Consider the following 44,306-nt stretch of genomic DNA (forward strand, 5'->3'; position numbering starts at 1 on the left):
CGAAACGGACAATGCAACGCCAATCGTGTTGATGGGCTACTACAACCCGATCTACATTTACGGCGTGGACCGCTTTCTGGAAGATGCGCTGGCAGCGGGTATCGATGGCCTTCTGGTCGTGGATCTGCCGCCGGAAATGGATGACGAACTGTGCATTCCGGCGCTCGATAGCGGCATCAGCTTCATTCGCTTGGCAACGCCAACGACCGACGGAAAGCGACTGCCGACCGTGTTGAGAAATACCTCCGGCTTTGTCTATTACGTGTCGATGAACGGTATTACCGGCTCCGCCTTGCCAGACCCCTCGTTGATTGGCAGTGCGGTGCAACGCATCAAAGCGCATACCGACCTGCCGGTTTGTGTGGGCTTCGGGGTCAAAACCGCCGATCACGCCCGTGCCATCGGCGCGTCGGCGGATGGCGTGGTGGTGGGTTCGGCCATTGTCAGCCAGATCGCTGCCAGTCTGACGGCAGACGGCCAAGCAACCGATGCCACGGTGCCGGGTGTGGAAACACTGGTGCGCAGTTTGGCAGCCGGTGTACGTGCCTGCCGCCTTGTTGCTGCCGAATAAACCGCTTAAAAGCGCGCTTTAAAAGAGTTAACGTTCAGGAGTTCTGCTTTGAACTGGATCACAAACTACGTTCGCCCAAAGATCAATTCGATGCTGGGCCGCAGGGAAGTTCCGGAAAACCTCTGGATCAAATGCCCTGAGACCGGTGAAATGGTCTTTCACAGCGATCTGGAAAACAACAAATGGGTTATTCCGGCGTCCGGCTATCACATGAAGATGCCTGCCAAGGCCCGCATTCGCGATTTGTTTGATGGCGGCGTATACGAAGCGCTGTCCCAGCCGAAGGTGGCTCAGGACCCGTTGAAGTTCCGTGATTCCAAGAAATATGCCGATCGTCTGCGCGACAGCCGCGCCAAGACCGAGCTGGAAGACACCATTGTTGCCGGCGTTGGCCACGTGCAGGGCGTCAAGCTGGTTGCGGTAATCCATGAATTTGCGTTCATGGGCGGCTCTCTCGGCATTGCTGCCGGTGAGGCGATCATCAAGGCGTTCGAGCGCGCCATTGCAGAGCGTTGCCCGCTGGTTATGTTTCCCGCTTCCGGCGGCGCACGCATGCAGGAAGGCATTTTGTCTCTAATGCAGCTTCCGCGCACAACCGTCGCTGTGGAAATGTTGAAAGAAGCTGGCCTTCCCTACATCGTGGTGCTGACCAATCCCACCACCGGCGGTGTGACCGCCTCCTACGCCATGTTGGGCGATCTTCATCTGGCCGAGCCCGGTGCGGAAATCTGCTTTGCCGGTAAACGCGTCATCGAGCAAACCATTCGTGAAAAACTACCTGAAGGTTTCCAGACATCGGAATATCTCATGGAGCACGGCATGGTGGATATGGTGGTCAAGCGCCATGATATCGCGCCAACGCTCGCCCGTGTGCTGAAAATTCTGATGAAGGAACCACCAGCACCCATGCTCGCCGTTGAGCATGACGCACCCGTCGCTGAGCCAGCCTGAGCAATGCCCATGATGCCAGCGGGATCGAGCGAAGCAAGCCTTGAAATCGATAAGCTTCTGGCGCTTCACCCCAGAGGGTTCGATCTATCGCTGGAGCGTATTACGCGCCTGCTGGAGCGGCTTGGCAATCCGCAGGACCGCCTGCCGCCCATCATCCATGTGGCCGGAACAAATGGAAAGGGGTCGGCAACGGCCTTTTCCCGCGCCATTCTGGAGGCAGCGGGCTTCAGCGTTCACGTTCATACCTCGCCGCATCTCGTCAACTGGCATGAGCGCTATCGACTGGGCGTCAAAGGGGGGCGCGGCGAACTTGTCGGTGATGCCGTTCTGGCGGATGCAGTGCGGCGTGTCGCCAATGCCAATGACGGGCAGACCATCACGGTTTTTGAAATACTGACCGCTGTCACGTTTTTGCTGTTTGCAGAGCATCCAGCCGATGCCGCTATTATCGAGGTCGGACTAGGTGGCCGGTTTGATGCTACCAACGTGATCACCAAACCAGCCGTTTCGCTGATCATGCCCATATCGCTTGATCACCAATCCTACCTCGGTGACAAGGTGGAACTGATTGCAGCGGAAAAGGCAGGCATCATGAAGCGTGGCTGTGCCGTGGTCATCGGTGCGCAGGAGGAGGCTGCCGCGCGCGATACGCTGGTGGATATCGCCGAGCGCCTGCGTTGCCCCATGGCTGTCTACGGACAGGATTTTATGGCCCATGAAGAATTTGGCCGCCTGATTTATCAAGACGAATTCGGCCTGATGGATTTGCCTCTCCCGCGCCTTCCCGGCCGCCATCAATATGCCAACGCCGCCGCTGCCATCCGCGCTATCAAGGCCGCCGGTTTTACCGTGGATGACAGTGCCATCCAGCACGGCGTGTCTCACGTCGAGTGGCCGGGCCGGTTGCAACGGCTGACGGAAGGCAATCTTGCCGAAATCGCCCCAAAAGGTGCGGAAATCTGGGTGGATGGTGGGCACAATCCCGGTGCAGGAAAGGTCATCGCCGAAGCCATGGCCAATCTCGAAGACCGCCAGCAGCGGCCTTTGTATCTGATCATCGGTATGATCAACACCAAGGACCCATCCGGCTATTTTCAGGCGTTCGGGGATCTTGCCGGGCACGTGTTCACCGTACCCATTCGCGGGTCCGATGCGGGCATTGATCCCGTTCTGCTCGCAGGCATAGCCTTGGAAGAGAATCTTGCCGCAGAGCCTGTGGCTGACGTGGCAGAAGCTTTGGGACGCATTAAAGATATGACAATCGGCGACCGTATCCCGCCGCGTATCCTCATCGGCGGCTCGCTCTATCTGGTCGGCGACGTCCTGTCTGATAACGGCACGCCACCGCGATAGTCAGTGGTTGCCAATTGCGTTAAGCTCCCGCGCTTGAAGAATTCGATCAACCAGACCCCATTCCAGCGCTTCTTCTGCTGTCATGAACCGGTCACGATCCAGTGCACGTTCCACCTCCTCATAGCTACGGCTGCAATGCTGTGCGTAAAGTCGCGTCATGCGCTGTTTGGTCCGTTGAATTTCTTCGGCATGAATAAAAATATCCGACGCTTGCCCCTGAAAGCCGCCGGACGGCTGATGGACGAGGACGCTGGCATTCGGAAGGATGAAGCGATGACCCGGCTCCCCGGCCATTAATAAAAATGAGCCCATGGAGCGTGCGGTTCCCATGCACAGCGTGTGGACCGGCGCCTGAATAAAACGCATCGTATCGTACATGGCCAAGCCACTACTGACGACGCCACCGGGCGAATTAATGTAAAGACTAATGGGCTTCTTGGGATTTTCGGACTCGAGGAACAGCAGCTGCGCGCAGATCAGCGCTGAGATGGTGTCATTGACCTCACCATTCAGAAAAATAATGCGTTCGCGCAGAAGCCGGGAGTAAATATCAAAGGACCGTTCTCCTCTGCTGGAGTGTTCAACAACCATAGGGACGAGTTGCATCGCTTCGCGCATGAGGCGAACTCCTGTCTTGAAAAATAGGGTTAATAAGGGACTACGCCGCCAACAGGGATGGCGTGTTGATGTTTGAGGCGCTTGGCATAGGACGTGTCGCCGCGTCTGTCAGTTTATGGATGACCCGCAAATGTGTTCCACCAGTTGAATTCGGAGACAAGTGGAACGTCACGTTGCTTTCAAGATACGGCGGCTCGCTGTCGCGCATTTTGTATCGGACTTCTTGTTCCGTACAGCTGAATACGGGCTCTGCTTCTTCCGGTAGCCAAACCTTGCGAAACTCCGGAATGCTGATTGCCCGCCAAACCTTTGCTGGTGGCTCATCCAGATCATAGTCGAAAACAAGGCTTTGTATAATGACAGTCATTGATCCATATCCCTCAACAGGGTCTTGAGGCTATCAATCCGCTCCGGCCAAAAGGCGCGGTACTTCGCTAGCCACTGCGCAATGACGGCCAATCCATCCGGGTTAATCTCGTAGTTTACAAACCGCCCGTCTCGGGCTTCCCGCACCAAATTGGCATTGCGCAGGACAGACAGGTGCTGAGACATAGCCGGCTGACTGATCTCCATCCCCTCTCGCAAGGTGCTGGCATTCATCCGACACACGCCAAGCTTTTCAAAAATGGCACGGCGGGTCGGGTCTGCAAGCGCTCTGAATATTTCATTCTCATTCATAGAAATGACATAAGCGGATACTTATGTGATTCGCAAGCGATTTTTCGATCACGTCTGCAATGCTATGCGATTTCCCTCGCTGTCTGTAATCTCGGCGACAAAGTGGTTCTCTCCGACCGCCGTTTTTGGAAACAAGACCTTGCTCCCCAGTGCCTGCGCTTTTGCAAGCACTGCATCCAGATCATGAACACCGAAATAGACGATGGCGCCGTTGAGGCTGGGCACATAGACCTCGCCCTGAGCAAGGGCTCCGCTCGCACCATCTTTTCCCTCCTCAAACGGGAAAAATGCCATGGTATTCCCGTGAATCTCAGTCGTGCCCTTGAAAGTAATATCCAGAACATCCCGGTAAAAATTCATGGCACGGTGAATATCAACCACAGCTATTTCGACATGGACAATAATGTTGGTTTGGCGGTTTGAGGATGTCATTGCAAGACTTCAATATGGAGAAGTGCCTGTCTGACGCGATCACGGGCAGGTTCTGTCAAGGGCAGGATGGGGCGAGGGGGTTCTATTGAGCATAGACCTAAGAGATCGGCAATGACGTACATAACGCGAAAGCTGCCGAACTCTTTGAACAACGACCACAGCGGGGCAAAGGACTGGTCGATTTCCCTGGCTTTCTCAAGGTTCTGCGTGGCTGCAGCCTGGGTGAGTTTCAAAGCTGGTACCGGCAGAAGTCCGGCTATCACACTGTACCAGGCATCACACCCCGCCAGCAGCGAATCAGCTGCGCCCCAGTCTCCGCTGTAGCCAATCGCAAATCCAGAAGGAGTGACCTCGCGCAGCCGCGCGATTTCATCGGTAAAACCTCCATCGGCTGGCAATGGCATTTTGATCGCCACGATATTTGCCACGTTGGCCAGACGCTGGATCAGCGTAACGTCGAACGTGAATTTGGTCGTGCCTGGATTATTATAAATACACAGTGGCAAATCCGTCGCTTGCGCGACGGCCTTGAAGTGTTGAAACACTTCTTCATCCGTTAGCGGCGTGTAGGACATGGGCGAAAGCAGGAGGCCACTGGCTCCAAGTGCCTGAGCGTCTCGGGCAAGAGCCTGAGCTTCGTCCGTGCGCAGCGCGCTGACGCCGACGATCAAGGGTATTGTCCCGTTCAGGCATTCCACGGCGGCGTGAATGGTCCGCTGTCGCTCCTCCCGTGTCAGATAGGCATATCCACCCGTGCTGCCCAGCAAACCGATGGACTGAACATCCGCCGTTTTGATGTGGTCGATGAGAGCTGACAGTGCTTGTGTCTGGACAATGCCATCAGCGTCTGTAGGTGTTAGGGAAAAGGCAGACAGTCCATGAAACAAATCCAAGCGCGCATTCCTCCGGCAGCCAGTCATCTTAAAGCGAAAGCTTATGGGATAAGACTGGTGAACCCGGTTGGAATCAACTGAAAAGATTCAGCGGATAAGAAAAAAGCCCGGTCTGGCCGGGCTTTGAGTATCTTTGAGTGACGCATTTTCTCGGCGTAACACCGCTACGTACTTTTACTGACAATGCTTCAAGCAGAAGCAGTCGAAATCCATGAGGACAGGGCCGTCTTCGGCAATGCACCCACCTTGATATCGGCTACCTCGCCCGCCTTGAACACAGCCAGTGTTGGAATAGAGCGAACGCCGTACTGGGCAGCGATCTCAGGGTTCTCGTCGATGTTGACCTTGGCAATCTTGACCTTGCCCGCCATCTCCACGGAGATTTCCTCAAGGCTTGGGCCGATCATTTTGCACGGGCCGCACCATTCCGCCCAGAAATCGACCACAACGGGTTCGGCGGAGTTCAGAACTTCGGACTGGAAGTTGGCATTATCGACTTTTACAGTGGCCATTGGGGGCTCCTTAACTGAATGGTTGGAAAACCTGTTGGCTCTCACATGATATCTTAGCCCGGGTTTTTCAATCTTTTATCGCTTTTGATATCTCACTTTGTCGAGAGCGCGGCAAGCGTCTCTGACAGGACCGTTTGCGGCACAGGCCAGATTTTGGGCCCCTGCGTATAGATCAGCAGGCACTCAAAACGGTGGTTCGGATAAAGCGGTTGCAGCAGCGCGTGATAGATCGCCATCTGCGCCTTGTATGCAAAATCAATGGCTTGCAGCGATTTTGGAACATCTCGGCTGGTCTTGAAGTCTGCCAGATACACGGTATCGCCGACAACGGACAGCCGATCGATACGCCCGGAAACAGCGAAATCCTGTCGGCCCAGTTTTACCGTCCCCATCACGGAGACTTCCGCACGGCTGCCCGGCGCAAACAGCGGTACAAGCTGCTCATGGTCGATGACGCTAAGCACAGAATCAATCACCTCGAAACGTTCTTCCTCCAGCCAGCGCGGCGCAGCGCGCTCAATGTATCGCTCGGCGGCGGCCATTCGCTCTGCGGGCGCAAACGTCGGCAGCACCTGAAAAAACCGATGAAGAATGGCGCCACGAAGCATGTAATTCGTGGGGCCTTCCTTGGACGTGAAGAGCGCGGAACCAACGGCCAGATCATCCGCGCCGTCATCGATAATGGCACCCGCGCCGGATGGGCTGAGAGGCCGCGGCAGGCGCCGGGGCTGGGGCAGGGGTTTTAAAAGGTCGTCCGGCAGCGTTGCGGGTCCGCCCGCGCGCTGTTGAGCAGATGGGGCTGCCTCAATGGGGCGATCCGGCCCCTGAACACGCCACTGAAAACCCTGCCACTCCTGTTCGCCCGCACTGAATGTATGGGGCCGACTATGGTCCGTATCGGATGACAAAGCCTGCGTCACCATTTCGTGCCATGTGCCGGGGTTGGCGCGCTTTCCGCAATAGCCGCAAACAATCAGACGATCCGCGGCGCGGGTCATGCCGACATAAAGCAAGCGCCGGTATTCGTCCTCCGCAGATTGCTTCATCTGTGCGGTGCTGGCTGCAATCAAGGCATTGCCCGCACTGCCCGGTGGTAGCCACACGGGCAGGGGCGTGTTGAGTGCGGCACTGGCCGCAGTTTCGATGAGCCTGAGACTTGGCATATGCTGGGAATGAAAGGCCTTCGAGCCGCCGTCCACCAGAAAGACGATGGGTGCTTCCAGCCCTTTGGCGGCATGCACGGTCATGATCCGGATTTCGTTGCGTTCCTTGTCCTGCTCGCGCTTGACGGTCGGTGCCTCCATTTCCAGTGCAGCGACAAAGGCTTGCAGACCCGGCAGGCCGTTCTGTTCATGATCCAGCGCGAAGGTCAGGAACTCATCCAGGATATCGCTGACTTCGGTTCCAAGCCGGGCAAGGAACAGGCGGCGCCCCCCTTCCGCACCCAGAATCCGGGCAAAGAAATCATGGACGGAAACACTTTGCGACAGCGTTCGATACTCCTTCAATCGCTCAGCGGCGTGTCGCAAATGGTCATGCTCGTTACCGCGCCGTTGCAGGCTCTGCCAAGCGCTTTCGGTCTCCAACCGTTCTGCACCAATGATGGAAATGTCGCTCTCTGACAGGTTGAACAGTGGGCTTTTGAGCAGGGCCAGCAGGGAAAGATCATCCTGAGGCAGCAGCACGAACCGGCCCAATGCCAGCAGATCCTGCACCGCGATATGGCTTGTCAGCAGCAAACGGTCCGCACCGGCAACCGGAATATTACCGCGCTTTTTCAAGGCGCGCGTCAGCGCGTTGACGAAGCCATCGCGTTTGCGCACCAGCACGATAATGTCGCCGGGGCGGATCAACCGGCGCTTTTTGTCCTCAATGATGGTTTCCTTGCCGATCCAGCTTTCCAGAACGGCGGCAATGCGCCGTGCCAGAATGCTGGCAGGCGCGCTTTCTGGCGTTGCGTCGAAGGGCGCTGTCCAGTCGTCATCCTCTGGCTGGATATCCGGCGCAATCACATCCCAGATATCGACTGCCCCTGCATGGCCGATGCGGTTGGAGGCATGGGCAATGACCTCATCGCCCGCGCTCAACCCCTGCGCATTGCCTGGGCTTGCAAAAACGCGGTCCACAGCCGTCAGCACATCCGCCGTGGAACGGAACGACAGGCGGAGATTAACCGGACTAAAGGTCTGGCCGCTGGTGGAAATACGCCGTGCGAGCGCGGTTCGCTCCTCGGCAAAGCGCTCCGGTCGTGCGCCTTGAAAGGAGTAGATCGACTGCTTCTCATCGCCGACAGCAAACACGCTGCGATTTTGCTCGCGCGCACTTTTGCCGGAGAAGAAATCTTCTGCAAGTGAGGTGATGACTGTCCATTGAACAGGGCTGGTATCCTGCGCCTCATCCACCAGAATATGATCGATACCCTGATCCAGTTTGTAGTGGACCCATGGACTGACGCCGCTTCGTGTCAACAGCCGTGCCGTGCGGTTGATCAGGTCTTCAAAATCTAGCTGGCTGCGCTTGCGCTTCAGGTCTTCATAGTCATCGTTCAACCGTTCGGCCAACGTCAGGGCCGCCAGTGTCGATTGAAACACGCGAAACAGGTTGAGCCGGTCATTGCACGCGGTCACGTGGTCCCGCGCCAGCGTAATCCACTGCTCCACCTCGGGGACGGCTTTGACCATCGGTTTGCCAAAGAACGCGCCATCGGCGCGGGGCTTTCCGCTTTGGGTGAAGAAAAGGTCCAGCAGGCCATCGCGACGCGTTTCGGCATCATCCATAGCGATGATTGTTTTCAGCCCATAGGCGAAATCCTGAACCTTTGCGCCGCCTTGGGCGGTCGCCAGGTCCAGATATTGTGTCAGTACCGAGCCTTGAAGCCCGGGAAGCGGCCAGAAGGCGGCAGTCAGGCTTTGTTCGGTCTCGTGTGGCGGCAGGTTCAGTGCTGTGCGCAATGTCTGCTCAATGCCACCATGGGCATCGGCTGCTGCCAGAAAGGCGCTGACGGCCGTTCGGCTGGCGATGATCTGCGTCAGCAGTCGCTCCAGTCCGGTATCATCGGCTCGCTCCAGCACGGTAGCAAAAGCCTCGGCCAGCGATGTGTCGCCTTCGCTGGTTGTGGCTGTCAGCAATGCACGACGGGCGTCGGTCAAAAGCGTAGCCGACGCACGATCATCCAGAACGGAGAAATGACCGGCCACATTGGCTTCCAGCGGAAACTGGTGCAGCAAAGCCTCACAAAAAGCGTGAATGGTCTGGATTTTCAGTCCACCGGGTGTTTCCAGCGCACGGGCAAACAGGCGGCGGGCCTCGTTCAGGGTTTCGCGGCTCGGTGCTTTGCCTTCGATCTCGGTGATGCGGGCTTTCAATGCGTCGTCCGGGAGCGTGGCCCAAGCTGAAAGCCGCTCAAACACCCGGTTGGACATTTCCGATGCGGCGGCCTTGGTATAGGTCAGGCAAAGGATGGAGGAGGGGCGGCAACCGGCCAGCAGCAGCCGGATAACGCGCTGCGTCAGCACATGGGTTTTGCCGGAGCCCGCATTGGCAGATACCCATGCGGAACGCATGGGATCAGACGCCAGCGCCTGTTTGCGCGAGGTCCAGTCCAGCCAGGCTTCGGGAGAGTCGCCTGCCGGAAAATCTGGTGGTGAACCGCCGTTATTGAGTGTATGCGGCGATGCGCCGCTGTTTTTAAGGGTGTGCGGCGATGCATCGCCGGGGATCAGATCATCCGTCATCGCCATCGTCCTCGGTCTCGGCCGTCGCCCACTCGGCTACACGGGCCAGATGGTCGTATTCATTGCCGTAGTCACGCTCTTTCTGCACGATAAGACGAGAGACAAAGCCCCGCTTCCCGGTCGTCAGCAGTGCCAGAAGCTTGGTCAACTCATTGAGCGAATCCGCACCCAGTTGGGCGGCCGATTTCACGTCGGTGTTTGCCCTGACCGTTCGGCGATCGTTGTTGACCTCTTCAACCCGAAACCGTTCCCCGGGACGCAGGCGCACATAGACGAGACCCTGCGGTTGATGGATACCAACGGCACTGCCGAAAGCGCCGCCCTGAAGTGCCGCTGCCTCCAGCGACAATTGCGGGTCCAGCAAAGTAAACGCCTCGCGCACGCTGGGGCTTAACCCCGTCTTGTAATCGATGAGGTCTGCTCCGCCGGTCTTCAAAATATCGATACGGTCTGCAATACCCGTCAGCTTGATGCCGGAGACGCCAATTTCCAGCGAAGCGCGGCGCTCTGCAAACGTGTGTTTGATCAGTGGACGCCGCTCTTTCTCCCAGTTCAGGAAGGATTTGGCAACGCCCGCAAAGCGTGGTCGCCAGACGACATCGATATGCGCTGGCAGATTTTCAGCGTTGAACAGCTCGGTCATGATGCGCTGCATGGCAGCCTCGGCCTTGCCATCGGCAAAATCCGGCATCTCTTTGGTGAATTGCTCGATGATCGCGTGGTACAGCGAGCCACGTTCGGCAGCACCGGGGTCACGGTTAAACGGGTCAACCGGCTGCACCCGCAAAATACGTTTGGCATACACCGCATACGGGTCACGCCGCAACTTGCCCACCTCACTGAAGGAATAGGATTTGGGTTGCAGGTCCAGCGGTGGTTTCGGCTCCGGGCGCTCGGCGATATCCTGATTGTCGCCATGGTCCAGAATTTGCGCCCATTCCAGATATGGTGTTCCGTTGTCTCGTAAAAGGTTAGCCAGCTTTGTATCGCCGACAGCCAACAGGCGCTGTAGCCAGCGCGACGCCACGGTGGGTGCAGACCCCTTGCGCAGCGACCGGGTAAAAACAAGCTTTCGTGTCCCGCAAGCCATCTGAAAATCATGGGCAAGCTGGCCTATGCGCCGTTCCGGTGGCTCCAGTCCCATGGTTGTTTTCATCGTGCGCGACAGGAACGGATCGTTGCGGGCCGATCCCGGCCAGGTGCCTTCGTTCAGCCCGCCGATCACCACCAGATCCATGCTCTGCAAGCGAGATTCGAGCGCGCCGAAGATGAACACGCGGGGATGGCGCATGGAGCGTGGCTTGATGGCTTCGCTGGCGGTCAGCGATTCCATGATGTCGCTCCACTGTGGGCCATCTGCTTCCATCTGGCCTTCGGATTCAATAATGGAGCGCAGCAGATTGGCCAGCGCTTCACCGGCCTCTCCGGACCAAAGGGCGGACAGATCGCCGGTTTCATTCTGAGCCATGGCCTCCAGCGCTTCGCCAGTGCGCGTTGCCCACTCCGCCAATGTCAGCGTCATGGTCAGGCGTCGTCCGGTGCCGGCATGGCGCACAAAAGCCCCGGTTAGGGGTTCCACGGCTTTGGTCATGCGGCGGGCAAGGTCCATGGCCTCGCTGGGGGCTGTATCAGGCAGCGATGTGCGCCAGACCGGCGGCCTGTGTTCGGTTTTGATGCGCGCAAGTGCGCCCGTCAGCAGCGGCTCCAGATCGCAAATATCGCAAGTTCCAACGCTGCTGCGCAGCGCAATCAGTTCCAGTGCATCGGCTGCCTGCCGGGCGACATCACGCGGCAAGCCAAAGCGGGCCAGCGGATGTTTCAGAACGGCGACGATGGCGACGGGATCACCGGGGCGCAAGGCGGCTTCCAGCAGCAGGCGCGTCAACGTTCCTTGTGGGGTAGCAGATAGCGGCGTACCGGCCGAATCATCGGCCTCGATGCCGAAGCGCATCAGTTCGCTCGCCACGCGGCGGGCAAGGTCACGGTCCGGGGTAATCAATGCAGCCTGACTGTTCTCGTCTTCATCCAGACCAAGGCGGAGCGCAATGGCGATGGCCGTTGCTTCCTCGCGCTCATTTGGGGCTTCGATCAGGGCCACATCATGAAAGGCAGAGAGAATTTCGTCCGATGGCGTTTGCGTGCGGAAGGCCGACCAGTTGCTGGTGGCTTTGACCGGCAGCAGAGCCTGACTCAGAATATCCGTTCGGTGGGCGAGATCAGGCGCTACCGTGCCAATGGCGGGGATGCTGAGACGGTCCAGCCCCATGCGCCGCAGCAGGCGGAAAAAGCCGTATTGCGGGTGGCTGCGGCTGGCCTGGTCCGGCTTTCCAGTTCCTGCAGCCATATCGGCGGCGATCAGTGTCCAGTCGTCATCGCTCATGGTCTGGTCCAGCCCCGGCAGCACGATGGTGCCATTGGGCAGAGATTGCACGGCAATCATCAGGTGCGCGGTGGCTGGAATGGAGCCTGTGGACCCTGCAATGATGATCGGCCCGGTGCTTTTACCCGCCAGCAGCCGTTCGGCTTCGGCCTCCAGAATGGCATTGCGGTGCCGGGCAGGAGAGGATTGCTTGAGTTCCGTTAGTCGTTCCGGCCAAAACGTGCTGGCGATTTTCAGGAATTCCAGTGTCAATTGCCACCATATGGCATGGTCGCTGGCATCCAGCGCGTCGAGGGCGTCCCAGCCCAGCTCTTCCGTTTCCATCGCATCGATGAGTTCGGAGAGGTTGCGGGCAAGCCAGATGGCGTCCGCAGGACTAGCCGGGGCCACCAGTGGGCTATCGGTGTGAATATCCAGAATGACCTTCGGCAACTGGTTGCGCCACGCCAGAATCAGCCGCCCAAGCTCGATCAACCGCGCGGTGTTGGACAGGGGCGGCACGAGGTCGAGAATGGCCGGTGTTTCCGCATCGAAAAACCCGCTGTCGTCATCGGTCTCGCCCAGCGCCCGGATAATGGGGAGAATTGCCGAACGACCCCCAAGGCAATCCACAAGTTCGGAGCGCAGCACGCGGGCCGCGCGTCGGGTGGGCACGAAGATGGTTGCGCCCGCCAGCGACAGCGGATCACCGGGATCATGCCGCAAGCCCGGCACCAGATCGCCACTGCAGAGATGGGAAACGAACGTCCGCAAAAAGGGCAGGCCGGACGGAATGGTAAAAACGTTTTGGCGTTGCTCGCTCATAGCGAAGGTTTAAAGCATTTCGCGTGAAAGCGGAATCGTTTTCAGCTGCGAATGGTCATTGTGCAAGGTTTCGCAAGGCAGTCTCGGCCTCGGCTACCGCTTCGGGTGTGCCAACGGTGATCCAGTGTCCTTGCAGCGTCATGCCGAATAGCCGCCCTTGGGCAATGGCCTTGTCAAAATACGTGTTGAGACTGAAAGCCCCATCCGGCGCGTCACTCAGCAATGCGGGTAGCATGATGAACGCCCCGGCATAGACGACTGGATTAGGCTCTCCCTCCCGGTATCGCGTCAACCGGCCATCCTCGGCATAAGAAAAGTCGCGTTTGCCGTTGTGCCCCGTGGTGTTTTCCAAGGTCACGCACAGCAGCAGCTTGTCCATGGTGTCAGGATCAAAGCGATCGGCAAGCTGGCGGAGATTGCTGGTGGACCCCTCGTTCACCCAGAACAAATCGGAGTTCATCACAAACAGCGGGTCGTCGTTCAGCAGTTCAAGACCTTTTTTCAGGCCACCGCCCGAATCGAGCAACATGTCGCGCTCATCGGAAATCAGAATGTCCGGTGTTTTTCGGCCCGCCAGATGAGCCTCCATCTGGTCTGCCAGATGGTGAACGTTCACAACCACGCGGGTGACGCCAGCCTCAACCAGCAAATCCAGCGCTTTATCCACCATGGGTTTGCCTGCGATTTTCACGAGCGGCTTGGGCGTGGTTTCGGTTATAGGCCGCATACGCGACCCAAGTCCGGCAGCCAGAATCATGGCGTTGCGAATGGTCATTGCGGCAAAAGTCCTGTTTGAATGCACCAGTTGCGCAAAGGGGTAAGAGCATCGTGGGACAAGGCTGCACGAAGGTATGCCAGCGTTCGGGGCATATGGCGGATATAGTCCGGCTTGCCATCCCGTTGCATAAGGCGCACCCACAGCCCAACCAGCTTGCAATTGCGCTGCGCAGCCATGATATGCCATTCGCGCTGAAAGGCCTGTTGGTCGAATGGGCCAAGCGCTGCTCTGGCATCGGTGTAAGCCGATAGTAGTGATTGCGCCAGCGCCGGTTGAATGGTGACGCGAGCATCCTGGGTAAGGGACGCAACATCGTAGGCTGTCGGGCCGATCATGGCATCTTGAAAATCAATAATTCCAACGCGGTCCAGTCCGGCCCTGTCATCGCGCCAGATGATGTTGGGCGAATGAAAATCGCGCAGCAGCAGGTTTTTCTCAGAGGACTGTGTCATTGCTATCAGCTGATCCCACAGGCCCAGATACGTCTGTCGCTCAACTTCGGTAGCCGGCTTGCCGCGCTTCCAGGGCAAATACCAGTCTATCAGCAATTGTGTTTCAATCCGCATCGCCGTTGCGTCGAAATCCGGAATAGTATGCTGAATGCCGCTGGGCGTGCTGATGGTGTGCTCAACAGGCCTGCTGTGAAGCTGCGCAAGGCATGTAATGCTCTCATGATACCGCGATGCAATGGGCGCACCCTGCGCATCCAGAATGCCATCTGCGCCCAGATTTTCCAGAAGAACGAAACCTTGGCTGATATCTGACGCAAAAACCTCTGGTGCCGCAAGGCCAGCTTGGCGCAGATAGGCGGCAAGGCCCAGATACGGCACGACATTTTCTGATATGTGGGCAAGCTGCTGGTAATATTTTCCATCCATCAGAATAGGCCCGGGAGCCACCGTCGCAAAATCCATCAGGATCAGCGGAGTAGCGTCGCTATCGACACCGATGCGCTCATAGGCGCGGCTGGACGCGTCACCGCTCAAGTGCCGTCGCGTAGCATTGGCATGACCGTTTGCGGCCAAAAAGTCGCGAATATCAAGGCTGCGGGCAATGCGCGCCCGTGCGGCAGCTGGGGCGTCAATCAGCAAGTGCCGACCGTCCCCCTCATGGGTAATATAAAGATCAACGCGTTGATCGGGCAAACGGTCATCGGCCTTATCCGGCCACTCCACCAGACAAATGCCGTCTTCAAGTGCCTCGTCAAAGCCGAGCTCATCCAGTTCAGATGGATCACCCAATCGATAGAGATCGAAATGCGCCACGGGGATTCTGAGATCGTAGGCCTGCACCAGCGTGAAGGTCGGGCTGGGCACCTCAAGGTCAGCATCATCGGCCAGGGCGCGCAGAAATGCACGCGCCAGCGTGGATTTCCCGGCACCCAGATCGCCATGAAGTGCCACGCAATCGCCGGGCTTCAAAGCAAGAGCCAGATCCTCACCAAGCTGGATCGTGGCAGCCTCATCAGGCAGGAAACGTGACAGCGGGCTCATGCTTATTCGGCTGCGGCAGAGTTGCGCAACTGGCCGGACGGAATGCGACACGTCACTTCGGTTCCCTCGCCCTCCCGGCTGCGAATGGAAACATTGCCCTTATGCAGGCTGACGAAACTATCAACGATGGAAAGGCCGAGACCCGCACCGCCATGCTGGCCGTGGCTTTCGAAGCGGTTGAACACCGTTTCGATCACATCCTGCGCAATGCCGGGGCCATTGTCGTGGACGGTAAAGACAAGATCACTGCCCTCGCGCCAGCATTTCAGTGCAATTGCGCTGCCTTCGGGCGCGAAGTTGGCCGCATTGGTCAGAAGCTTGATTAGAATTTGCTTCAGGCGTTGATGATCGGCGACGATAGAGCCCAAGCGGTCCGGTGCCGTGATTTCGAGAATTACTGAATTTTCATGTAGGCGGTCGGCCATTTGCGTGGCGATATCGTCAATCAGCCCGCCAAGGTCCACATCGCTGAAATCCAGCTCCATAATCCCTGCATCAACGGTCGCAAGATCCAGAATATCGTTGACGATGGTCAAGAGCAGCGATGACGAGGTGGAAATATGATCCACATATTCTGCCTGCCGCTCACTCAAGGCGCTGATCGACGGGGTTTTCAACAAATCAGCAAAACCGATGATGTTGGTGAGCGGCGAGCGCAGTTCGTAGGACACATGCTGGACAAAATCGTTCTTGAGCGCATCGGCCTTGCGCAAGGCCTCGTTCTTGTCGGTCAGGGCGCGCTCGACGCGCACGCTGTCGGTGACGTTGACGAAGGTCAGCATGGTCTGGGCATTGGGCAGCGGAATGACCGCGAAATCCAGAATGAGGCCCGTGCGCAGTTCCAGCACACCCTGCGAACTCGGGCGCTCATCATCAAAGCTGGTGATCATATGGCCGAAGCGCTTCCAGCCATCCGGCTGATCGTAGGATACCTGACAGGCGGCTTCCAGTGCACGAATATGGGTGTTGGGTTTGGCCTGCTCTTCAGTAATGCCCCACAGCGCGCGGAATGCAGGGTTGGACAAACGAATGCGGCCATCCGGCCCAAACACTACCACGCCTTCAGACAGGTGATCGAACGTTTCGCTCTGCACCTGAACCAGCGTGTTATAGCGCGTTTCGAGATCCACTTTCTCGGTGAGGTTCTCGAATACCCATGTCGCACCGCCCTGCGGCCGTGCGGTCGCAAACACGCGCAGGGTCTGGCCGTTCGGCAGGTGCCAGAGGTCGGTCTGCGTGTCCAGTGCACGGTAGACGACCAGCGCGCCGTCCTTCCACTGCTTCCAGTTCAACTGCTCGGGCAGCTTGCCGCCAGCGCGCAGACGGTCCAGAACCTCCGCATTATTGGGCTTGCGCTCCAGAAAACCGATATCCAGGCTCCAGAGTTGCTGGAAGGCCTGATTGTAGAATTGCAGCCGCTGCTCACCATCGAAAATGGCAACAGGCGTGGCCAGATGATCCAGAGTTTCCGCGTGGCTCTTCAGCGTGCGAGCCAGCTCTTCGCGCACCGCTTCCTTCGCCGACACATTGACAGCAATGCCTGCGGTCGCATCGGCGACCTTTACGCCGACAACATCGAAGAAGGTGCGGCTGCCCGCCAGCACGGTGGAAATGGTGTCCCGGAACGGGCTGTTGGCGTCCAGTGTCTTCAGGCGATCACGCGCCGAGGTTTCCAGCAGTTCACGACCCTCGGCCAGTGCTGCCTCCGGCGTCTGTGCATCAACGGCGCGGGCATAGGCCGTGTTGACCCATGACAGCGACCCATCGGCCTGCCTTTGCCAAACGGGAAAATCCACAGCGTTCAAAAGGGTGTGCAAACCACTGATTGCAGCGTGAAACTTATCCCGCTCGATCTTCAACGCAGCGAGTTCGGCACGCAGATTGTTGAGAGCAACAAAGCGCACAAAGGCGCGGCCACCGGATACGCGGCCTTCCGTCTCCAGCACTTCACCACGCACGGTTTCCACCGTCAGATCAAAGCTTTCAGCATTGGTGCGCAGACGGTCAATGGCTTTTTCCAGCTGGCCGGCAGACGCCGATTTCAGCCATCTGCCAAAAGCGAGGAAATCCCGATCTTCTATCGGTGCACCGGTCTCGCCCGGCAGGCGACCCAGAAATTCGGGCTTGTCATCCAGACTGTCCCACACGACGATGCGGCGGTTATGATCGGAAATCAGCGCCTGAAAGCGGGAAATTCGCTGGTTGGCATCCGACAGGGATGCACGAAGCTCCCTGTTTTCAAGATCTGCCTGATTGCGCTGGCGCATAAACCAGACGGCAGAGAGCGTAACGGCGGAAATGACGCCCAGCATTAGCGCGCCGGTCATCACCTCATTGGAGCTGAAAAGGGTTTCCGTCAGTCCTTCTGTTTGAGCAAGGGCAGGTGTCGCAGCTCCAACAAAGACACAGCTCGCTGCCAACCGACGCAAACGTTGAAAGGCAAGGCAAGAGCTTGTCATGCGATTGCAGAAAGAGTGCACAGCGGTTTTCCGTCCAGCAACGCGCCAAACCAGCACATCATTGTCTTTCAGCATTCGGTGGAGGCGATGAAAGACATCGGTCTTCATCGGGCACTCATCCACGTCGCGCTGCCGCCTGATCCGGCTGCGTCGGTATTCCAATATCATCCCCGGTCTGTCTCCGTCTTCTTTGCCGCTTGCCGACAAGACATCCCAATGTCACCAAAGCACGCAACGGTATGAACACGAGCGGCCGCTTTGGCATGTCAGTAGTTTCAACACAACAGGCGCTGTGTCGCACACGAATCAACTGCCTAAAACATACTTGCTTCACCATTTGGCGGGAAGGGCAGAGCCGAAAAAAGACGCCCTAACCTTTGTCAAGGTCAGGGCGCCTGCCGTACTGCTACATGTTGTGGATAACGGGTTTTCGATCAGTATCTGTAGTGATCTGACTTAAATGGACCCTTCGGGCTGACGCCGATATAGGCCGCCTGCTCCTCGCTCAGCGTGGAAAGTTTTGCATTCAGCTTGGCGAGATGCAAACGGGCAACTTTCTCATCCAGATGCTTGGGCAGGATATGAACGTCCTTGCCGTATTCCTCCGACTTGGTGAACAGCTCGATTTGCGCCAGAACCTGGTTGGAGAACGAGGCCGACATGACGAAAGATGGGTGGCCGGTGGCGTTGCCAAGGTTCAGCAGACGTCCTTCCGACAGCAGGATCATGCGGTTGCCCTTGGGAAACTCGATCATATCGACCTGTGGCTTGATGTTGGTCCATTTCAGATTGCGCAGCGAGGAAATCTCGATTTCATTGTCGAAATGGCCGATATTGCCAACAATCGCCATGTCCTTCATCTCGCGCATATGCTCGATGCGAATGACGTCCCGGTTTCCGGTGGTGGTGATGAAGATATCAGCCGTGGATACGACGTCCTCCAACTGGACGACTTCAAAACCGTCCATCGCGGCCTGCAACGCGCAAATCGGATCGATTTCCGTTACCTTCACGCGCGCGCCGGCACCCTGAAGAGAGGCCGCAGAGCCCTTGCCGACATCGCCATAACCGCAGACAACGGCAACCTTGCCTGCCATCATCACGTCCGTACCTCGGCGAATGCCGTCCACGAGCGATTCCTTGCAGCCATACTTGTTGTCGAACTTCGACTTGGTAACGGAATCGTTGACGTTGATTGCGGGAAAGGGCAGCAGGCCCTTGGCATGCAACTGGTACAGGCGGTTCACACCCGTGGTCGTTTCCTCACTCACGCCGCGGATTGCATCACGCTGCTTGGTGAACCAGCCCGGCGATGCGGCCAGACGCTTCTTGATCTGCGCAAACAGAACTTCTTCCTCGTCCGAGCCGGGATTGGACAGCACGTCCTCACCAGCCTCAGCACGCGCGCCTAAGAGAATATACATGGTGGCATCGCCGCCATCATCCAGAATCAGGTTCGACAAGCCACCATCGCGCCACTGAAAGATCTGGTCCGTATAGGTCCAGTATTCTTCCAGTGTTTCACCCTTGATGGCGTAGACGGGAATACCCGCGGCGGCAATGGCTGCGGCAGCATGGTCTTGTGTGGAGAAAATGTTGCAGGAAGCCCAGCGAACCTCTGCGCCGAGCGCCACCAGTGTTTCGATCAACACGGCCGTCTGAATGGTCATATGAAGTGAGCCGGAAATGCGCGCGCCCTTCAACGGTTGCGATGCACCAAACTCTTCGCGGCAGGCAATCAGGCCCGGCATTTCGGTTTCGGCAATGGTGATTTCCTTGCGGCCATAATCGGCCTGACCAATATCGGCGACCAGATAGTCGTTCGTCGTGCTCATAAAGCTCTCCACGCTGGATGTCCCTAAAAGGGCAGGTGGTTCGTCTATCAGGAAATGCCGTTTTGGGCAACGATATAAAGAAGTCTTTATATCTTTATGCTTCTTCGCCGAACCGGTCACGGACCAGCGCGTCCAGCGCATCGAGCGCTTCTGCTGCCTGCTCTCCCTCCGAAGTAACGGTAATGGAACAGCCAGTGCTGGCCGCCAGCATCATCAAACCCATGATGGAGGTGCCGCCAACCGTGCTGCCATCGCGGGAGACGGTGATAACAGCATCATAAGCCTCCACCGTCTGCACGAATTTGGCGGAAGCCCGGGCGTGAAGACCACGCTTGTTGATGATAAGCAGCTCTCGGGAAAGGGACATGCGTGTTGTAATCCCTACTTGCCGCTCAGCACACGGCTGGCCACGTTGATGTATTTGCGGCCGGCTTCGGATGCTTCCACGAGTGCTGTGTCCATATCCTTTTCGCCACGGACACCGGCTAGCTTGATCAGCATTGGCAGGTTGACGCCTGCGATCACTTCGACCTTGCCGCTGCTCATCACCGAGATCGCGAGGTTGGATGGCGTGCCACCGAACATATCGGTGAGAATGATCACACCCTTGCCGAGATCGGACCGGCTGACGGCCTCCAGAATATCCTGTCGCCGCTGATCCATATCATCTTCAGGGCCGATGGAAACAGTCTCAATGGCTTTTTGCGGTCCAACGACATGCTCCAACGCATGTCTAAACTCTTCCGCCAGCTTGCCGTGTGTGACAAGCACAAGTCCAATCATGGTGTCTCCGCTCCAATTACAAACATGGGATGGCGGGATATCGCACTGCGACAAATACGTCCACCTATGTTGCGCTCATCTTGGCGAGGAAACGCCGAAGTGCAAGATAAAAATCGACAACCCTCCCGGTAGAATAGACTAATATAGCTTGCTAATTCGATTTTAGCAGCCTTTGCAGCAAACCGAGCACATCCTGACACAGACCAACAGGCAGGCGAACCAATGGCAGGCTATTGCCGTCGCCGAGATCGAAGCGTTCATTTTCGGGCGGCATTCGTGGTTCGTACGGCGCGCGGATGGGCAAGATCGCGACGTGAAGCGTGGCCGAAGTAACCGCTGGCATGGAAACAATACCAGCACCCCGCACCTCGATCAGTCCAAAAATAGAGGATGGTGCGTGACCAATGACCGTTCCGTCTTTCACCTCGATCAAAACCTGATCGTCACTCACCAGGCTGCATGACTGGCCCTGACGTTCGGCAGCGTGGATCAAATCCAGCGCAAGAGACGATTTGCCCGCACCGGACGGTCCCACCAGCAACAGACCACGTTGACCCAGAACCAGAGCTGTTGCGTGAACATTTCGCATGGTCTCAGGACGTCTTTTCCAGCGGCAGGGACAGGATGAACCGCGCGCCTTGCGGCATACCCGTTGTCGTGTCGGACATGTTTTCGGCCTTCAGCGAACCGTTATGGGCCTCGGCAATCTGCCGAGAGATGGACAGGCCAAGACCGGAATTCTGGCCAAAGCCCTCGCTATCGGGCCGGTCGGTGTAGAAGCGCTCAAAAATACGATCGATGTCTTCCGCCTGAATGCCCGGGCCATTGTCTTCTACGTTCACGATGCAGCGCGTGCGCGATCGTGTCAGGCGCACCGTGATCAATCCGCCCTGATCTGGCACAAAAGACCGCGCATTCTCAATCAGATTGGTAACGATTTGCCCGATGCGCAGATCATGACCACTGACGATGAATTTCGCTTTCGGATTATCCTTGCGGTCCACGATGAAATTCAACTGAACAGGTTTCTTGCTGCTGCGAATCTGGCGGGAAATCTCTACGAGATCACCCAGCAGCTTTTCCATATCGACCGATTTTGCGTCTGTGCGGGCCAGTTCAGCATCCAGCCGCGAGGCGTCTGAAATGTCGCTGATCAGACGATCCAGCCGCCGCACATCGTGAAGGATAATGTCGAGCAGGCGCTTTTTGGAGTCTTCGTTGCGGGCCAATGGCAAGGTTTCCACTGCGCTGCGCAGTGAGGTCAGCGGGTTTTTCAACTCATGGCTGACATCGGCGGCGAAACTTTCAATTGCGTCGATACGATCATACAGCGCGGTCGTCATGCCACGCAGCGCAATCGACAGATTGCCAATTTCGTCCTGACGGGAGGAAAAGTCCGGTATCTCCTCACGCTCCTTGGAGCCGCGACGCACACGGATGGCCGCAGCCGACAGGCGGCGCAGCGGATTGGCAATGGTGCTGGACAACAGCAGTGACAAAACCACCGTGCCCAAGGCGGCGACACCGAACACCCGCATGATGGCAAGGCGGGCCGCGTGAACGATCTTGTCAATATCACCGGCCTGTGTGGACAGAAGCAACACGCCGAGTACGGCCCGTGAGCGCTGCACGGGGACCGCGACCGATACAATCAACTCGCCCTTATCTGTCACGCGCACCACGGCGCTGCGAACACCGGTCAAAGCATTCATGACTTCGGGGTAAATCGTCCCGCTTCCCCCGGGTGCCTCGCGATAAAGCGGCAGATTGGTCGGCAGGAGCATTCGGTTGAAGAACGCGGTCAAGCGGTCGACAATGCTCACTGACTCCGGAGTCAATGGAGGCAGGTCAAACCGCAGAACCTGGCTTTTGGTGTAGAGATGACGGGAATCCAGCAAAAGATCGGCGTCCGCATCAAACAGGCGCGCGCGTGTACGGGTCGGTGAAATCAGCCGCCGGAGCACCGGTGCTTCCCGTTCACCATTAATCGAGAACTCCAGATCCTCGTCATTGGGGCGGGGCGTGATGCTTTGGCCCGCTTGCAGTTCCAGAAGCTTCTCCGGGTCAATGACGATGGCATTGGCGGGATCGACGGAGGCGGAGGCAGAAATTGCACCGGCGATGATTTCGCCTTGTGTCAGCAAACTTTCGACCCGGGCATCCACCAGCCCCTCGCGAAACTGATTGAGGTAGAGGATGCCAGCCAGCATCACCACCAGCGCCACGAGGTTAAAAAACAGAATGCGTCGCGTCAGGCTGGAAAAAACGGCATTGCCGAAGATACGGCGGATGAGCGTAAACGGATGCACCCAGCCACGGTGACCGGCACGGCCCCCATTTTCAGCCGCCGTGTCATCCAGCTCCGATTGCCGCAGAACTTCAACCAATCTGTTTTAACCTTTTTACGATCAAGCTGATTCGCGGAAGCGATATCCGACGCCGTACAGCGTTTCGATCATGTCGAAGTCATTGTCCACCATCTTGAATTTTTTGCGCAGCCGTTTGATGTGGCTGTCGATGGTGCGGTCATCCACATAGACCTGCTCGTCATAGGCGGCATCCATCAGCGAATCACGACTTTTAACGACGCCCGGGCGTTGCGCCAGCGAATGCAGAATCAGGAATTCCGTGACGGTCAGTGTCACAGGCTCGCCCTTCCAGGTGCAGGTGTGGCGCTCCTGATCCATCACCAGTTGGCCGCGCTCCAGGGATCGCGCCTGCACATCGGCAGCTTTTGCGCCGCCATTGGCCGTCTGGCTGGCAGCAGCGGCTTCACGACTGGACGCGCGGCGCAAGATAGCTTTCACACGCTCCACCAGCAGGCGCTGCGAGAACGGTTTGGTGATAAAATCATCCGCGCCCATTTTCAGGCCGAACAACTCGTCGATTTCTTCGTCTTTAGAGGTCAGAAAAATAACCGGAATATCGGATTTCTGCCGCAGACGGCGCAACAGTTCCATGCCATCCATGCGCGGCATCTTGATATCGAAGATCGCAAGCTGTGGCGGGCGGGCCAGCAGACCATCCAATGCCGATGCACCGTCGGTGTAGGTTTCGACCTTGTATCCTTCAGCCTCCAACGCAATGGATACGGAGGTCAGAATATTCCGGTCATCATCGACAAGCGCAATCGTGTGCATCGTGCTAAAACTCCATTTCTGCAAAACCGATGGTGTCATCGGGAATCGTTTGTTTAGCCTCCTTGAGTATAAAGGTGGAACAAATTGTGGCAAATGGAAAAGGTCAGGGTGATCTTTTTAAATCGAGGCAAAAATTCATTCGATTTAAATCGCAGTTTCAAACGGTTTAATTTTGAGAAATCTGTTTTAAATCGATTAATATATTGATTTCATTGAATTATTATTGTTTCAGTTTTGTGATTTGTTATGCTCCCTCCAGTTTCAATGGCCATCTGGCGCATTTAAAGGAATTTTCAGGCATGGGGGCCTCACACATTCACACCCTGCCCACCGGGCAGGATAACGCGCCGTTCGTCAGTTCGACTGTTCTTTCCAACCTCAGCGAAGCAGCTTTGTATGAAGCAGCCATTCGCAATGGAGAGGCGCAACTGACGGCGCAAGGGGCTTTGCGCGCCCTGACGGGCCAGCACACGGGCCGGTCTGCAAAGGACAAGTGCATTGTCAGCGATGCTACAACGGAAAGCCAGATCTGGTGGGATAACAACAAAGCAATGACGCCGGAGCATTTCGCTGTGCTGCACGCGGACATGCTGGCGCATTGTGCCGGCAAGACCTTGTATGTGCAGGACCTGATCGGCGGGGCGGACCCGGAAAATGCGCTTCCAACCCGCGTGGTAACGGAACTTGCCTGGCACTCGCTGTTCATTCGCAATCTCTTGATTCGTCCAAAGCGGGACACGCTGGCGGATTTCCGGCCTAAGTTGACGATCATCGATCTGCCAAGCTTCAAGGCCGATCCTGCGCGTCATGGCTGCCGCAGCGAAACGGTTATCGCTTGCGACCTCGTCAACGGCATCGTGCTGATTGCCGGCACATCCTATGCCGGTGAAATTAAAAAGTCCGTCTTTACAGCCCTGAACTACCTGCTGCCCGCCCAGGATGTCATGCCCATGCACTGCTCGGCCAATGTGGGTGATGATGGAAAATCCGCCGTGTTTTTCGGTCTGTCCGGTACGGGCAAGACAACATTGTCTGCGGACCCCACACGCACCTTGATCGGCGATGACGAGCATGGGTGGGGGGAAGACGGCATCTTCAATTTCGAGGGGGGATGCTACGCAAAGACCATTCGTCTGTCAGCGGAAGCAGAACCGGAAATCTTTGCTACCACGCAGCGGTTTGGCACGGTGCTGGAAAACGTGGTTCTGGATGACAACCGCGTGCCCGACTTTGATGATGGTTCGCTGACGGAAAACACCCGGTGTGCCTACCCGCTGCATTTCATTCCGAATGCCAGCGAAACGGGCCGGGCCGGGCATCCGGCAACTGTGATCATGCTGACGGCGGATGCTTTCGGCGTGCTGCCCCCCATTGCACGGCTGACGCCGGAGCAGGCCATGTACCATTTCCTCTCCGGTTACACGGCCAAGGTCGCAGGCACGGAAAAAGGTGTTACGGAACCGGAAGCGACGTTCTCCACCTGCTTTGGTGCGCCATTCATGCCGCGTCACCCGGCAGAGTACGGCAACCTGTTACGTGATCTCATTGGTCGCCACGGGGCGGAGTGCTGGCTGGTCAACACGGGCTGGACGGGCGGTGCCTATGGTACTGGCAAGCGTATGCCGATCCGTGCAACCCGCGCCTTGCTGACGGCTGCGCTGAACGGGTCGTTGAACGATTCGGACTTCCGCACCGACCCGCATTTCGGCTTTGCGGTGCCGGTGTCCGTGCCGGGTGTCGATACGGGTATTCTGGACCCACGGTCGACCTGGGCAGATGCAAGCGCCTATGACCGGCAGGCGGAACGACTGACGGATATGTTCGCAGCCAACTTCGCCAAGTTCGAACGCCATGTGGATGTGGGCGTTCGCGATGCTGGTCCCGGTATCCGGCTCGCTGCCGAGTAGACATGCACAAGAAAATGTCCATGTCTGCCAAGACAGACTGATTCACGTGAAACCCGGCTGTGTTGCAGCCGGGTTTTTTGCTATGTGAAGCCGACAACGACTTTTGAACCGGCAGGCAGATGGCAAGCGACCCTTTATACATCAACGAGCGGATCGTGATTGCCGGATGGGAACTGACCGAGCAATTTGTGCTGGCGGGCGGGCCGGGGGGGCAGAATGTCAACAAGGTTTCAACGGCAGTCCAACTGCGTTTTGATATCGCGAACTCGCCTGCGTTAGATGACCGGGTTAAAGCCAACGCCTTGGCGCTGTCAGGGCGACGGGCCTCAAAAGAGGGCGTGCTGCTGTTGGAGGCCAGTCGCTTCCGAAGCCAGGAGCGCAATCGGGACGATGCGCGGGAACGGCTGAAGGAACTGATTCTGAAAGCCGCCGAACCACCGCCGCCGCCGCGCCGCAAGACAAGGCCAACCAAGGGCTCGGTTGAGCGCCGGCTGAAAGCCAAGGCCGGACGCTCGGATGTGAAGAAGATGCGTGGGCGACCAGAGGATAACTAAATTTATGCAGTGGCTTCCACAGGGTATCCGTTATTTTCCAGAGTATTTGAATCGCGTTGCGCAGGAGCAGCTCGTTACGGATATCCGATCCGTGGTTGCCCAAGCCCCGCTGTATACGCCTGTTATGCCGAAGACCGGCACGCCGATGAGCGTGCGCATGACCAATTGCGGACCGCTCGGATGGGTGACGGACAAGGAGCGCGGCTATCGCTACCAGCTAGACCATCCCGTTACCGGCGCGCCATGGCCTGCTATACCGCCCGTGCTGCTGGAACTCTGGAACGCCGTTTCCGGCTGCAATCTGCCGCCGCAGGCGTGCCTCATCAACTTTTACAGCGACACAGCCAAGATGGGATTGCATCAGGATAAGGACGAGCAGGCACTGAACGCGCCGGTTGTTTCTATTTCGCTGGGCAACACCTGCCTGTTTCGCGTCGGTGGTGTGAAGCGAGAGGATAAGACGCAGTCCTTCCGTCTAGCCAGCGGGGATGTGGTGGTGCTTGGGGGTGAGGGACGGCTTTGCTTTCATGGCGTGGACAAGATTTATCCAACCACCTCGACGCTGCTGAAACAGGGTGGGCGGGTGAACCTGACCCTGCGCCGCGTCACTTTATAATCTTCATAGCTTGCGCAACGCGACTGTCTTGGTCAGGTGATCCTCGCCCTTTTGCAGGATCAGATCAGCGCGGGGCCGGGTCGGCAGGATATTCTGATGCAGGTTTTTCAGGTTGATGTCGTTCCACAACCGCTCGGCAATCGCTTGAGCCTCGTCATCGCTGACCGACGCGTAGCGATTAAAGTACGAATCTGGATCACGAAACGCAGTCTGGCGCAGCCGCATGAACCGGTTGATGTACCAGGTATGGATCAGGTTTTCGTCGGCGTCGATATAGATCGAAAAATCAAAGAAATCCGAGACCATCGGCACGATTTTGCCATCGGCGGGAAGGCTGCGCGATTGCAGAACATTGATGCCTTCAAAGATCAGAATATCGGGCCGGTCCACGATTTTAAATTCATCGGGGATGACGTCGTAAATCAGGTGAGAGTAGCTGGGCGCTTTGACATTGCGCTGTCCCGCCTTGATGGCGGATAAAAATCGAAGAAGCGCACCTGTATCGTAGCTTTCCGGGAAACCCTTGCGGTCCATCAGGTTTTCACGGCGCAGAATTGTGTTGGGATAGAGAAAACCATCGGTGGTGACCAGATCGACCTTCGGGCTGGATGGCCAGCGCGAGAGCAATTCTGCGAGAATACGGGCTGTGGTGGATTTCCCAACCGCCACCGACCCCGCGATGCCGATGACAAACGGTGTCTTGGCTTCAAACGATTGGCTCAGAAACCGCTGGCGCTGCTCGAACAGCAATTGGGACGATTCCACATGGGACGATAGCAACCGCGACAAGGACAAATAAATCCGGCGAACCTCATCCAGATCAATCGGGTCATTGAGTGATCTTAGCCGGCGAACTTCATCTGCTGTCAAGGTGAGGGGCGTGTCGGCACGAAACTTCGACCATTCCTCGGCAGAAAAGAAGCGGTAGGGGGAATAGCGCCGCTTTTCCAGATCATCCGGAATATCGGCCGGCTCCCGCTCATCAAACGCGAAGGTCATTGTGGTTGCCGGTTTGCCTTTTCCGTGAGGCCGGATTGTCCTGTGCGCCTCTCAAGCTCGTTCAGCACATCTTGTAATGGAATATCAGCAATATTCAAGACAACCAGCAGGTGATAGATCAGGTCCGCACTTTCGTTCACCAGCGCTTCCCGATCCTCACTCACAGCGGCAATAACGGTTTCCACTGCTTCCTCGCCCAGTTTCTTGGCTGCCTTGGTTTGTCCGTGGGCAACGAGCTTGGCCGTCCAGGATTCGTCAGGGGATGCCTTGGCGCGCTCCGCGACCATCCGCTCCAAGGTTTTCAACGTGAAACTGCTCATAGACGCGTCCTCAATCCAGCCGCATGGCGATGCCATGATCAGCCATGTATTGCTTGGCCTCACCGATGCTGTAGGTGCCAAAATGAAAGATAGAAGCAGCCAGTACAGCCGTCGCATGACCATCCCGCACACCGGCCACCAGATCGTCCAGTGTGCCGACACCGCCGGATGCGATAACCGGCGCACGCACGGCATCGGCTATGGTGCGCGTCAGCGCCAGATCATAACCGCTTTTTGTGCCGTCCTTGTCCATGGATGTCAGCAAAATTTCTCCAGCGCCAAGGTCCACAACTTTCTGCGCAAATTCGATGGCATCAATGCCGGTCGATTGTCGTCCGCCATGGGTAAAGATTTCCCATCGCAGTTCTTCGCCCTCTACCGATACGCGCTTTGCGTCAATTGCTACGACAATGCACTGGTTGCCGAACTTGTCTGCAGCCTCAGCCACGAAATCCGGGTTTTTGACGGCAGTCGTATTGATCGAGACCTTATCGGCGCCTGCCAGCAGCAGCTTACGAATATCACTCACCTGCCGCACGCCACCGCCGACCGTCAGTGGCATAAAACACTGTTCAGCCGTGCGCGCCACCACGTCGAAAATGGTATCGCGGTTGTCGGAGGAGGCGGTGATGTCCAGAAAGCAGAGTTCGTCCGCACCGGCAGCATCGTAGGCGCGGGCGGATTCGACGGGATCACCGGCATCAATCAGATCAAGAAAGTTGATGCCCTTGACGACGCGGCCGTCTTTGACATCAAGGCAGGGAATAACGCGGGCCTTGAGGGTCATTGCAGTGCCTCGGTTTTGGATGGCTCAGTCTTGGCCGCGCGAATAAGCGCCAGCGCTTCATGCGGATCAATCCGTCCGTCATACAGAGCGCGACCGGAAATCGCGCCTTCCAGCTTGGCCGCATTAGGCTGCACCATGCGCGCGATATCATCCATGGATGCCAGACCACCCGACGCAATCACGGGTATGGAGACGGCATCGGCCAGTTCCAGTGTGGATTCCCAGTTGATGCCAGTCAGAATGCCATCGCGATCAATATCGGTATAGATAATGGCCGCGACGCCAGCCCCTTCGAATTTTCGTGCCAGCTCGATGACACCGAGTTCGGACGCCTCTGCCCAGCCTTCCACAGCAACCTTGCCTCCCTTGGCATCAATGCCAACGGCAACCTTGCCCGGAAACTGCTTGCAAGCCTCGATAACCAGAGCAGGGTCGCGCACGGCCACGGTGCCGAGGATAACGCGGGCCAAGCCGCGCGACAGCCAGTTTTCGATATGCGCCAGCGTGCGAATGCCGCCGCCAAGCTGCACGGGGTTTTTCGTTGCTTGCAGAATCGCATCGACCGCTGCACCGTTGACAGTCTCACCCGCAAACGCGCCGTTCAGATCAACCACATGCAGCCATTCGAACCCTTGGGCCTCAAAGGCTTTTGCCTGCGCTGCCGGGTCAGGATTGTAAACGGTAGCCTGCTCCATATCGCCCAGCTTGAGGCGAACGCATTGGCCGTCTTTCAGATCGATGGCGGGAAATAAAATCATGGTCGTACTTTCGAACCGGAGCATTTTCAGCAAAAGCGACGTCGCTTTTGCGTTAGAACAATGCGTTAGAAAATTACGGCTTCCACCGCAGAAAATTGCCAATCAAAGCCAGTCCGAGCGTCTGGCTCTTTTCCGGGTGAAACTGCGCACCCACCATAGTGTCCCGCCCGACAAAGGCCGTCATTGGGCCACCGTACTCCGTCGTGGCAATCACATCATCGGCGTTTTCCGCCTTCAGATGGTAGGAATGGACGAAATAGGCATGAAGTCCGTCCGGCCCGGTGGGAATATCGGCAAAAACCGGATGGGGGCGGTTGAGGGTCAGCGTGTTCCAGCCGATTTGCGGGATTTTCAGCGTGGGGTCGGCGGGCTGCATTTCCACCACATCGCCTTTGATCCAACCAAAGCCGTTGGTCACGGTCTTCTCCAGCCCGCGCGATGACATGAGCTGCATGCCAACACAGATACCGAAAAAGGGACGGCCCTTGGTTTCCACAGCCTCCAGCAGGGCGGCTTCCATGCCATCGACGGCACTCAGACCGCGCCGACAATCGGCATAAGCGCCCACGCCGGGTAGAACGATGCGGTCAGCGGTGGCCACCACATCGGGATCATCCGTCAGAAGGATGTGCGCGTCCAGTCCTGCTTCCCGCGCAGCCCGCTCAAACGCCTTGGTGGCAGACCGCAGGTTTCCAGACCCGTAATCGATAATTGCGACCTGCATCAACGTGCTCCACTATAATCTAGGAGGCCAAGCGCTGCGGCGTCTGCGCGCGCAGGGCCGTTTGCCGCAGGCGGCAGTGGGATATGGGTTACCGGACCCTCTTCCTCAACCTCGATACTGCCGTAATAGATGGCTTCGGCAGTGCTGACGTTTGCGGCAACAATCACGGTTTGCAGCGTCCAACCCCGGCGCTCCAGCACGCGGGCGCGGTGTCGCTGGCCTTCCAGTGACACCAGCAGGCTGAGCGCGAGATTGAAGGCAAAGCCAGACAGCCACAGGCCTTTGGTTTCCATGAGAGTGGTTGCAAGCATTTGCAGGATCAGCACGGCCACCCCGGCAAACCACAGCTTGTGAGCGAGCAGCCAAAGCCCCGGAAACACAAAGCCGAGATAGGCGAAGCTATCGGCAATAAAACGCGCATGTTCGTCAGCCGGACCAGCATGGGGTGACGTTAGAACCTGATAGCTTTTCACGCGCATGGGAAAGTCCAGTCTAGCTCAGAGAGCCCTTGGTGGAGGGCACGCGGCCCGCCTGACGTGGATCGATTTCCGTCGCTGTACGCAAAACACGGGCAACGGCCTTGAAACAGGTTTCCGCAATATGGTGGTTATTGGCACCATAGATATTGCTGATGTGCAGCGTGATACCTGCGTTCTGCGCCAGCGCTTGAAAAAATTCCCGCACCAGTTCGGTATCGAACGTGCCAATTTTGGGCGATGTAAATTTAACATCCCATACCAGAAACGGACGGCCCGAAAGGTCCACGGCAGCGCGTGTCAGCGTCTCATCCATAGCAAGGTCGAGCGAGGCATAGCGTGTAATGCCGCGCCGGTCGCCCAGCGCCTTCGAGATCGCCTGCCCGATGGCGATGCCGGTATCTTCAACCGTGTGGTGGTCATCCACATGCAGGTCGCCATCAGCCTTGATGGTCATGTCGATCAGCGAATGCCGGGAGAGCTGGTCAAGCATATGGTCGAAAAAGCCAACGCCGGTTTCAATCGTCGAGGCACCGGTGCCGTCAATGTCCACGGACACGGCAATGGACGTCTCATTGGTTTTGCGGGCTACGCTGCCTGTTCGTGTAACCTGGTCCTGTGTCATCCGGCTCCTCATCAGAATGTCTTGGCAGAATGTGCTGATGTCCCCTTAACAGGCACGGGGGTGAATATCCAGAAGCGGGCCTGTATTTGCAATCCCTTCCTATTTGTAATTATCACGCATTTGTAATTATCGGGAGGGCACTTACATAGATCGCCAACAGCACCCCGGATTATCGGGGTCACAACAGTTTGCAGGATACATATGAGCGAACAGAATCCATACGGAACCATGCATGCAACCACCATTATCACTGTGCGCAAGGATGGTCAGGTGGTGATGGCGGGTGATGGTCAGGTCAGCCTCGGTCAAACGGTGATGAAGGGCAATGCCCGCAAGGTGCGGCGTCTGGTGAAAGGCGATGTCATCGCCGGTTTTGCCGGTGCTACAGCCGATGCATTTACGCTGCTGGAGCGGCTGGAAGCCAAGCTGGAACAGTATCCAGACCAATTGACACGCGCCTGCGTGGAACTGGCCAAGGACTGGCGGACAGACCGCTATTTACGCCGTCTTGAAGCCATGATGCTGGTGGCCGACAAGTCCGTGACGCTGGCGCTCACTGGCAACGGCGATGTGCTGGAGCCGGAACACGGCACCATGGCCATCGGCTCTGGCGGCAACTATGCCTATGCTGCAGCCCGCGCATTGATGGACACCGACAAGACGGCGGCTGAAATCGCCCGTCGCGCCATGGAAATCGCAGGTGATATCTGCGTCTACACCAATGGCAATATTGTCATGGAAACGCTGGACGCCGAGCGCTAATTCATTGTTTTGACGCATTGTCCAGACGTCAAAAGCGATTCCGCTTTGACTGGAAATGCTTAGTCGCTGGAAGGAAACCCCATTATGTCAACTTTTTCTCCCCGCGAGATCGTGTCGGAACTCGACCGTTTCATTATTGGCCAGCACGATGCCAAGCGCGCTGTCGCAATTGCGCTGCGCAACCGCTGGCGTCGCCAGCAACTGGATGATGATCTGCGCGAAGAGGTCATGCCGAAAAACATCCTGATGATCGGCCCGACCGGTGTTGGTAAAACCGAAATCTCGCGCCGTTTGGCAAAGCTGGCCGGTGCGCCGTTCATCAAGGTGGAAGCCACCAAGTTCACCGAGGTCGGCTATGTCGGCCGTGACGTGGAGCAGATTATCCGTGATCTGGTCGAAGTGGGTATTGGTCTGGTGCGTGAAAAGAAACGCGCCGATGTGAAGGCCAAGGCCCATGCCAATGCCGAGGAGCGCGTGCTGGATGCCCTGGTGGGCGCAACCGCGTCACCCGCAACTCGCGACAGCTTCCGCAAAAAGCTCCGCGGCAACGAGCTGGACGACAAGGAAATCGATATCGAAATTGCCGATACCGGAACCGGGGGCGGGGGCTTCGAAATTCCCGGAATGCCCGGTGCCAATATCGGCGTTTTGAACCTGTCCGATATGTTCGGCAAGGCCATGGGCGGACGCACCAAGAAGGTGCGCACGACCGTCAAGGAATCCTACGCTGTTCTGATCGATGATGAGTCGGACAAGTTGCTGGATGCCGAACAGATCAACCGGGAGGCCGTCCGCTCCGTCGAAAACGATGGGATCGTGTTCCTTGACGAAATCGACAAGATTGCAGCGCGGGAAGGCGGCATGGGGGCCGGTGTATCACGCGAAGGGGTACAGCGCGATCTGTTGCCGCTGGTGGAAGGCACGACGGTTGCCACAAAATATGGGCCGGTGAAGACCGATCATATTCTGTTCATCGCATCCGGCGCATTCCATGTGTCCAAGCCCTCCGATCTTCTGCCGGAACTTCAGGGGCGCCTGCCCATCCGCGTGGAGTTGAAGGCGCTGACGAAGGAGGACTTCCGCCGTATTCTGACGGAAACGGAAGCAAGCCTGATCCGCCAGTATATCGCGCTTTTGAACACGGAGGAGGTAAAACTGACTTTCACTGACGATGCGCTGGATGCGCTGGCCGATGTGGCCGTGCATCTGAATGCCAGCGTGGAAAACATCGGTGCCCGCCGCCTGCAGACGGTGATGGAGCGCGTGCTGGACGAGATTTCCTTCGCCGCGCCCGATCGCGGTGGTCAGGAAGTGGTGATCGACGCGGAGTATGTGCGCAAGCATGTCGGCGATCTCGCCGCTAACACCGATTTGTCACGCTATATTCTCTGATATTGCCGGCTTCAGTAAAAAGGAACGGCTCGGGCCTCGACAGGCCGGGCCGTTCCTTTTACCAAATGCACCTTAGCGAAGCGGCAGGTTCAGCATGAAGACTTTTTACAGGTTCGCGTTCATCGGCGCATTTGGGCTTTTCTGCCTGTCTCCTTTGGCCGCAATGGCGGACGGGGTTGTCAAGGTGCCACCGGGCAACCGGTATGAAGAACAGCCGCAGGTGCCGGGCGCTTCAACGCGCCGCACGAAAGGCGCGCGCACGACCTTTGATGCAAAATACGAAAAAGTACGGGACCTGCTGGCGACTGACAAAAAACTGGTCGGCAAGATCAAAGCCGCTGCACGGGCCTATGGCATAGACCCCATGCACATCGTCGGCGCAATTGTTGGTGAGCATACCTACAACGTGGACGCCTACGACCGGCTGCAATCCTACTATATCAAGGCGGCATCCTATGCGGGCAATACGTTCCGCTTCGGGTACAAGGACGAATCGATCACGCAGTTTCTGGATCGTCCCCAGTTTGACGAATGTGATACGAAAACCGGTTCCTATGCGTCCTGGTCCTGTGTCGAACGCATCTGGGACAAGCGGTTCCGGGGCGAAACGGTGGATGGGGTATCCTTCCCGAACAACCGTTTCAGCGCGGTGTTCTTTCAGCCCTTTTACGCCGGGCAAACATTTGGGCTCGGGCAGATCAATCCGCTGACGGCCCTGATGCTGACGGACAAGGTTTCGCGCGTATCGGGCTATCCGAAGCTCGATGCCAATGATGCGGCCTCCGTGTATCAGGCCATTATGGACCCGGATATCTCGCTCGCCTATATGGCTGCGATTCTCCGCAACTCCATCGAGGTCTATCGATCCGTTGCGGGTATGGATATTTCCGACAATCCCGGTCTGACCGCCACTCTCTATAATGTCGGTAACCCGGAGGTGCGTGCGGCTGCCCTTGCTGCCCGCAACCGTGGCGGCAAGGCACAGTTGCCGGAAGAGAATTATTACGGCTGGCTGGTCAACGATAAACTCTCGGAGCTTCGTCCGCTGCTGCGCTGATGTCTCCATGATTGCGCCTCAGAATCACGCCATACCGGTTGATCATTAGAGGTTAAAATCATGGATATGCGTCCGCTGCCGTTTGAACCACCTGCACCGATTCCTCCGGCAGTGCCGCCGTCTGGTTTGCAACTCCTGAAAACCGCGTTGCGAAACCCCCTGGAACTCTGGGGGGAGCAGGCCTACACGCAGCCCTGGGTGGATATGTCGCTCCTGGGGCAGCGCGCCGTCATCATCAATGACCCGGCACTGATCCGCTATGTGATGGTGGAAAATTCCAGCAATTATGAGATGTCGGCGGTACGCCAACTCGTGCTGAAACCAATCTTGCGCGATGGTTTGCTAACAGCCGAAGGCGAGGTCTGGAAACGCTCGCGCAAAGCCATGGCCCCGGTTTTCACGCCCCGCCACGCCAAGGGCTTTGCGGGGCAGATGCTGCGTATGACAGAGCGCTACGCCCGCAAATATGAGCAGGCGCAACCTTTCGTCAGCAACATTGCCAAGGATATGACGGAACTGACGTTCGATATTCTGTCAGAAACCTTGTTCTCCGGTGAAATCGCCACGGAAACGGAAGAGTTCGCTCAGAATGTGGACAAGCTTCTGCACCGCATGGGTCGGGTGGACCCGATGGATATGATGATCGCTCCGGCGTGGGTGCCACGTGTAACCCGCTTCGGCGGACGCAAGATGCTGAACGATTTTCGCCGAATTGTCGGCAAGACGATGGATGCCCGCCGGGAGCGGATGCGGATCGAGGGAGATGCGGTGCCGCAGGATTTTCTGACCCTGCTGCTGAAACTCGAAGGGCCGGATGGTCTGTCGCAAGCGGAGATTGACGATAACATCCTGACGTTCATCGGTGCCGGCCATGAAACCACGGCGCGCGCCTTGGCATGGACGCTGTACTGCGTGGCCAATGCACCGCATGTGCGCGACCGTATGGAAGCGGAAATAGACAGTGTGCTGGGCAGCGACGTTGAGCCTGTCGAATGGCTGGACAAGATGCCGATGGTGCGCGCGGCCTTTGAGGAGGCCATGCGCCTCTACCCACCAGCGCCGTCCATCAATCGTGCGGCCATTAAGGCTGACAGTTGGACGTCTCCCAGTGGCGAAACACTGACATTGGAAGCTGGAACGCCCATTCTGGTTATGCCATGGACGCTGCATCGTCACACCCTGTACTGGGAACGCCCGCGCGCCTTCATGCCGGAGCGTTTTCTGCCGGAAAATCGCGACAAAATTCATCGATTTCAGTACCTGCCGTTCGGTGCTGGTCCCCGCGTCTGTATTGGCGCAACTTTTGCCATGCAGGAAGCGGTGATTGCCTTGAGCGTTCTCATGCACGGCTTCCGGTTCGACATGACGCCCGAGACACATCCCTGGCCGGTCCAGAAACTGACCACACAGCCAAATGGTGGCTTACCCATGAGGGTGTCCTTGCGGGAACGGATGCAATAAGTTTATCGTGGTCTTCAACCAGTATGGAGGGGACATGACAAGACTTGAAAGTTACGGCCTGCATTTCGAGCCGGTCCTCTATGATTTCCTGATGTCTGAGGCGTTGCCGGGAACAGGCATTGATCCGGCAGGCTTTTTTGAAGCATTTTCGCGCATTGTCCACGATCTGGCTCCCAAAAATGTGAGCCTGTTGGCAAAGCGAGACGATTTTCAAGCCCGCATTGATGCCTGGTATCGCGCCAACGGTGCGCCGGTTGATCTGGACGTCTATAAAGCGTTCCTGACCGAGATCGGGTATCTCGTGCCGGAAGGCCCGGATTTCCAGGTATCGGTGCAAAACGTTGATCCGGAGATCGCGACCATCGCGGGACCGCAACTGGTCGTGCCTGTCATGAATGCACGCTACGCGCTGAACGCTGCCAATGCACGCTGGGGCTCTCTGTATGACGCCCTGTATGGCACCGACGCGATCAGCGAGGACGACGGTGCGGAAAGGCGCGGCCCTTACAATCCGGAGCGTGGCGCCAGGGTGATCGCGTGGGCGAGAGACTTTCTCGATGAGTCCGTGCCGCTGAGCGCAGCGAGCTGGTGGGACATCACTCGGATTCACGTGAAACAGGGCTCCCTCGTCTTCACCGTTTCCGAAAAGCACGAGGTTACGCTTCAGCACGCCACGCAATTTGCCGGCTATCGCGGCGATGCGGAAACGCCTGAAAGCGTGCTGCTTGCAAACAACGGTATTCACATCGATATTATTCTGGATGCGCATTCCACCATCGGCAGCAACGATGCGGCCCATATCTCCGATGTCGTGCTGGAATCTGCACTGACCACAATTATGGATTGCGAGGATTCGATCGCTGCCGTCGATGCAGACGACAAGGTCGCGGTGTACCGCAACTGGCTCGGCCTGATGAAGGGCGACCTAAAGGAAGAGGTGCAAAAAGGCGGTCGGTCGTTTACGCGTAGTTTGAACGCAGACCGCCAATACAGCGCACCGGACGGATCAGTCTTTCAACAGGCAGGCCGTTCCCTGATGCTGATTCGCAATGTCGGCCACCTGATGACAAATCCGGCTATTATCGACGCCGATGGCAATGAGATACCCGAAGGCATCATGGATGCCGTGATCACCTCGCTGATCGCTCTTCATGATATCGGACCCGCCGGTCTTGGGCAGAACTCGAGGGCCGGGTCGGTTTACATCGTTAAACCAAAAATGCACGGACCGGAGGAAGTCGCGTTCGCAGCCGAGTTGTTTTCGCGTGTAGAAGATATGCTTTCGCTACCGCGAAATACGCTGAAAATGGGGATCATGGACGAGGAGCGGCGCACCACCGTCAATCTCAAGGAGTGTATCCGGCAGGCGAAGGAGAGGGTGGTCTTCATCAATACCGGATTCCTGGATCGTACAGGCGACGAAATTCATACGTCGATGGAAGCCGGACCGATGATCCGCAAGGGCGATATGAAGCGCGCCAGCTGGATTGCAGCATACGAGAACTGGAACGTCGATATCGGCCTTTCCTGCGGTCTGTCGGGGCGCGCGCAGATCGGCAAGGGCATGTGGGCCATGCCAGACCTGATGGCGGCGATGCTGGAGCAGAAAATCGCGCATCCCCGCGCTGGAGCGTCTACCGCCTGGGTGCCATCGCCCACAGCCGCCACCTTGCATGCCACGCATTACCATCGGGTCAAGGTCACTGAGGCGCAGGAAACGCTAAAAACAAGGCCCCGTGCCAATCTCGACGACATTCTCTCGGTGCCGGTTGCGGTGCGGCCCAACTGGACACAAGACGAAATTCAGCGTGAGCTGGATAACAATGCTCAAGGCATTCTCGGTTATGTCGTACGATGGGTGGATCAGGGTATCGGGTGTTCCAAAGTGCCGGATATTGATAATATCGCGCTGATGGAAGACCGCGCTACGCTGCGCATCTCCGCCCAGCATATGGCAAACTGGCTGCATCATGGTGTGGTGACGGAAACCCGCATTATCGAGAGTATGAAGCGCATGGCCGAAGTGGTCGATGGGCAGAATGCGGGAGACCCGCTGTATCAGCCAATGGCCACGGATTTTGAAGCGTCCATTGCGTTTCAGGCTGCACTGGAGCTGGTGCTCAAAGGCCGCTCACAGCCAAGTGGTTATACGGAGCCTGTGCTGCATCGTCGTCGCAGGGAATACAAGGCACGACCTCACTGACTTTCAGATACAAAAAAGCCGCCGAATCACTTCGGCGGCTTTCTCCGGATTGCAACTCGATTACTGCTGAACAACGACGCGGGCGCGCTTGCCCGGACGGACGCGTTCGTAGAGATCGATAATGTCTTGATTCATCAGGCGAATGCAGCCCGAGGAGGCAGCGGTGCCGATGGAGTTCCACTCCGGCGTACCGTGCAGACGGAACAGCGTGTCCTTGCCTTCAGCATTGAACAGGTAAAGCGCGCGTGCGCCGAGCGGATTGGTAAGGCCAGGCTTCATGCCTTCCTCGCCATACTGCTTCAGATCAGGGCGACGGGCGACCATTTCCTGCGGCGGTGTCCACTTTGGCCATGCCTGTTTCCAGGCAATGTAGGCTTCGCCTTCCCACGCAAAACCGGCCTTGCCGACGCCGATTCCATACCGAACGGCCTTGCCGCCAGGCAGGACGTAGTAAAGAAAACGGTTCGGCGTGTTGACCACGATCGTGCCGGGTAGCTCGCTGGTGCGGTAATCAACGATCTGGCGGTGGAACTGGGGCTTCACGCGTTCGATGGGAACGGCGGGCAGAGCGAAACCGCTGTCCTCAACCGCGCCATATTCCGATGTGAAAATCTGATTCGTTGCAATTGGCTCGCTGACGGGCGCAGTGCTGGCAATTACAACGGGAGAATTGGTGGTGGAGCAGCCGGCAAGGGCAACAGTTGCCGCCAAGCTGCACAACAGAAGGGCATTGCGGAAGCGCATGGGAATTCTCTTGAAATAGGCGAGGAAAACCGGGTCTCGTCAAACACCCGTTGAATCGTTTTATTTTCGATCATAGCCTGTAATGCAAGCGAATGAATCAGCTGGAGCCGCAGTGCTGCTGCAAATTCTGCAATGATTGTTTTTTTGCAACAACCACAGAATATCTGGATAAACTTATATGGCGCTCGTTTCTCTGCACAAAACGCACACGCTGGTCGATGGCCGGCAATCCCAACGCGCCATGATGGTGCGTCGCGGGGTGCAGTCTCTGCTTTACGACATGCGCCACGCAGCGGTTCCAGAGCTGACGCTCGCCAGCGGTCGCCGCGCAGACCTGATCAGCCTGTCGCCCAAGGGCGAAATCTGGATCATCGAAATCAAAACGTCGATTGAGGATTTTCGTGTGGATCGAAAGTGGCCGGATTACCGTCTGCATTGCGATCGACTGTTTTTCGCGACCCATGCCGAAGTCCCGCTCGATATCTTCCCGGAAGAGTGCGGGTTGATTCTGTCTGACGGATATGGCGCGCACCTGCTTCGCGATGCGCCGGAACATCGTCTGTCACCCTCGACCCGCAAAGCGGTTACGCTGAGCTTTGCCCGCACGGCAGCCCAGCGTCTGATGCTGGCGGAGTGGGATATGGACAAGAACCGCGACTGTGGGGCAGTGCCGGATATTCTCTCCGGCACGCGGGATGTCGATTAGATCATATTCCGACCGGAGTGAAACGAGGATCGAAAAGAATATACTTTAACATGAGGATGTTAGAGCGTCGATCTGATACAATCAGATCGGGAGACGCTCTAATCTACTTCGGGGCGCGTTTGGCAAGAATCCGTTGCAGCGTGCGACGGTGCATATTCAAACGCCGCGCGGTCTCTGATACGTTGCGCTCGCACAGTTCATACACCCGCTGAATATGCTCCCACCGCACACGGTCGGCGGACATGGGATTTTCAGGCAGTTCGGCGCGTTCGCCGGAACGCTGCACCAAGGCTGCAAACACATCGTCGGCATCGGCGGGCTTTGCCAGATAATCGACCGCGCCCAATTTGACCGCGTTAACGGCGGTTGCGATATTTCCGTAGCCGGTGAGCATGATGATGCGCGTATCGCTTCGGCGGCTTCGAATCGCCTCGATCACATCCAGACCACTGCCATCACCCAGGCGCAAATCCACCACGGCGTATTTGGGCGGATTGGTCTTTGCCTTGGCAATGCCTTCGGCGGCCGATTCCGCTATTTCGACCGTGAAGCCACGCGTTTCCATCGCGCGGGCAAGCCGTTTCACGAATGGCGCATCATCATCAACAATCAACAGCGAACTATCCGGTCCAATGTCATCAGGATCGGATGAATTGTCGTCAAGTACCGCTGAGGTTGGATCGGTCATGTTTTAACCCTGCGCCGTTTCATTCTATTTAGGACTTGCTTATCACCGTTCAACCGGCGGAGACATGTCATTTTGCGAGTTTCGTATCCATCATGGCGCGGGGCCACTGCACCTGCACCCGTGCGCCCGGGCTATCCGGACCGCCATTCTCGAACGTCAGCTGCGCACCGGAGCGCTCCAAAAGTGTCTTGGCAATGAACAGGCCAAGACCAAGGCCGCCAGCGCTGTCGTCCTTCTGGCGTCTTGTCACATAGGGATCGCCGATTCTCATCAGAATCTCCGGTGCATAGCCTTCCCCGTCATCGGCAATGGTAATTGCCACCTTTTGAGGTGTGTGTTCAACCGTCACGGTAACTTTGGTTCTGGCGTAATCAACGGCGTTTTCGAGGAGATTACCGAGGCCATAGAGGATCGCGGGATTGCGGTTTCCAACGGGCTCTGCACTGCGCTCGCTCAATTCCACCATTTCGATTTCAATGCCGAACTCGCGGTGAGGCGCCACAACCTCTTCCATTAACGAGGACAAAGGCAGATGGCGCATATGATCTTCGTTCTCAGAGGACAGCGTTGTCAGTCGTCTCAGAATGTCGCGGCAACGTTCACTCTGGCTGCGCAGCAGGTGCACGTCTTCACCAAAGCGCGGATCGTTGCCAAGTTCCCGCTCCATTTCCTTTGCCACGACACTGATTGTGGCAAGGGGCGTGCCCAGCTCATGGGCCGCTGCTGCGGCCAACCCATCAAGCTGCGACAGGTGATTTTCCCGCTGCAACACCAGCTCCGTTGCTGTCAGCGCGTCGGACAATTCGCTGGCTTCCCGCGAAACCCTGAAAGCGTAAAAGGCTGCAAATCCCGTGGTGCATATAATGGCGAACCAGAGACCTGACATCAGAACAGGAGGCACCAGCAGTATGGTGCCGGAATACCAGGGCAGGGGGAAGGGTGTAAATGCCAGCGCGGTTATGCAAAGCACGGCCAGCACGGCCATGGCCAGGCTATGCCGAATGGGTTGCGACGACGATGAAATAATCACCGGCACGGACACAAGCGGGGCAAACGGATTGGCCAACCCGCCTGTTATGAACAGTAGTCCCGTGATTTGCGCCAGATCCGTCGCCAGCAGGATAAAAGCGGAGCGCGGCGTCAGCCGGTGCGATGGCGGGTAGCGCAGCGCCATATAGGTATTGATGGCCGCAAGCACTGCAATCAAGAGAGCGCAAGCCAGCAAGGGCACAGGAAAGCGCAGAACGAAAGCCACAATCAGCACAGCCAAAGACTGGCCTGCCACGGCAAGCCAGCGCAAACGCACCAGCGTTTGCAACCGGAGCCGATGGCTCAGGGTCGTACCTTCCTCGTCATATCTGCTCTGTATCAGCGCCATGTTCCCATCCAGTCTCTACGTTCCACGCGGCTTTACACGAGTTGTTGGCAGGGCTGTCGCCGGATCTTCCGGCCATGGGTGGCGGGGGTAGCGCCCTCTCATGTCCGCACGCACGTCCTTCCAGGACCCCGTCCAAAAGCCCGGCAGATTTCGGGTCGTCTGTATCAACCTATGGGCGGGCGACAGCAATTCCAGCAACAGCGGTCTTCGATCTGCTCCGATAACGGGATGAACAGTCAACCCGAACAACTCTTGTACGCGAATGGAGAGTACCGGTTCATCGCCATCATACCGAATGGGATGGCGCTGTCCCGTAGGCGCTTGAAAATGCGTCGGCGCAAGTCTCGTCAACTCATGGCGCAGCTCAGGACGCACCAGACACAACAATCCCTCCGATAGGCCGGATGCACTGATATCGCTGATACCGCTTGCCTGCGTTTGAAACGGTGTAAACCACACATCCAAAGTGTTTAGCAGTGCTTCCTCCCGCATATCGGGCCACCCATCACCACCTGTGCCATGCAGAAAGCCGATACGATCCCGCAACTGCGCGGCGTCCTTGGAAAAAGGCAGCACGCTCAATCCCAGATCACGCACCCCCTCCGCCAATGCCTGTGCGACGGCAGGGCCTTGGCGGACGGGTAGGGGCGTTTCTTCAAAGACGAGTGCACCCAGCCGCGTCACCCGTCTGGCGCGCACCTGCCGGCTCTGCCTGTCAAACACTACGTGGTCTTCGCGGACGATCGCGTCGGGCATTGTCTCATCGATATCTGCTCGACTGATCTCTGCTGCCGCCAGAATCCGTGCCTTTCCCGCCCTCCCGGTCACGTCGGCAATTACCAGCAGGGCGGAGGCAGCCAGTCTTTCCGTCTCATCCATTTCCGCCCCACGACCATTGGCCATGACAAAACGCCCCCGTCCGCCTCGTTGAAGCGCAATGCGGTCCGGATAGGCGCGCATCAACAACGCACCGGGCTGGGCACCGGGCTGGATTGCCTCGCGCGATTGCGCTGCCGGCGTAATCGTCTTGGCCATCCGGCGGGCAAGCTGGCGGGCGGCGTCTGACCGCTCACCCTTTTCGGTGCGAAAGCGGCGCAAGCGGCTTTCAAGGTCCACATCGGTGCCGCCAAGGCCCTGCTCGCTTAGGAGAACGGCCAGCATGCACGCATCCATCGCGTACCCGTCTTCAGCTGCAGAGACACACATAGCGGCCAGACGCGGAGGCAGCGCCAGCGCACGAATGTCCTCGCCGCGCTGGGTCAGCCGGCCATTGTCGTCAATCGCATCCAGTAGCTTCAGCAGCGCCTTGGCTTCCAGCACCGCCGGGGCAGGCGGTTGGTCGATAAACGGCAGCCGGGCTGGATCGTCCACGCCCCAGTGAGCAAGATCCAGTATCAAACCGGAGAGATCACTCTCCATGATTTGCGGCGGTGTGAATGCTGGTAAAGCCGAGTTTTGTCCCTCATGCCACAGTCTAATGGCGATGCCCGGTTCCGTACGCCCTGCACGTCCGGCTCGCTGGTCTGCAGAGGCGCGTGAAACCCGCACTGTTTCCAGACGTGTCATTCCGGTTGATGGCTCAAACACGGGGAGGCGCTGAAGACCGCTATCGATGACGATTCGAACGCCGTCGATGGTTATGGATGTCTCGGCAATGGAGGTCGCCAGCACGATTTTGCGTGTGCTGTCGCGTGTAGGCTTGATTGCCGTATCCTGCTCCCGTTGAGACAGGTTGCCATAAAGCGGTGCTATCACCGTATCCCCGGCAATCCTGCCTTCCAAACGCTCTGCGGTCCGACGAATTTCAGCCTGTCCCGGCAAGAACGCTAGAATGGAACCCGGATGTTCGCGATGTGCTTCCAGAATAGAGTGTGCCATCGTGTCTTCAATCCGCTCTCCAACAGGGCGCTCTTTATAGCGAATGTCTACGGGATAGCTGCGTCCAAGACTTTCGATCACCGGTGCGGAAGGGATCAACCCCGATACCTTGCCGACATCCAACGTTGCCGACATGACGACAATGCGGAGATCCTCGCGCAAGCCGGCTTGCACATCCAAAGCCAGAGCAAGCCCCGTATCGCCATCCAGCGAACGCTCATGGAATTCATCAAAGAGGACGACCGCAATACCGCTCAGTTCCGGATCATCCAAGACCATCCGCGCAAACACACCCTCGGTGACGACTTCTATTCGCGTACGAGACGTGATCTTGCTGTCCAGCCGCATCCGGTAGCCAACTGTGCCGCCGACGTCTTCATCCAAAAGGCTCGCCATACGGCTTGCGGCAGCCCGGGCAGCCAGCCGGCGAGGCTCGAGGAGAATGATCCGGCCGTCGCCGCGCCAAGATGCATCCAGAAGATAGAGCGGTATCAGCGTTGTCTTACCCGCACCCGGAGGAGCACAAACAATAACGGCGCGTCCGTTAATAAGAGCATCGTCAATATCCGGTAGAACATGAGATACAGGAAGAACAGGTAGCTGTGTACGGATCGATTCGGTCATATCTATGCGTACCATAGAGAGGGTTATCGTCTGCAACTCTTCGAAATGACGCAGCAGCCTGTTGCTCCCAGCTTTGCGGAGGTGTTGTTAGGAGCCTAAGCCGACGCATAGGCGCCTTAACCCGGAACATTCGCAAAGACTAATGATAGAATCGCAATTTTTATATTTAACTTCAACCACTTGCACGATTTTCATAAAAACGTTGCAATATGTGTTTGACATTTTTTGGGGTG

40 protein-coding genes (1 of these 40 cut by a window edge) are annotated in these 44,306 nt (G+C 57.3%); 12 read left to right on the forward strand and 28 right to left on the reverse strand.

Features of this window, described 5'->3' with window-relative positions:
* The 3 genes in view from trpA to IFT84_RS19885 are tightly spaced (at most 48 nt apart) and all read left to right on the forward strand, a layout consistent with a single transcriptional unit that may run on beyond the window.
* A protein-coding gene (trpA, locus tag IFT84_RS19875; protein WP_192122358.1) for a tryptophan synthase subunit alpha crosses the window boundary here: on the forward strand, positions 1-571 show its 3' portion. Its footprint begins 269 nt before the window's first position; only the last 571 of its 840 coding nucleotides appear in the window; its start codon lies beyond the left edge, outside the window; the stop codon is at positions 569-571.
* Positions 572-619: 48 nt separating this feature from the next.
* Positions 620-1,522 (forward strand): acetyl-CoA carboxylase, carboxyltransferase subunit beta, encoded by a 903-nt coding sequence (gene accD / locus IFT84_RS19880; protein WP_192122359.1) that lies wholly within the window; start codon positions 620-622, stop codon positions 1,520-1,522.
* A 9-nt stretch (positions 1,523-1,531) separates the two neighbouring features.
* The gene (locus IFT84_RS19885; RefSeq protein ID WP_192122360.1) at positions 1,532-2,875 is read left to right on the forward strand and encodes a bifunctional folylpolyglutamate synthase/dihydrofolate synthase; all 1,344 of its coding nucleotides are present in this window, start codon (positions 1,532-1,534) and stop codon (positions 2,873-2,875) included.
* Here the strand turns inward: IFT84_RS19885 and IFT84_RS19890 are convergent, their stop codons facing one another.
* From IFT84_RS19890 to IFT84_RS19970, 17 genes are all read right to left on the reverse strand, one after another.
* Entirely contained in the window at positions 2,876-3,493 is a 618-nt protein-coding gene (locus tag IFT84_RS19890) for an ATP-dependent Clp protease proteolytic subunit (protein ID WP_192122361.1), read from the reverse strand. It lies immediately after the preceding gene.
* 40 nt (positions 3,494-3,533) lie between these two features.
* Positions 3,534-3,860, reverse strand: a complete 327-nt coding sequence (locus tag IFT84_RS19895; protein WP_192122362.1) for an SRPBCC family protein — start codon at positions 3,858-3,860, stop codon at positions 3,534-3,536.
* Complete coding sequence (locus tag IFT84_RS19900) at positions 3,857-4,171, reverse strand: ArsR/SmtB family transcription factor (protein WP_192122363.1); 315 nt, start codon at positions 4,169-4,171, stop codon at positions 3,857-3,859. Before IFT84_RS19900 ends, IFT84_RS19895 begins: the two co-directional genes overlap by 4 nt.
* 48 nt (positions 4,172-4,219) lie before the next feature.
* Positions 4,220-4,603 carry a VOC family protein gene (locus IFT84_RS19905; protein WP_192122364.1) on the reverse strand — a complete coding sequence of 128 codons (384 nt, stop codon included), beginning with the start codon at positions 4,601-4,603 and terminating at the stop codon, positions 4,220-4,222.
* Positions 4,600-5,496, reverse strand: a complete 897-nt coding sequence (locus IFT84_RS19910; protein WP_192122365.1) for a dihydrodipicolinate synthase family protein — start codon at positions 5,494-5,496, stop codon at positions 4,600-4,602. The genes IFT84_RS19905 and IFT84_RS19910 overlap by 4 nt, the downstream gene beginning before the upstream one ends.
* A 188-nt stretch (positions 5,497-5,684) precedes the next feature.
* The gene (trxA, locus tag IFT84_RS19915; RefSeq protein ID WP_192122366.1) at positions 5,685-6,008 is read right to left on the reverse strand and encodes a thioredoxin; all 324 of its coding nucleotides are present in this window, start codon (positions 6,006-6,008) and stop codon (positions 5,685-5,687) included.
* 92 nt (positions 6,009-6,100) lie between these two features.
* Complete coding sequence (gene addA, locus IFT84_RS19920) at positions 6,101-9,742, reverse strand: double-strand break repair helicase AddA (RefSeq protein WP_192122367.1); 3,642 nt, start codon at positions 9,740-9,742, stop codon at positions 6,101-6,103.
* Positions 9,732-12,926: a double-strand break repair protein AddB gene (gene addB / locus IFT84_RS19925; protein ID WP_192122368.1), complete on the reverse strand. Its 3,195-nt coding sequence runs from the start codon at positions 12,924-12,926 to the stop codon at positions 9,732-9,734. Before addB ends, addA begins: the two co-directional genes overlap by 11 nt.
* Before the next feature lie 55 nt (positions 12,927-12,981).
* On the reverse strand, positions 12,982-13,701 hold the full coding sequence (locus IFT84_RS19930) for a nucleotidyltransferase family protein (RefSeq protein WP_192122369.1): 720 nt from the start codon (positions 13,699-13,701) through the stop codon (positions 12,982-12,984).
* A complete protein-coding gene (tsaE, locus tag IFT84_RS19935) occupies positions 13,698-15,197 on the reverse strand; it encodes a tRNA (adenosine(37)-N6)-threonylcarbamoyltransferase complex ATPase subunit type 1 TsaE (RefSeq protein ID WP_192122370.1) in 1,500 nt (499 codons plus the stop codon). The genes IFT84_RS19930 and tsaE overlap by 4 nt, the downstream gene beginning before the upstream one ends.
* Positions 15,198-15,199: 2 nt before the next feature.
* Complete coding sequence (locus IFT84_RS19940) at positions 15,200-17,656, reverse strand: sensor histidine kinase (protein WP_192122409.1); 2,457 nt, start codon at positions 17,654-17,656, stop codon at positions 15,200-15,202.
* Positions 17,657-18,090: 434 nt separating this feature from the next.
* The gene (ahcY, locus tag IFT84_RS19945) at positions 18,091-19,491 is read right to left on the reverse strand and encodes an adenosylhomocysteinase (RefSeq protein WP_192122371.1); all 1,401 of its coding nucleotides are present in this window, start codon (positions 19,489-19,491) and stop codon (positions 18,091-18,093) included.
* Positions 19,492-19,585: 94 nt separating this feature from the next.
* Entirely contained in the window at positions 19,586-19,858 is a 273-nt protein-coding gene (locus IFT84_RS19950) for an HPr family phosphocarrier protein (protein WP_192122372.1), read from the reverse strand.
* A 14-nt stretch (positions 19,859-19,872) separates the two neighbouring features.
* Positions 19,873-20,274, reverse strand: a complete 402-nt coding sequence (locus tag IFT84_RS19955; protein WP_192122373.1) for a PTS sugar transporter subunit IIA — start codon at positions 20,272-20,274, stop codon at positions 19,873-19,875.
* A 151-nt stretch (positions 20,275-20,425) separates the two neighbouring features.
* The gene (locus IFT84_RS19960; protein ID WP_192122374.1) at positions 20,426-20,863 is read right to left on the reverse strand and encodes an HPr kinase/phosphorylase; all 438 of its coding nucleotides are present in this window, start codon (positions 20,861-20,863) and stop codon (positions 20,426-20,428) included.
* 4 nt (positions 20,864-20,867) lie between these two features.
* Positions 20,868-22,661, reverse strand: a complete 1,794-nt coding sequence (locus tag IFT84_RS19965; protein ID WP_192122375.1) for a sensor histidine kinase — start codon at positions 22,659-22,661, stop codon at positions 20,868-20,870.
* Between the two features lie 21 nt (positions 22,662-22,682).
* Positions 22,683-23,414 carry a response regulator transcription factor gene (locus IFT84_RS19970; protein WP_192122376.1) on the reverse strand — a complete coding sequence of 244 codons (732 nt, stop codon included), beginning with the start codon at positions 23,412-23,414 and terminating at the stop codon, positions 22,683-22,685.
* A gap of 299 nt (positions 23,415-23,713) precedes the next feature.
* On the opposite strand from IFT84_RS19970, the gene IFT84_RS19975 reads away from it, so the two are divergent.
* The 3 genes from IFT84_RS19975 (at position 23,714) to IFT84_RS19985 (ending at position 26,491) form a co-directional block, all read left to right on the forward strand.
* On the forward strand, positions 23,714-25,321 hold the full coding sequence (locus tag IFT84_RS19975) for a phosphoenolpyruvate carboxykinase (RefSeq protein WP_192122377.1): 1,608 nt from the start codon (positions 23,714-23,716) through the stop codon (positions 25,319-25,321).
* Positions 25,322-25,440: 119 nt separating this feature from the next.
* On the forward strand, positions 25,441-25,875 hold the full coding sequence (gene arfB / locus IFT84_RS19980; RefSeq protein WP_192122378.1) for an alternative ribosome rescue aminoacyl-tRNA hydrolase ArfB: 435 nt from the start codon (positions 25,441-25,443) through the stop codon (positions 25,873-25,875).
* A 4-nt stretch (positions 25,876-25,879) separates the two neighbouring features.
* Positions 25,880-26,491: an alpha-ketoglutarate-dependent dioxygenase AlkB family protein gene (locus IFT84_RS19985; protein ID WP_192122379.1), complete on the forward strand. Its 612-nt coding sequence runs from the start codon at positions 25,880-25,882 to the stop codon at positions 26,489-26,491.
* A 3-nt stretch (positions 26,492-26,494) separates the two neighbouring features.
* Here the strand turns inward: IFT84_RS19985 and coaA are convergent, their stop codons facing one another.
* The 7 genes from coaA to hisB form a co-directional block, all read right to left on the reverse strand.
* Positions 26,495-27,490, reverse strand: a complete 996-nt coding sequence (gene coaA / locus IFT84_RS19990; protein WP_192122380.1) for a type I pantothenate kinase — start codon at positions 27,488-27,490, stop codon at positions 26,495-26,497.
* Positions 27,487-27,810 (reverse strand): phosphoribosyl-ATP diphosphatase, encoded by a 324-nt coding sequence (locus IFT84_RS19995; protein ID WP_192122381.1) that lies wholly within the window; start codon positions 27,808-27,810, stop codon positions 27,487-27,489. Before IFT84_RS19995 ends, coaA begins: the two co-directional genes overlap by 4 nt.
* 10 nt (positions 27,811-27,820) lie before the next feature.
* Positions 27,821-28,597, reverse strand: a complete 777-nt coding sequence (hisF, locus tag IFT84_RS20000) for an imidazole glycerol phosphate synthase subunit HisF (RefSeq protein WP_192122382.1) — start codon at positions 28,595-28,597, stop codon at positions 27,821-27,823.
* Positions 28,594-29,355 carry a 1-(5-phosphoribosyl)-5-[(5-phosphoribosylamino)methylideneamino]imidazole-4-carboxamide isomerase gene (gene hisA, locus IFT84_RS20005; RefSeq protein WP_192122383.1) on the reverse strand — a complete coding sequence of 254 codons (762 nt, stop codon included), beginning with the start codon at positions 29,353-29,355 and terminating at the stop codon, positions 28,594-28,596. The genes hisF and hisA overlap by 4 nt, the downstream gene beginning before the upstream one ends.
* A 73-nt stretch (positions 29,356-29,428) precedes the next feature.
* On the reverse strand, positions 29,429-30,079 hold the full coding sequence (hisH, locus tag IFT84_RS20010) for an imidazole glycerol phosphate synthase subunit HisH (RefSeq protein ID WP_192122384.1): 651 nt from the start codon (positions 30,077-30,079) through the stop codon (positions 29,429-29,431).
* Entirely contained in the window at positions 30,079-30,558 is a 480-nt protein-coding gene (locus IFT84_RS20015) for a DUF2628 domain-containing protein (protein ID WP_192122385.1), read from the reverse strand. The genes hisH and IFT84_RS20015 overlap by 1 nt, the downstream gene beginning before the upstream one ends.
* A 13-nt stretch (positions 30,559-30,571) precedes the next feature.
* Positions 30,572-31,180, reverse strand: coding sequence for an imidazoleglycerol-phosphate dehydratase HisB (gene hisB, locus IFT84_RS20020; protein WP_192122386.1), 609 nt, complete (start codon positions 31,178-31,180; stop codon positions 30,572-30,574).
* Between the two features lie 201 nt (positions 31,181-31,381).
* On the opposite strand from hisB, the gene hslV reads away from it, so the two are divergent.
* From hslV to IFT84_RS20045, 5 genes are all read left to right on the forward strand, one after another.
* The gene (gene hslV, locus IFT84_RS20025) at positions 31,382-31,942 is read left to right on the forward strand and encodes an ATP-dependent protease subunit HslV (protein ID WP_192122387.1); all 561 of its coding nucleotides are present in this window, start codon (positions 31,382-31,384) and stop codon (positions 31,940-31,942) included.
* Positions 31,943-32,026: 84 nt separating this feature from the next.
* On the forward strand, positions 32,027-33,334 hold the full coding sequence (hslU, locus tag IFT84_RS20030) for an ATP-dependent protease ATPase subunit HslU (protein WP_192122388.1): 1,308 nt from the start codon (positions 32,027-32,029) through the stop codon (positions 33,332-33,334).
* A gap of 163 nt (positions 33,335-33,497) precedes the next feature.
* The gene (locus tag IFT84_RS20035; protein WP_244651314.1) at positions 33,498-34,391 is read left to right on the forward strand and encodes a DUF1402 family protein; all 894 of its coding nucleotides are present in this window, start codon (positions 33,498-33,500) and stop codon (positions 34,389-34,391) included.
* Between the two features lie 60 nt (positions 34,392-34,451).
* Positions 34,452-35,852: a cytochrome P450 gene (locus tag IFT84_RS20040; RefSeq protein ID WP_192122390.1), complete on the forward strand. Its 1,401-nt coding sequence runs from the start codon at positions 34,452-34,454 to the stop codon at positions 35,850-35,852.
* Positions 35,853-35,886: 34 nt separating this feature from the next.
* Positions 35,887-38,055, forward strand: a complete 2,169-nt coding sequence (locus IFT84_RS20045) for a malate synthase G (RefSeq protein ID WP_192122391.1) — start codon at positions 35,887-35,889, stop codon at positions 38,053-38,055.
* A gap of 60 nt (positions 38,056-38,115) precedes the next feature.
* On the opposite strand, the gene IFT84_RS20050 is transcribed toward IFT84_RS20045, so the two are convergent.
* The gene (locus tag IFT84_RS20050) at positions 38,116-38,799 is read right to left on the reverse strand and encodes a L,D-transpeptidase (RefSeq protein WP_192122392.1); all 684 of its coding nucleotides are present in this window, start codon (positions 38,797-38,799) and stop codon (positions 38,116-38,118) included.
* Between the two features lie 178 nt (positions 38,800-38,977).
* On the opposite strand from IFT84_RS20050, the gene IFT84_RS20055 reads away from it, so the two are divergent.
* Positions 38,978-39,505, forward strand: coding sequence for an MmcB family DNA repair protein (locus IFT84_RS20055; RefSeq protein ID WP_192122393.1), 528 nt, complete (start codon positions 38,978-38,980; stop codon positions 39,503-39,505).
* A 103-nt stretch (positions 39,506-39,608) separates the two neighbouring features.
* Here the strand turns inward: IFT84_RS20055 and IFT84_RS20060 are convergent, their stop codons facing one another.
* The 3 genes from IFT84_RS20060 to hrpB all read right to left on the reverse strand — a co-directional run bounded on the left by IFT84_RS20060 (position 39,609) and on the right by hrpB (position 44,073).
* Positions 39,609-40,193, reverse strand: a complete 585-nt coding sequence (locus IFT84_RS20060; RefSeq protein ID WP_192122394.1) for an ActR/PrrA/RegA family redox response regulator transcription factor — start codon at positions 40,191-40,193, stop codon at positions 39,609-39,611.
* Positions 40,194-40,260: 67 nt separating this feature from the next.
* Positions 40,261-41,571 carry an ActS/PrrB/RegB family redox-sensitive histidine kinase gene (locus IFT84_RS20065; protein ID WP_192122395.1) on the reverse strand — a complete coding sequence of 437 codons (1,311 nt, stop codon included), beginning with the start codon at positions 41,569-41,571 and terminating at the stop codon, positions 40,261-40,263.
* 15 nt (positions 41,572-41,586) lie between these two features.
* On the reverse strand, positions 41,587-44,073 hold the full coding sequence (hrpB, locus tag IFT84_RS20070; protein ID WP_192122396.1) for an ATP-dependent helicase HrpB: 2,487 nt from the start codon (positions 44,071-44,073) through the stop codon (positions 41,587-41,589).
* Positions 44,074-44,306 lie beyond the last annotated feature (233 nt).

Origin of the sequence: Rhizobium sp. CFBP 8762 (assembly GCF_014841565.1) — a bacterium.
Lineage (GTDB): Bacteria > Pseudomonadota > Alphaproteobacteria > Rhizobiales > Rhizobiaceae > CFBP-8762.

Coding starts and splice junctions, on each gene's coding strand:
- IFT84_RS19885 (WP_192122360.1), top strand. CDS start 1,532: ATGATGCCAGCGGGATCGAGCGAAGCAAGCCTTGAAATCGATAAGCTT.
- IFT84_RS19890 (WP_192122361.1), bottom strand. CDS start 3,493: ATGCGCGAAGCGATGCAACTCGTCCCTATGGTTGTTGAACACTCCAGC.
- IFT84_RS19895 (WP_192122362.1), bottom strand. CDS start 3,860: ATGACTGTCATTATACAAAGCCTTGTTTTCGACTATGATCTGGATGAG.
- IFT84_RS19900 (WP_192122363.1), bottom strand. CDS start 4,171: ATGAATGAGAATGAAATATTCAGAGCGCTTGCAGACCCGACCCGCCGT.
- IFT84_RS19905 (WP_192122364.1), bottom strand. CDS start 4,603: ATGACATCCTCAAACCGCCAAACCAACATTATTGTCCATGTCGAAATA.
- trxA (WP_192122366.1), bottom strand. CDS start 6,008: ATGGCCACTGTAAAAGTCGATAATGCCAACTTCCAGTCCGAAGTTCTG.
- addA (WP_192122367.1), bottom strand. CDS start 9,742: ATGACGGATGATCTGATCCCCGGCGATGCATCGCCGCACACCCTTAAA.
- addB (WP_192122368.1), bottom strand. CDS start 12,926: ATGAGCGAGCAACGCCAAAACGTTTTTACCATTCCGTCCGGCCTGCCC.
- IFT84_RS19930 (WP_192122369.1), bottom strand. CDS start 13,701: ATGACCATTCGCAACGCCATGATTCTGGCTGCCGGACTTGGGTCGCGT.
- tsaE (WP_192122370.1), bottom strand. CDS start 15,197: ATGAGCCCGCTGTCACGTTTCCTGCCTGATGAGGCTGCCACGATCCAG.
- IFT84_RS19940 (WP_192122409.1), bottom strand. CDS start 17,656: ATGACAAGCTCTTGCCTTGCCTTTCAACGTTTGCGTCGGTTGGCAGCG.
- ahcY (WP_192122371.1), bottom strand. CDS start 19,491: ATGAGCACGACGAACGACTATCTGGTCGCCGATATTGGTCAGGCCGAT.
- IFT84_RS19950 (WP_192122372.1), bottom strand. CDS start 19,858: ATGTCCCTTTCCCGAGAGCTGCTTATCATCAACAAGCGTGGTCTTCAC.
- IFT84_RS19955 (WP_192122373.1), bottom strand. CDS start 20,274: ATGATTGGACTTGTGCTTGTCACACACGGCAAGCTGGCGGAAGAGTTT.
- IFT84_RS19960 (WP_192122374.1), bottom strand. CDS start 20,863: ATGCGAAATGTTCACGCAACAGCTCTGGTTCTGGGTCAACGTGGTCTG.
- IFT84_RS19970 (WP_192122376.1), bottom strand. CDS start 23,414: ATGCACACGATTGCGCTTGTCGATGATGACCGGAATATTCTGACCTCC.
- IFT84_RS19975 (WP_192122377.1), top strand. CDS start 23,714: ATGGGGGCCTCACACATTCACACCCTGCCCACCGGGCAGGATAACGCG.
- arfB (WP_192122378.1), top strand. CDS start 25,441: ATGGCAAGCGACCCTTTATACATCAACGAGCGGATCGTGATTGCCGGA.
- IFT84_RS19985 (WP_192122379.1), top strand. CDS start 25,880: ATGCAGTGGCTTCCACAGGGTATCCGTTATTTTCCAGAGTATTTGAAT.
- coaA (WP_192122380.1), bottom strand. CDS start 27,490: ATGACCTTCGCGTTTGATGAGCGGGAGCCGGCCGATATTCCGGATGAT.
- IFT84_RS19995 (WP_192122381.1), bottom strand. CDS start 27,810: ATGAGCAGTTTCACGTTGAAAACCTTGGAGCGGATGGTCGCGGAGCGC.
- hisF (WP_192122382.1), bottom strand. CDS start 28,597: ATGACCCTCAAGGCCCGCGTTATTCCCTGCCTTGATGTCAAAGACGGC.
- hisA (WP_192122383.1), bottom strand. CDS start 29,355: ATGATTTTATTTCCCGCCATCGATCTGAAAGACGGCCAATGCGTTCGC.
- hisH (WP_192122384.1), bottom strand. CDS start 30,079: ATGCAGGTCGCAATTATCGATTACGGGTCTGGAAACCTGCGGTCTGCC.
- IFT84_RS20015 (WP_192122385.1), bottom strand. CDS start 30,558: ATGCGCGTGAAAAGCTATCAGGTTCTAACGTCACCCCATGCTGGTCCG.
- hisB (WP_192122386.1), bottom strand. CDS start 31,180: ATGACACAGGACCAGGTTACACGAACAGGCAGCGTAGCCCGCAAAACC.
- hslV (WP_192122387.1), top strand. CDS start 31,382: ATGAGCGAACAGAATCCATACGGAACCATGCATGCAACCACCATTATC.
- hslU (WP_192122388.1), top strand. CDS start 32,027: ATGTCAACTTTTTCTCCCCGCGAGATCGTGTCGGAACTCGACCGTTTC.
- IFT84_RS20035 (WP_244651314.1), top strand. CDS start 33,498: ATGGCGGACGGGGTTGTCAAGGTGCCACCGGGCAACCGGTATGAAGAA.
- IFT84_RS20040 (WP_192122390.1), top strand. CDS start 34,452: ATGGATATGCGTCCGCTGCCGTTTGAACCACCTGCACCGATTCCTCCG.
- IFT84_RS20045 (WP_192122391.1), top strand. CDS start 35,887: ATGACAAGACTTGAAAGTTACGGCCTGCATTTCGAGCCGGTCCTCTAT.
- IFT84_RS20050 (WP_192122392.1), bottom strand. CDS start 38,799: ATGCGCTTCCGCAATGCCCTTCTGTTGTGCAGCTTGGCGGCAACTGTT.
- IFT84_RS20055 (WP_192122393.1), top strand. CDS start 38,978: ATGGCGCTCGTTTCTCTGCACAAAACGCACACGCTGGTCGATGGCCGG.
- IFT84_RS20060 (WP_192122394.1), bottom strand. CDS start 40,193: ATGACCGATCCAACCTCAGCGGTACTTGACGACAATTCATCCGATCCT.
- IFT84_RS20065 (WP_192122395.1), bottom strand. CDS start 41,571: ATGGCGCTGATACAGAGCAGATATGACGAGGAAGGTACGACCCTGAGC.
- hrpB (WP_192122396.1), bottom strand. CDS start 44,073: ATGACCGAATCGATCCGTACACAGCTACCTGTTCTTCCTGTATCTCAT.